Here is a 57671-nt window from a genome sequence, read left to right as displayed (position 1 = left end):
AAAGACATTCAAGACAACTCTTCGTCTAGCTATTTCGATGGTAAGAACTGGTATTTCCACTCGGACATCAGCCCAAAGATAAAGCAGTTTGCAGGCCCTATTTACATGGTTCTTCACATTGAGAATCAGCATTTCAGCAGTCAATACCGACAAGAAAAACAAGCGATTGTCGTTCAGATCATCACCTTGTCTTTCTTGATTTCGATGATCTCCGCTGGCTTTGTATTGTGGAACAGTAACCACAAGAAGAACAGTATCGATAGTCAACTGGCTAAAGCCGCGATGAATGGTATGTCTGCCTTAGTGATTACCGACAGAAACAACCGTATCATCAAGGTAAACCAAGAATTCACCCGTGTTAGTGGCTACGAGTTAGAAGACGTAAAAGGCCGCCAACCATCCATGTTTGCCTCTGGTCGCTACAACGAAGAGTTCTACATCAAGATGTGGAGCATAATCACTAAGACTGGGGTATGGGAAGGCGAAGTGGTCAATCGCCGTAAAGACGGATCTTTGATCACGGAAATATTGCGAATCCAAACCATTAAAGACTCGAAAGACGTGATTCAGTTTTATGTCGCTTCATTTGTGGATATCAGTAAACACAAAGAGCTAGAAAACAAACTGAGAAACCTGAGCGAAAAAGATGCCTTAGCTGGGTGTTGGAACCGCCGTAAGTTCGATCTTGAGCTGAGAGATGAGTGCTCTCGTGTGAATCGATACCCTACTCGCGAACACTCTTGCTTAGCGATCTTGGACATAGACTATTTCAAACGCATTAACGACAGATTTGGTCACGATTATGGTGATCGCGTCATTCAAACCGTTGCTGAGGTATTACAACGTGAGTGTCGAGAAACTGATTTTGTGGCTCGCATTGGTGGTGAAGAATTTGGCGTTATTCTGCCTCATACCACAACTGAAGAAGCTGAATATGTGCTTAACAGATTGAGAATCGCAGTCAATATTGAGCTCGACAACGTGGTGACGGTCAGTGGCGGAATCACCAACCTGACCAACGACCCTACTCTCAACTACAAGTGTGCGGATTTAGCACTCTATGAAGCCAAAGCCGCAGGTCGAAACAGTGTTTGCCTGTTCCTAGACAGCGAAATGAGCGAAATCGCCTAACAGAAAATCAGTATTGTTCCGCTAGGCTATCAGTTTGGCGGTTTAACAACCCAATCCTTTCAATCAGCTTGGTGCTGGATAGAACTCTAACTTTTTCCCTTCTACCACCAGAATACAATCCATGTTCGCAGCATGAGCAGCCTGCTTACCTAAGTTCGTATCTTCAAACACAACACACTGCTTTGGCTGTAATCCCATACCAAAACACGCATCTAAGAAGGTATCCGGATTTGGTTTGTGATTCTTCACATCTGTTGCTGTCACTAGGATATCCAGCTTGCTCAAAATATCTGTTTTGTCCAACAACTGTTCGGCACTTTTACGTTGACTGCCCGTTCCTACTGCAATCTTCTTGTTACCCAGATGCTCTAACAACAGAGAGTGAGTACAAGGGATAACGTCTCCTTTGTCTTCAATAGCCGCAAACGACGCCATTTTAAACGTAGAAACCGCTTGTGGGTCGAGCGATAAACCGTATTTGCTGTTCACCTCACCGGCTATCTTATAACTCGGCATGCCACCTAAACTATGTAGCCAAGACGCTTCAAAATGAAAACCAAACTCTTCAGCCGTTTGCTGCCACGCCTTTACATGTGCAGGCATTGTATCGATCAACGTACCGTCCATATCAAAGATTAATCCTTCATATGCCGTTAAATCTATTTTCATCACTACTACCACTCTTTAATAAAGTTACTGATACCATAACCAATATTCAGTATCATGGCGCCATATTACCGTTCAAAATGGATGTTTATGTTACAAATATCTAATTCTGTTTCGATTCAAGACTGGGAACTTCAGTTAACAGCGATCAGAGCACAAGGAGCCGGCGGTCAGAACGTCAATAAAGTATCGAGCGCGATACATTTACGTTTTGATATCAAGCACTCTACCCTACCTGACTTCTATAAAGAAAAGCTCCTCGCACACAAAGATAGCCGCATCACCAAAGACGGTGTGATTATCATTAAAGCGCAACAGTATAGAACTCAGGAACAAAACCGAGATGATGCTTTAGTGCGCTTGAAAGAATTGATCTTGGAAGCGACAAAGGTTCAAAAAGTAAGACGAGCAACTAAGCCGACGCGTGGCTCTCAGAAAAGACGTTTAGAAAGCAAAAAACAAAGAAGCACCACCAAACAGCTGCGTGGAAGAGTGAGCTGATGGCTTCATGCCCTCAGAGAACACATTACCCTAGAAGTATCTGTCAATTTGACTAACGAATCGATCTATTACGCTGTTTATTTGAAAGAAAGACTACTGCTTCTTTTTGACCGACAAAATCAGCTTGATCAACAACAGGCGCTCTTCGCTGGTCAGCAGACGACTGACCGCAGCTACATCTTCCGCTGTTACTTGTGATGCGCCAACAATATCAAGCACCACATCCAAATCCGTCACTTTTAAGGTTCTAGTGATTGAACGATACTGAGACATCTTGATGTCCGCCTCTCCGCGTTCAATCCTTTGATAGGTTTTTAAGCTCATTCCTGCACTCGAGGCTAACTTTTCTTGAGACAAGTTGGCTTGTTTCCTACGCTCAATCAGCGCCAATATTATGGGTTCTTGTGACATAAGCTCATCCTCAAAAGACAGTTATGTCCTAAATTCAGCAAGAAGCAGACCATATTGACTTGTGATGGTTTACATAAGCCATCAAAGGCATATTATTCGCTTGATAAAACCGTTACGTTTCATAAACCTTCACACTGATATCAGTTGTGAACGTACGGCTAGGTAACTTGAGTATTCAAGTGTTGGGAAATTAGAAAAATTGCAAATTGCGAATAAGAAAGACGTCATATTGGAAATTGCGAATCGTTATAAATTGGCATTTCCTTGCATTAAGCACGCATTAGAAACGGACAATGCCCGCTCCGAAATTATTGCAGTGCAGCATAGGCTACTCACTTACAAAGAAGTGCTGCTGCACGGAAGTATGTTGGAAGAGAAAGAATTGAAGCAGGCCTTTTCTGCTCTGAACCAAAATGAAAAAGGTGTCGCACAAGGCGGTATTCAAAGCATCAACGACGCAGTTAAAGAGATGGATGAGATTGTCGAAAGATACAGCAGAAAAGCGTCTACTGAATTCTGTGCCTAATCTATTAATATCAACGAGTAGCGCAACCTCTCGATGGCTTAAACAAACAGAACAAAACAAAAACGGCCAGTCATAGTTGAATGACTGGCCGTTTGTTTAACTAACATGAAGACATGGGTATCTAACGAGACATCGCTCTTCTAAGCCCACCGAGTAACATCAACGCGCCTAGCAAACCAAACGACACACTGCCTCCTGAGCCAGATGAGCTTCTACCAGCATAAGCAGTACGTTTCGCGTCTGTTGATACAAACTTAGCAGTTTCAGTACCAGCAATAACACTGTCGATCCAATCTTTGTAGTCGTAGATTTCTGTAAATACCGACGTTACTCTTGAGTTACCACCACACGTTTCAGGACCAAAACTGGTGATCCCTACTTGTCTGTAAATCGAACCATCCTTCCAGTAAACAGGACCGCCAGAGTCACCTTGACAAGTGCCACCATACAAGCCAGAAGTACCCACATCTCCAACGAAACAAATTTGATTCTCTGTTAACTCATCACCAGCAGCGAATACATCCTTACAAGTCGCATTGACAACATAATTGAGGTCGGCTTTTTGTAATAAAGTGGTTGCGTCAAAGCCAGTGCGCGTATCTCCGTGCCCCACGGCAACAAAGTCGTTTGCGACATTACGATACGTCTCATCAGAGGGGCGCTGCACAACATCGTTAATTGAATCGATGTTTAGTGCACTTTCAAGTTTTAGAATAGCAACATCATTACGCAATAGATCGCTCAGAGCATTTGAGTAATCACTACGATAATATACTTCAGCCACGCGTGCTTTCTGGACAATGTTGTTAGGAAATTGGGAAGTGTCTTCTAATTGAGGGACGACGACAGTAAACAACTGAGCATTCTCATCACCATAAATACAGTGTGCAGCCGTTAATATATGAGTTGGATCTAAAATTGTCGCACCACAATATGGCCCAGTTGAGTAGACACCATCATATTCAATTCTATCGATGAACAAGCTCGCCATTGAAGGGAATTCAGTTACCGAAGCACCGCTACCATTCACAATATAAGGTGTTACACCCACATCAGGAGTACTTTCGACCGTGTTTTCCGTTGCCATAACACTTGATGTGTAAATCAATGGCGCTAAAAGCCCTAAAACGGCTTTACGAACCGGACTCATTTTATGGTTTACGTTCATAGTTAACTCCTTGTAACCCCTACTACTTATTTACAAAAATGATGAATCGCCACCATAACACGTCACAACCGTGATTATAGTAAGTATTTGTAACGATATGGCGACATCTCTCATTTTATAAACGAATTTTAAGTAACCGTTGTTAGTGGGTAACGCTAAACCTTATACGCTCGCAAAAACATACGCTACCAAAAACAAAAAAGCCTACCGTTAGGCTTCCCAGTAAAGAGAAGCAAACAATAGGCTTTCATTTAACTTTGTGGTTTCTCTTAAAAGAGATTAGCCACGGTAGTAACGTTGAGGTACGAATGGCATTTTTTCTACTGTCATAGGTAGCTTCTTGCCACGAACTTCAGCGAATACTTCAGTGCCAATAACCGCTAGGTCAGTACGAACGTAAGCCATAGAAACAGGCTTGCCCGCGTTAGGACCCGCAGTACCACTTGTTACAACGCCAATTTTGTTGTCTTCAGCATCGAACAGAGCAGCGCCTTCACGTACTGGTGCTTTAGTCTGACCAACAAGACCAACACGCTTGCGTTGAACGTCTTTAGTCGCGATTTGCTCAAGGATGATATCAGCGCCAGGGAAACCGCCTGCACGTTCACCGTCAGTACGACGCACTTTTTGAATTCCCCATAGGAGGCTAGCTTCGACTGGTGTTGTTGTTGTATCTAGATCGTGACCGTACAGACATAGACCACACTCAAGACGAAGTGAGTCACGAGCACCCAGGCCAATCCACTCAACTTCAGCTTCTGAAATCAGCTTACGCGCTAGTGCTTCAGCGTGATCGTTCGGTACAGAGATCTCGTAGCCATCTTCACCCGTGTAGCCACTGCGGCTCACGATGCATTCAACGCCATCGATATCGACTTTTTGAACATCCATGAACAGCATATCTGCAACGCTTGGTTGGAAACGAGCAAGAACTTCAGACGCTTTAGGGCCTTGAAGTGCTAATAGAGCGCGGTCATCGATCACTTCCATCTCTACGTCAGCCGGTAGGTGCGCAGTAAGGTGGTCGATATCTTGTGTCTTACAAGCCGCGTTCACAACAACAAATAGGTGATCGCCTAGGTTCGCAACCATAAGGTCATCCATGATGCCGCCCTGCTCATTAGTAAAGAAAGCGTAACGCTGTTTACCAGAAGGAAGGTCGATAATATCCACAGGAACCAAAGATTCTAAGACAGCAGCTGCGTTTGCACCATGTAGACGAAGTTGCCCCATGTGAGAAACATCAAAAAGACCGGCAGCGTCACGAGTGTGTAAGTGCTCTTTCTTTACACCTAGTGGGTACTGAACTGGCATATCGTAGCCAGCGAAAGGAACCATTTTCGCACCCTCTTCAACGTGAAGTGCATGCAGTGGTGTTTTTAGTAGGTCTTGATTAGCGTGTTCTTGAGTCATTTTATTCTCCATGAAGCGTTGCAGGCTGTCCAAAATCGAGTCTGCCGCTTATATCTCTATTTAGAGTCGCCTCTAACGATACGGATTAACGTTAGAAACAGTAGATAGTAAAAAGTGATGTCTTTTATATAGGCTTATATTGTTAGCTTTATAAATCTGAATAGCTGTACAAATCCCATACAACTCACTTTCTAAGAATTCACTTCAGTAAACTTCAATCAACATGAGTAAACCGTGTTCACTATAATAAACAAGCCTGAGTGAGTTTTACACCCTTAACAAGATTAAAACAGCTCAAAATGTGACATTTAACAATTTAAAAACAATTTATAGATGCATACAAAAACGCGATATTGATGATTTTCACATCAATATCGCGTCTGTTGCCTAACGTTCGAAACAAAAGCAAACGTTTGCATTCACTATAAGAAATTCTAAGTTTGTTAACTTATTTTGCAGTCACCCACAAAATAAGTGCATCTTCTGTACTGGTAGAAATCAGCATGTGGCCCATATTAGCATCGTAATACATGCTATCGCCTTCGCTCATTGGCACAGGTTCGTAGAATTCTGAATAGAACATCACATCGCCAGAGATGATCATTAAGAACTCCTCACCGTCATGACGCACCCAATCATTATACTCTTCAAAAGTACGTGCTCTTACGCGGCTCTTAAACGGCATCATCTTCTTATTAGAAAGCTCAGTCGCAAGCAGCTCATGTTCATAAGTCGGTGTTGGGTGTGGTTTACCTTGGCCTGCCTTGGTTAAATCGCGACGTCCTGTTGCCACTTTTTTTCTCGGTGGCTCAAAGAGTTGAGGCATATCTATTTGCAAACCCATCGCTAATTTTTGCATAGCCTGAAAGGTTGGTGAGATCTGTTCATTCTCGATTTTGCTGAGCGTAGAACGCGCCAAGCCAGTTCTTTGGCTTGCTTCTTCTAGCGTGATCCCAAGCTTGCCGCGGATATCTTTAATGCGCTGGCCAAGCCTAAGTGGCTCTATATTCTGGTCTAACGTTTCTTTCGCCAACGTTAAAGATGGGTACTCATCATAAATGTCTTCTGACATAGGTCCCTCATTATTTTCTTACTTCCTGTCTATTCATTTCATTGTTGCATGAAGCGCTTTGTTGATTAAAGAGCACACAGAGAAATAAAGCGTGCTCCCCGTAGCAAAACAAGAAAAGTTGTTTCCTATTGGAAATTTTTGTTGAAAATTGATTTTATCGGAGCTATGTTATCGACTTGTTAGATGAAGAGATGCTACTTCAGCTTGCAGCAAATGATAGATTTAACATTTGTAAGAGCTGTTTTTTACCCGAACTTTTTGGGAAACAATTCGTGCTGCATTGACCCTACAACGATCGCTTAGACGCTGTAAGAGTATATTTATAACGCAATTCACGTTTATCTATACCTATATAGCGCAAACGATACCGATGCAGAAATCAACGTAAGACCTAATGGACTATAAAAACAATCACCATTAGCTTAATGAAAGGTCTCGACAATGAACGCTTACCAAAACCATAGCTTAGACAGTTTTTTCTCTACAAACCTATCTGCGACTGACGACGCAGTATTTGCTGGAATCCAAGCAGAGAACACTCGTCAAAACGAACAAATCGAACTTATTGCTTCTGAGAACATCGTTTCTAAAGCAGTAATGCAAGCTCAAGGCACTTGCCTTACCAACAAATACGCAGAAGGCTACCCAGGTCGTCGTTACTACGGTGGTTGTGAGCACGTAGATACAGTAGAAGCTATTGCGATTGAACGTGCTAAGCAGCTGTTCAAATGTGAATACGTAAACGTACAGCCTCACTCTGGCGCTCAAGCGAACGGCGCAGTTAAACTTGCCCTACTTCAACCTGGCGACACTATCCTAGGTATGTCTCTAGACGCTGGTGGTCACCTTACACACGGTGCGCGCCCTGCAATGTCTGGTAAGTGGTTCAACGCAGTTCAATATGGCGTAGACCGCGACACACTTGAAATCGATTACGAAGCGGTTCGCGCTTTAGCAATTGAAAGCCAACCTAAAATGATTATTGCTGGTGGTAGTGCTATCCCACGCGTTATTGATTTCGCTAAGTTCCGAGAAATCGCTGACGAAGTTGGCGCTATCCTAATGGTCGATATGGCACACATCGCGGGTCTTATCGCGACAGGTGCTCACCCTAGCCCACTACCACACGCACACGTTGTGACTACAACAACGCACAAAACACTTCGTGGCCCACGCGGCGGCATGATTCTGACTAACCACGAAGACATCAACAAAAAGATCAACTCTGCAGTGTTCCCTGGCCTTCAAGGTGGCCCATTAATGCACGTTATCGCGGCTAAAGCAGTGGCGTTTGGCGAGGCACTTGGCCCAGAATTTAATACTTATATTGATTCAGTGATCGACAACGCAAAAGTTCTTGCTGAAGTGTTGCAAACTCGCGGTTGTGACATTGTGACTGGCGGAACAGACACGCACCTAATGCTGGTTGACCTTCGTCCTAAGGGCTTGAAAGGTAACGTAACTGAAGAAGCATTAGAGCGTGCAGGGATCACATGTAACAAAAATGGCATACCATTCGACTCAGAGAAGCCTATGATTACCTCTGGCATTCGTTTAGGTACGCCAGCTGGAACCAGTCGTGGTTTTGGCACTGAAGAATTCAAACTTATCGGTGAATGGATCGGCGATGTTCTTGACGGCTTAGTTGAAAGCCCTGAAGGCAACGCTGAAGTTGAGCAACGTGTTCGCAAGCAAGTTAAAGAGCTTTGCAAACGCTTCCCTCTTTACCGTTAAACCGTTTTTAAGATTTAAATTAAAACCTCATAAATTTTTGGAGAATAAGCAATGGACAATACACTAAAGTTTGCAGACAGCCACGAGTGGGTAAAAGACAACGGTGACGGTACTGTAACTATCGGTATCTCTGAGCACGCTCAAGAGATGCTAGGTGACGTTGTGTTTGTTGACCTGCCTGACACTGACGACGAAATTGAAGCTGGCGAAAGCTTCTCTCTAGTTGAATCAGTGAAAGCTGCTTCTGATATCTACGCACCAATCTCTGGCGAAATCGTAGAAATCAACGAAGAATTAGAAGATAGCCCAGAGCTAATCAACGAAGAACCTTATGAAGGTGGTTGGATTGTTAAAGTGAAGATGTCTGATGCGTCTGAACTAAACAACCTTAAAGATGCGGAAGAATACCTAAGCTCTATCGAAGAAGACTAATAGGTAACCTCATTACGATAAAGCTGCTCTTTTGAGCAGCTTAATTTTAGGGGCTAGCTCACGGCTCCAGAGAGAAAGTAGAACATATCATGACTGAATTACTTCAAAGCCAATTACTGAAAGACTTGGGTACACAAAACGAGTTTGTTACTCGTCATAACGGCCCAAATAAAGCAGACCAGCAAAAAATGCTTGAAGCGATCAACGCGACTAGCCTAGACGCACTGATCGACGAAACGGTTCCTGCACAAATCCGTCTTGAAAAACCAATGACACTTGCTGCGCCACTGAGCGAAATGGACATGCTGACCTCTCTAAAAGAGATCGCTAACCTAAACCAAGTGAAACGTACTTTCATTGGCCAAGGCTACTACAACACATTCACTCCAAACGTTATTCTACGTAACGTTTTAGAGAACCCAGGCTGGTACACAGCTTACACACCATACCAACCAGAGATTTCTCAAGGTCGTCTTGAAGCTCTACTAAATTACCAACAAATGGTAATGGACCTTACAGGTATGGAAATCGCGAACGCGTCTCTTCTTGACGAAGCGACAGCGGCTGGCGAAGCAATGACACTGTGTAAGCGTGCTGGTAAAAGCAAGAGCAAAGTATTCTTCGTTGCTGACGATGTTCACCCTCAAACACTAGAAGTTGTTAAAACTCGTGCTGAGTACATCGGTTTTGAAGTAATGGTTGGCGCTCTTGAAACACTTCCAGAGCAAGACGTATTTGGTGCGTTAGTTCAATACCCTGGTACAACAGGCGAAGTTCGTGATCTAACAGACATCATTGCGAAAGCTCAAGCAAACAAGACTCTTGTAACGGTTGCAACTGACCTACTTGCTTCTGCTCTACTTAAGCCAGCTGGCGAAATGGGCGCAGACGTAGTAATCGGTTCAGCGCAACGTTTCGGCGTTCCTATGGGTTACGGCGGTCCACACGCTGCATTCATGGGTACTCGTGAAAAGCATAAGCGTACAATGCCAGGTCGTGTAATCGGTGTTTCTATCGATACTCACGGTAACCAAGCGCTACGTATGGCAATGCAAACTCGTGAGCAACACATCCGCCGCGAGAAAGCGACATCGAACATCTGTACAGCTCAAGCACTTCTAGCAAACATGGCGTCTTTCTACGCGGTTTACCACGGTGCAGAAGGCCTACGTACTATCGCTCGTCGTACACACCACATGACAGCTATCCTAGCGGCTGGCCTGACTAAAGCGGGTTACGAGCTAACAAACAACAGCTTCTTCGATACCATCACAATCAACTCTGAAGAGAAGACAGATGCACTGTACGCGAAAGCACAAGCAGCAGACATCAACTTGCGCCTTCTTAAAGGTAAGATCGGTATCAGCTTAGATGAAACAACCACAGTCGACGACGTGAATGCCCTATTCGCTATCTTCGACGTAAAAGAAGACGTTCAAGCGCTATCTTCTGACATTGCATCAAATGAGTTTGCGGCAATTCCAGAAAACTGTCGTCGTGAATCAGAGTTCCTAACTCACCCAGTGTTCAACACGCACCACAGCGAAACGCAAATGATGCGTTACCTAAAACAGCTTGAGAACAAAGACTTCTCACTAACGCACGGCATGATCCCACTGGGCAGCTGTACGATGAAGCTGAACGCTGCTGCTGAGATGATTCCAGTAACATGGCCTGAGTTTGGTTCAATTCACCCATTCGCACCTCTAGAGCAAGCGGCGGGTTACACAGCACTAGCAAAAGATCTTAAAGAGAAGCTATGTGAAATCACCGGTTACGAAGATTTCTCACTACAGCCTAACTCTGGTGCATCTGGCGAATATGCAGGTCTAATCGCAATTCAACGTTACCATGCAAGCCGCGGTGAAGCTCACCGTAACGTTTGTCTGATTCCAAGCTCTGCGCACGGTACTAACCCTGCTACAGCATCAATGGTTTCAATGAAGGTAGTGGTTGTTAAGTGTGATGAAGATGGCAACATCGACATGACAGACCTAGCAGCGAAAATCGAGAAGCACAAAGAAAACCTATCAAGCATCATGATCACTTACCCTTCTACGCACGGCGTATACGAAGAGCAAGTGAAAGAAGTGTGTGAACAAGTTCACGCAGCGGGTGGTCAGGTTTACCTAGACGGCGCGAACATGAACGCTCAAGTAGGTCTAACTTCACCTGGCTTCATCGGTTCAGACGTATCTCACTTGAACCTACACAAAACATTCTGTATTCCACACGGTGGTGGCGGTCCGGGTATGGGTCCTATCGGTGTTAAATCGCACCTAGCACCTTTCCTACCGGGTCACATCGAAAACGGTGTACAAGGTTCTGACTACGCAGTATCAGCAGCAGATCTAGGTAGTGCTTCAATTCTACCTATCTCTTGGGCTTACATCGCAATGATGGGCGAACCTGGCCTAACAGACGCAACGAAAGTAGCGATTCTGAACGCGAACTACGTGATGGAAAAACTACGTCCTCACTACCCTGTTCTTTACCGTGGCACTAACGGCCGCGTAGCGCACGAATGTATTATCGATATTCGTCCACTTAAAGAAGACACAGGCATCAGCGAAGAAGATATTGCTAAGCGTCTAATGGACTTCGGTTTCCACGCACCTACTATGTCTTTCCCAGTAGCTGGCACACTAATGGTAGAGCCAACTGAATCAGAAGATTTAGAAGAGCTAGACCGTTTCTGTGAAGCGATGATCGCAATCCGTCACGAAATGGCAGCAGTGAAAGCCGGTGAATGGCCACTAGACAACAACCCTCTAGTGAACGCACCGCACACTCAAGTTGACCTTTCAGGCGCAGAATGGGATCGCCCTTACTCTCGCGAACTGGCTTGCTTCCCATCGAAAGCAACGAAGAACTCGAAGTACTGGCCTACTGTTAACCGTGTAGACAACGTATACGGCGACCGTAACCTAATCTGTTCTTGCCCAAGCATCGATAACTACGAAGACTAATTCGTAGCGACGCTAAGCGATAAAACATAATAAAAGGCGAGCCAAGTGGTTCGCCTTTTTGTTTTCTGAAATTCAACGTCAACAAATGCATTGACCTTACCGTAAGGGAAAGGTTTAAGGTTGAACTGAACCAACACTGAATTAGGAATCAATTATGGGATGTTGTAACAAAGCCCCAAAAGGTGGAGCCCCTCTTGCCTTGCTTCTAAAAGTAACGCTTGTGATTGGGCTATTTGTGTTTCTATTGGCTCTGTGGCAGTAGAGTTTTTTAGTTTCAGACTAAGAGTAGATGTTGGCTCCGTAATAGTTTGTTATATCTCGACTCAAAGTGAATTTTTATATTCGGGCAGATTTTTAAGAACTTGGTAAGTATGATAATACTGAATTTGCATTCTATACTTACAAATAAGACTCTTTCTTAAAGTTTCTGCTCTTACGGGATAATCACTCGCTATAAATGCCACAACCTTTTGTTTTAATGACGGATAATTATTTATACTTTCAACAGCTTTTTCAATTTGTTTGAGCCCAACAGAGCCAGATTTAACCTGAACTAAACATCAGATTCAGCGACAACGTCAATTTTCATATGGTCAAGCTCTGAGTCGCCACGCTTGGCTCTGTACCCGAGAGATTCGAAGAACTCTACTGTAATATGCTCAGTCAATTTGCCTTGAATATTTCTATTTTTCCCTAAAGCAGATTTAACTAATTTAGAGATGTCTTCAAAATCTCGCTTTTTCACAGGTTCGTATGCACGATCCTCTTCTGTGATTGAATCAGAGTACATTCCTATTTCTTCACCCTGGTATACAGAAAAGATAAAGTCTTCACGGGGTAAAGGTTCAACCAACTCATCTTCTATTTGAGCGAAAATCTCTTGCTGTTCTTCGCCTGGAAACTCTTTCGACAATATCAACGTACCATACACGCAGTCGCTAAAGTGAAGGTCTAAATTGCCTATATTCCTCCCTTCTTGGAAAAGAACATAGCTTTCACTATTTGATGTCCTGACAGTTCTTGTAAATTTAATATTCATAATCTCATTTATTACGCTTAGGGGGCAATGTCAGCCGAGTAGCTCGATAACGCTATCACATAACTTATTGTATCATCGATGATAAAAACCAGAGAAGCTCAAATGAGGGTAGTTGGTTGGTCAACTCAGACGCTCGGTAGAACTTCTTTTTCCGCCTCTAGGGCTTTAATTTCAGACTTAATTTTCTTTGCTGATGAATGAGGTAAGTTTTGAAACAATACAATCAAAACACCACAGCCGAATACAGTAGCTAGTAAAACCATTTTAATAGTGGCCATAAAGGTCGGTGCTGAAGAGAGTATTAGCAAAATCAAACTTCCGACGGAGAGCAAGCCAAACACAAACGCAACAAACCTATTATAATAAAGGCTTACAATATCGAAGAGTCTAACTTCCCTAACAAACACTTCTCTATTAGCATCCAACTCAATATAAGAGATTGCTCTACGGATCGTTGTCCAACTTATCGACGCTGAGGTCGTCTCATGTAGTTTAATTAGTGAGTCTCGTAGCTCTTTTTCAGCATAGATTCCATTAGTGGACACCTTGAAATAGTACGTATCGCGTTGTTCTTTCGCTACTTTTAGCGTGTTTGGGGACGCCTTATCAGGCTCAGATATGTACTTTTCTAGTCTCAGTAATCGTTTATCTTCTTTGTACTCGAACAAGCTGTATAGGTGCGTTAGATCCCGATTAACTACAAACCACAATAGTAAAAATACCACAACCACTAGTCCTGATGGCGTTTGTAATATGTCCGTTATTGCCTTGATAAAATCTGGTATACTCTTTAGTACCTCAGTTGCGTGTGCTACGTCATTGTTAGTCGTTGACACCATCCCAATCTCCCCTTAAAACCTATTAGAAAGAGCAATTCCACATAGTCTATAGGTCACCAATTGTACTAGCCTTTGTCTTTCCATAACAATCACTTATACCGTAACCTTAGTGATAAGCGTAGCAAATACAGAAATTACCTAACCAATATAACGCCAAAAAAATCATAAACTTACGAGCGTTAAACCCGTGTTGTAACCATCAAAACCTGTGACTATCTCAGAACGAGTTGAACTCTATAAATCCAAAGCTTGACCCTATACGGTAAGGTGTTTATATTGTCGCCCGCCCAACGGGGCACATCCTAAAATGCACACCGGCCATCCTGCCATCACTGGTGCATTTCTATTGGTGTTTTGAACTTCCATGCTAACGAAACTTCGTCCTTTTACTCGTGAATCGGGTGCGCTTATGCATCTTTCGATTCCAATCATTTTGACTCAAATAGCTACCCAAGCGATGGGATTTGTCGATACGACAATGGCTGGCCAAGTAAGCCCTGCCGATCTCGCCGCTATTGCACTCGGCACTAGCCTCTGGATTCCGGTGTTGCTGTTGCTACGTGGAGTGATTATGGCGTTAACGCCTGTTGTCGCTTACCACCGCGGCGCTCGTGACTTTCAGAGCATCTCTGTTGAATTCTTCCAGATGGTTTGGTTGGCATTAATTGCTAGCGTACTGCTTATCGCTTACTTGGTGAGTGCGAAACCGATCTTAGAATGGATTGGGGTTGCCGCTGAGATCATTCCTATCGGCAGTGACTATGCGTTTGCCCTAGCCTTTGGTGTGCCGGGTATTGCCCTGTTCTACACGTTAAATGGTTTTTGTGAAGGTATGAACAACACCAAAGTACCGATGATCATTTCGGTAATTGGTTTGTTGATTAATATTCCCGTCAACTACGTGCTTATTTACGGTAAGTTTGGCTTCCCTGAAATGGGCGCTGTAGGTTGTGGTTGGGCGACAAGCTTGGTGTACTGGTTAATGTCGGGAATGTTGTATTCCTACATTAAAGGTCATCACCATTACAAGACCATCATCAACTTTTCAGATGCGAAGCCAAAAGCAAAAGAGATGCTTCACCTTCTAAGGTTAGGTTTACCTATCGGGATGAACATCGCGGTGTGTGGCAGTATCTTTGCGGTTATCGCATTGATGATCGGCCGTATTGGTGCCGAGAATGTGGCAGCGGCGCAAATCGCTCTCAATATATCGAGCCTAACTTATGTGATCCCGATGAGTATCTCGTTTGGCATTACGATTCGTGTTGGACACGCTTTGGGTGAAAAAGATGAACTTGGCGCGATTGAGCGCAGTAAAGTCGGTATTTTGGTGGCAGCATTAATCTCGTTGCTTTCGGTAGCGATGTTCCTACTGTTCCCTGAATTAATCATTAGGCTTTACACCACTGACCCAGTAATCAGTGCAACAGCGGCAGTGTTATTGACCTTTACCGCTATGTACCAATTCAGTGATGCTCTGCAAACCTCTGCAAATGGTGCTCTGCGTGGCTATAAAGATACCAAGATCCCGATGATCTTAGCTATCGCTTCATACTGGGGCTTAGCGTTACCACTGGGTATGGTGTTGGGCTTAACAGACCACATTGTTCCAGCAATGGGTGAAGAAGGCTTCTGGATTGGTATTCTTACGGGCTTAAGTATCTCTGCTACGCTGATGTTAATTCGCTTGCGATACGTGATTAAGAAGCGCGATTTACTGCCTTCAATTAACGCAGCAATTCGCTAATACTGCTCTAGTAAGCGAATACCGCACCTGAAAGTAAATACAAAAAAGCGCGTTACTGCCACAAGGCAATAACGCGCTTTTTCTATTTAAATTGAACTGTGTTTATCTGTTTATCGCCAAATATGAGCCAGCAGCAATCATTATTCCACCAGCACTTTGGTTTAACCTTTTATGTGCGCGTGGCGTTTTTAACAAACCTGCCATTCTGCCCGCGCCCACAGCGATAAGTATTAAGCCTGACATCAGAGCAACAGATGCTAAAGCAGAAACTAATACGATATCTTGTGAGCGCAGAACAGTCAGATCAATAAAAGTCGGCAAGAACGAAATATAAAACAGAATCACTTTAGGGTTCGATGCTGAAATCAAAAAGCCTTGCGCGAAACTCGCGAGTTCAGATTTCTGACTCTGTTTGGCCGCAAGTTCCGCAGAGCCTTGCACTTCAGGCAGGCTCTTAAACATCTTGTAGCCCAAGTAAATCAAATAAGCTGCACCAACATAGCGAATCACCTCAAACGCAATCGACCAATTCTCGGCAATCGTTGCTAGACCGAAACAGGCAAGCGCAAGGTAAATAAGATCACTGCATATCATACCTAACGAAAGCGTGACGCACTTTCGCCATCCTTGAACCATAGCACGAGCTAAAATGGCAAAGACGCCAGGCCCCGGAGTAATACCAAATACAAACATGGCAATAAAGAATGTAATCGCACTTTCTAATGACATTGGACTGTCCTTTTCTATAACCCAACATAATTGATCATGAACGTATCATGGAGCTTCGATTCTGGTAAAGAACGTTTTTTACTAAATACGATTTACACAACTCATGTATTGAACAAGTGTCGCACGTAATTTACCCACCAGACTTAATTAAACCTAAACCTAAGTACTTTTCGTTAGGGCATAAAAAAGGCGAACCTATTGGCTCGCCTTAATCATTTTGTTCGCCAGAATCGTTTAGTCGTTACGAATGGGTGATAACAACTCAGGGTTAACCACCAAATTTCTCACACCGTGGGCGTGATCTTCGTTAAAGTCATTGCCTTCACACCAGCTACCTACTGTCGCGATATTTACTTTCGCGACTTGTGGTCTAACGCTCCATGTTACTTGGAAAGGTGAACCTTGCTCATTATAACCAGGACCCGTTGTAGAGCCTGCGTATTGGATCGCTGAGCCCGTATCTTGTGGGATGTTTGGTGCTTGGTGTAAGCCGTTCACTTTTGAATGTTTAGCGAGCGCTTCAAAGTCGGGTGCTTTGTCGTCATTCACTAATACGTAAACTTGGGTTTCTACACGCAGTTGCGGGTTGGTAATCGCATCGTTAAAACAAGCACCCAGTGTTTCACCCGGTTCAACTTGCGCCGTTGAATAAACATAGTGAACTTCAATGGTGTCACCCGAATGCAAAGAACCATGCTCGCTCGGACAAACCTTGCCCTCAAATGGTTTCAGCTCAGCAGAACTCAGCTTGCCTGTGTATTTAAAGCCACTCTGGAATCCCTTACCATCACCGTTACCAGCGTATTGAGTAAACTCTCCACCTTTATGCTCAGCATTTTTATGGAAGTGAATATTACATAAGTTCATCGCTGTTGAATCAGGGGCATCCGAGAACAGCCTAGTATTTTTACCTTCTAATGAACCCAAATCTCGTGGAGCTTGCGGTCCAAAACCTTGTCCTTGGGTATTTTCAGAAAGCTTTGCTCTTTGTTCTGCGATAACACCATCTGATACAGACTCATGGTTCGCGTCTGATGCATTTGCATGAGCTGACAACATCACCAATGCGGCACTTAAAAACACACTCTTATTCTTCATTTTTCTTCCCTAGAATATTGATAACTAAACCTAAACCGACTTAACAGCAAACATCTTAATATGCTCATAAGTGAATATAAGGCTTGTCTTTGTAAGATTAGATTTCATTGCTTACTTTGGGATGAGTATTAGAACCCTTGATGCATATAACAAGTCAAACAGGGTAAATTCGGCGAGTCCCTTCCAGAACGAATAATTTCCTATTTACGTTAACCGTCGCCTGACTCAGAGCTCAGATAAGTGAGCACGATTCTTAGGAAGAACGGTGGCCAGATTTAGAAGATCAAAAAAGGCGAACCATCTGGCTCGCCTTCACGTTTCATTCTATCTATTAGGTTGTGGTTCTAAGTTAACGATTTAACCGTTACCGGTGGCAAATATCCCAAACGTCATGACGTTCAATGCATCTGTCACGCCCTCTAGTGATTTAATCACCGTCTTAGTCGGTTTATTATGACGAATAAAATAGCTTCCGATGCCTTTTTCACCGCCACTCTTAGCATCGCTTTCAGTTGTTTCTGTCGCTTCTATTTGAGAAGGCTCCACTGATTCTGGCTCTGCATTGGCGTGAGCTATCGTGTCTTTATTTGAATCAAGGTTAGTGAGTGGTTGATGATTAACGATTGAATCATGGGAAGAATCAACGCTGGTCTCAGCGTTTGTATCCTTTGAAGTCTCGAGATTACTCTCTCCCTCTATACTTTTCGACATAGCGTCTTCGTTGCTCAATGTCTCGTCGTCTAGCTGATGATTACTCGTTGAAGAACAGGCTGTTAAGAAGAACAGGCTAACGATGAATATGAGTAATTTTCTCATCATAATGATAAAGCACGAATTAATAAAACATTGTTTGATTGTATTTTATTTGGCTGACGACATCCAGTGATAAGCGGAGTAAACACGAACAGTCACGGTCTTGAAGAGTAAACAAAAGCGTACGGGTTTAGTGCTTAAGAATAATAATTCGAGAGCTCAATTAGGTTGCCCGCCGCTTATCATCTGAAAGGTGGTGTCAGTTAGGCTTGGGGATTCACACGCTATAAGCTTAATCTTTACTGGAACACAGTTCAGAGATTCGGTCACACATGGCTTGGTTGACTGCGAAGTGGGTGTTGAGGAATGCTAGTTGGGCAAGTGCCGATTCAGCGGTGCGCTCGTAGCCTTGGGTAAAGGTTGGTAGCAATTGGGCAAACTTAGGGAAGCGTGCTTCTAGCCTTCTATCCGACATAAATTCATCAACGAATTCAGGCTCAGACTGTTCAGTTTGATCCACAAGATCGATCAAACGATCGAGTGCGTAAGATTGAACGAACCGACTGCCCGACAGCTTTTCGCCTCGGTTATAACGAGACATACCCACATAAAGATTGGTTAGAGCCTCACCAATGATCCAATCTTGGGAATTAGTGTCTGTCTCCCCTTTTATTGGTGAAACACAACACTGTGTATCAAATTCATGTTGCTGCCAAACAATACGCCCTTCAGCAAACGGAATGTGCGCTAACTCGTGGGGTTCAAACACTGCAAACTCACAAAAGATTCCGTCAGCGTACAGAACTTTATAGCCATCGACGGTATTTCTCACTGCGTAGTCGATTGAGTGAATATCAGATAGCCAATGCAAACTGTCTAAGAAATACTGCTTGTGCCCTGTTTGCACTATTGCGAAAAAATCGACATCTGAATACTGATCAAGTCGTTCTGTTTCAATACCTACTGAGCCCAATCCCAGCAAAGCATGAGCCTTACCCGATGCTTCCAAAGACTCCCCAATCGCATCTAAACGCTGGAGTAATTTTTCTGGTGTGTTTATGTGTCTTATCTGTATCACTTTGTCCGTCTGCATTGCTCAATCCCTATCAAGTTGAATGCCACTCAACCTAACTGATAGTTAGAACATCTAAGAAGCTTAATTTATAAAATGTGTGTTTTGGATAACGATCTGTGCAAGTTATTGTTTGAATTAAGGTGGGATTTAGAGGTGAGAAAGAGTGTGTACAAGCTATAAACAACACTCTTCTATCATGACTTATCTTTTTAGCAGCTCATATTTGCAACAACGTTGACGCCATCCATGCTCACGAAGTTTGCTTTTCTTCCAAGCTCTCGCGTCTGCCGACATGTGAACAGAGACCGTAAAACCCAATTTTGCACTCATGATACCGATCGACATGCCTAGATTACCCGTTGAACCTACCGCAATGCTGTATTGTTGGAAGAAGTTACGAAACTCAGGTTCGAGCAGCTTGCTGTAGTCATCGCTCTCACACAGTAACCCCGCTTCAATCGCAAGCTTCTCGGCATGTGTTAGTACTTCATAAATACCACCACGCGCTTTGATTGAACCTGAAATCGGCAAATGGCTGTCTTTCTTCATCATCAAACGCCCTTTTATTGGCTGCTGATAATGTGCTCCCAATGCTGATTTCATAGATGGAATGTCAACAAGCTCAGACTCGATGATGCCATTGGTCGCTTGAGTTTCAGGAAACGCCTTGGCTAGATAAGGAGCAAACCTTTGCAGCCTCATGCTCGCATCGTGAATATCTTGTTCGCCTAAACCCACATAAAGCAAACCGCGCTCCAGAGTCGTCACATTTGGGTTAAACCAAACCACTTCTTCCAATGCAATCAATTGTTGAAGCAGTGGGAAGTCCGAGATGAGCTTGTCGATATTTAATACAGTCATGGGTGACTTTTCTGGCTAAGCGCGTACTGCGCAGGTTCAATCATTAGTAAACCTATTTAAACGGTATTTGTGTAATCATTCAATGATCTGTAGGCTAGCCTGTCTTCTCATAAGCAAACAGTAGAACAACCTATGAGCGCCTCTCTTCGTAATAGCATTTTCGTGATGTTAGGGATTCTATTCCTAGCACTTAACCTTCGTGGGCCTTTTACGAGCTTGGCTCCTGTGCTTTCTCAGGTTATGGAAGGCCTCAACCTTACGTCATCGGCTGCTGGCTTCTTAACAGCTTTGCCACTGTTAACTTTTGCCTTATTCTCACCATTAGTCACCAAGATATCCCAACGAATTGGTCTAGAGCCTAGCCTGTTATTAGGCTTAGTTCTGATCACTACGGGTATTACACTGCGCTCTGCTGGGTTAACCCCAACCTTGTATATCGGCACGGTGATGATCGGGCTTGGTATCGCGATTGGTAATGTGTTGTTGCCTGTAGTAGTGAAAGTTAGCTTCCCGACACGCATCGCTACTGTGACTTCTCTGTACATCTTTACGATGGGCATCGGGTCGACGTTAGGCTCAAGTTTGATGGTGCCGTTTTCAAATCTAACCTTATTTACGATCACGGGTTGGCAATTAGCGCTGTTAATGAACTTGGTATTTCCAATATTAGCTTTGATGATCTGGTTGCCTAAAATCAGAAAACGCTCATCTTCGGCCAGCAATAACAAGCAACAAGACAAACCTCTGCCGATGAAACAGATGATTAAAAGCGGCGTAGCGTGGCAAGTAACGTTAGCGCTTGGGCTTAACTCATTTACCTTCTACTCTTTGGCTGGCTGGTTGCCACAGATCTTGAACGATCTTGGCTACAGCGAAATCGATGCAGGCTACATTTATGGATTTTTGCAGTTTTCGACTATGGTTCCAGGGCTGCTGTTACTGCCATTCTTAGCCAAAAGTGACAATCAACAATGGCTCATCACTCTGTGTGCATCGAGTGTATTTGTTGGATTGATTGGTCTTCTGTATTTGCCTGAGTTTGCGATCTTTTGGGTGGGACTGTTTGGATTAGCCAACTGCTCGACATTTATTATCGCGCTCTCTTTTGTTGGCTTGCGTACATCGAATAGCAGCCAAGCCGCATCATTGTCGGGTATGGCTCAGGGAATCGGTTATGCGTTGGCAGCCACTGGTCCAACGCTGGTGGGTAAGCTTCATGCTCAGACAGATTCTTGGAGTGTGCCGATTCTGTTGATCGCATCTGTTGCCTTTGCGTGCACGATTTTCGCGGCATTGGCAGCACGAGATAAGAAAGTGAGCGTTTAGGCAAACAGAATGATTATGGTATCGCGACTTTATTTGCTCGCGACTCTATGGCTGACGACGGTTTTGATGTATTCACTTGGCGACAAACCAAATTTGCCTTTAAAGCGCTGACTAAAACGCCCTTCCGATTGGTAACCGCAAGACTGAGCCAACATCGCCACATTCTGCTGTCCGTTTTGCATCAGATAAAGCGCGTGACTCAAGCGAACTTCAGCCAGTACCTCTCGATATTGCATGCCTTCCAGTTTGAGCTTCCGAATCAATGTGGCTCGGCTCATCGCAAAACGCTCCGCCACCGACTCTAATGGATGTTTCTCATCTGGTGAATGTGAAAGGTAATGGCTGAGCTTTTGGCTAAACGAGACGTTGGCACTGACAAACAATAGATGCAACACCCCTTTTTCAGCTAATTGCTGGTACAAGCCCTGCAACCAAAACTGTTGAGTCTCTTTGCTCATGCTCTGTGTATCAAAAGAGAACAGAGCATTGAGTGAGTCTTGTAAGTTTCGATCCACTTTTACTGTAGGCAGTCCCAGATCATTCGACCGTTCCTCACTTAAATCAAGCATCGCCTGAGAAGGTTGGAATTGAAAGCTGAACACTCGCGACAAGAAGCGCCCTTTGTGGGGCATGTTCTCAAAACTTAGTGAAGCTGATGCCTCACAAAACAACAGCTCAGAATGTGAGAGCTCTGCCGCTGAATCTTTCCAAAACAGGCGCTTACTGCCTGTAATAATCTGAATGATACTAGGGGATAGAATCCTCACATTACGCAGTTTTTGTAACTGCTCTGCACGAAAGATCGTCACTTGATATTGATGATTCATCTCATCCCCTTGTTTACTTATTATGTACGTGTATAAGCTTTAACGTACATAAGCTATTAACGTGTATAAGTTGCGGTCAGTTTAGCTTTGTCTAAAGCCATGCTGTTCAACGTGAATCCAACCACAGCCGACGGCGTATTTTCGTCGAGGTTAAGTTTGTCCGTTGGTAATGCCCAAACCGTGAACTGGTAACGGTGCATACCATCTTTTTCTGGAGGACAAACGCCACCGTAGCCAACTGTACCGTAATCAATGCGACCTTCTTTGCCACCGACTTTAGAGATGTCGACACCGCGAGGTAGCTCGTTCACAGTTGCAGGGATATCAAACGCAACCCAATGCCAGAAGCCACTTTCAGTCGGTGCATCTGGATCATAAGCTGTGATAGCAAAGCTTTTGGTACCTGCTGGTGCATCTTTCCACATCAATTGTGGTGATTGATTATCGCCGTCACAACCCCAACTAGAGTATTCAAAAGTCTTTGCCATTGGGTGACCTTCTTGAATATCGTTGCTGGTTAATTCGAACGCATGAGCAGAGCCTGTAGCCAAAATACTGATTGCCAATACTGATTTGATGATGAGTTTCATGATGGTTCCTCTTATTAGGTATGAGCCCAGTATAGTCCCCTCATTTCGCCCAATAATGACAGTAAGTACACAATTATCTATTTTATTTCAAATAAATGATACTTACTGTATTTGTACTTTATTATTTAAAAGCATGACCCACTCGACAATTTGTTGTTAAAAGAACACTTGTTGACATTCAGGTTACAAATCGCGCCCAAAACTCTTTAGACTCGCCCCACGACTTTTAACGAGAATGATTGGATGCGCAGGTTTACATTAGCTCTTTGCTTGATCTTTTGGCTCCCAACCCTAGTCAATGCCCAAAGTTTGCAAGATAAGTGGCAAACTCTGTATCAACTGAGCTGGCAATCATCCCCACTCTTAGTATCTCAACAAGAGTTGGCTCAGTATCCGAAAGTTCTGCTCCATGAAAATAGCCGCTATCCTGATTTCAACCAATTCAGTTGGGACGACATCGCAGCGTTAGCGTCAATACAAGATCACTGCCAAGCGATTGAAAGCAGTAACCCTTCATTACATGAAGCCATCGAGTTCGAGCTCGCTCTGTGTCAGCAACAAACATTGGATTCGATTTGGTTTGCAGCACACTCCAAACGTCACCCTGCCGGTGGCAGCTTTGCTGGTCGTTATTTAGCCGCTTACCCAGATGTGACCGAGCAGATACGCCCATTTTTGAGTCTTACCAACCCTCAGCACCCTTTATATAACAAACTAGAAAGCCTAAGTGCACAAGGCAGAGAAGCACTGCTCAATGGATACCGCGCTTGGCAACAAGATGATGTGCTTTGGTTAAGTGGCGAACAAGGCTGGAAAGCTATTCCCTTAGATGTTTGGCAACCTATCGCAGAGCAACAAGAGGTATCTTTGGCAGGTGAAACCTGTACTTTTCGTTACAGTAACGTGTGCTTAAACGAGCCTAGCAATGACAATCTGATCATGAAAACGTTGATCTTTACATTGCTGCTAACGTTGCTTTCCGGGCTCGCTAGAGTCTTATACCTAAGAACAAAACAACGAAAAGAGAGGCAGTTCGTTTTACAGCTTCTTACTCATGAACTGCGCACGCCTATTACTAGCCTAGGCTTAACCGTCGAAATGTTTAGAAATCGCTACGATGACTTTTCTGATGATACTCAAAGTGCGGTTTGGCGTTTAATATCTGACTATCAAAGGCTTTCTCAGCTCACCGAAAACAGCAAAGTGTACCTAAGTTCGGATCAGTCAGAGCCTTTGTTGAAGCAAAACGCTTCATTAGAAGAGTGGCTCGATCATGTCTGTGAAAAGCACAATATTTCTTATCAATGTGAAGCGCGTGAAGTTGAACTGAACCTTCCCTATTACTGGCTAACCATCTGCTTGGATAATCTAATCAAGAATGCCAAACAACATGGTAAAGGTGAGGTTTTGGTAAAGGTCGAACTCGGTGACAAGCTGACGATTGAGGTACAAGACGAGGGGCACTTCCCTTCACCGATACAACGGCTCATGTCTGGTGTCACGCCAAGTGAAACGCACGAACTGGATAACATGGGCATTGGCCTGACTATTGTCGAGCACTTGATGAAGCAAGCGAATGGCCGTCTCATTATTCTTCGTAACCCAACCCGATGTATTTTGGAAATTGCTTATGAACACCCTACTGCTGATTGAAGACGACCAACTGCTTGGACAAGGCCTCGTCAGCATCTTTGAATCCAATGGTTACCAATGCCTTTGGGCGAAGGATTCAGAGAATGCCAGTAAGAAATGGTTTCGAGCCGATCTTGTGATACTGGATCGACAGCTTGAAGATGGGGACAGCTTGCAACACCTTCCAAACTGGTTGCTCCTCAAAGCGCTGCCTGTGATTGTGTTGACCGCTAAAGTAGAAGTTCAACAACGTGTTGAAGGTTTAATGGCGGGTGCCAAAGACTATGTGACTAAACCATTTTCGAACGACGAATTACTCGCTCGAGTCATTACCCAGCTACGTCCGTTAGGTGTGAGCCTCTTAACTTACGCAAATATCCAAATCAACTTGTCGGAACGGATCGCTTATCTGGATGAAAGCCCTGTAACACTAAAACCTAAAGAGTTTCAGCTATTGGTACTGTTTGTTCAGAACCAAAGTCGTGTGTTTCACCGAGATGAATTACTCAATAAGATTTGGGGATATCAGGCTTTTCCTAGTACCCGAACTATTGATAATCACATACTGCGCTTACGCCAGAAGCTGCCAACATTGAATATAGAAACACATCGTGGCGTTGATTACCGCTTGGCCGGGGAATCATAATGAAAGTTACTTCGTTAACCGCACTGATCTACACATTGCCGCTCGCAAGTCATGCGGCATGGTTTACCGACACGCCATTGCAGCACACCTATCAATCTCTACTTGATGACCAACCTCAAGTTGCGTGGCAAGAGCTGCAAATCGCACTCGATCACAAATCACTCGATAGTGAGCTTTGGCTGCCAGTCAAACAAGAGATCCTGAGCCAGACTCAATGTGGAACCTTACTCAAACAAAGTGCTGAGCCAAAACACCACATCCAAGTCAGCTTCATTCGACGCTATGGCCTGTCGTCGCACGGTTATCAAATCAAAGTCTCTGCCGAGCAACTCAGCAAAGGCTCAGAAACTCAAACTCTTTCTTTGGTATCGCCTAAAGGTAAAGTCCTTCTCGATGGACAACTCGCTTCCAATAATGAGTATCAAGAGATTGAAACCAATGAAATGTTCATCAAACCCGAATCTGGTGTTTATCAACTAAAGATAGGTTCAAATCACTACCCTATTATTGTCGCTTTAAATAACAGTAATCGATGGCTGACGCTCGAAAGTAAACTCAGCGAACCACATATCGTGCTCTCGCCTCCAAAGGTGATCGACAACTGCCCCGACGCTAACGTGAGTTGGCAATGGTTTGATGAAAACTACAACCTGCTGGGTTACAAAGTGCCAATCAAAACAGCGCAAGCACCCGTTCCCACAGAAAGTCCACTTGGAACCAAAGCCAAGCACTTGAGTGCTTCGGTTGAAATGTTTGAATACCAAGGCGCTATTGAAGTCCAATATGTGCAGCGCGTCGCCGTGCCTTTCTAATGGAAAACCACTAAAGCCAAACAGAAAATAGAGACATATAGGTGACAAAGCACTAGCGCTACTTAGGTGTAATAACCGTAGTTACCCTTTACGGAATCTAAATATGCTCAGCGTACGTCACCCACTCAATCTTTCTAATTTTGCCATTGTGGCTTTAACAACAGCTTGTCTGTTTTCATCCAACGCACAAGCGAGCCAAATAACGCTCACCAGTAACAACAATACCGTCGCTACCTCATCGAATACTTTAGAGGTCGATTGGAACGGCTTAAGCGTTAACAGTGCTGCTCTCACCGTTGATAGCCAACCACAGAAAGCGACCAATCTGGTCATTGGCTTTTCCGATAAAGCTGACTCAGCAAAAATCGCCACTTGGACCTTAGTACCCAGTGGAATAAACGTTAAGGCAGAGCTTAATCAAGACCAGCTCACTTTTCAGTTCAGCTTACCTTCAAATATACAGGTGAAACGAAACAAACCCATCGAATTGGCGTGGTTTGATCTTGCCGAACAACAAACTCAGACACTATTTCTTCCGTTTAGTGAAGGTATGCGCGTGCCTACTGACAACAAGCTTTGGGCAAGTTATCTCGTCGGTAACCATTCTGGAAGTAACACTACTCAAGACTTGAAGATGCCTTTTTGGACAGTACAGCACAACAATCATTTCATTAGCTATCAAATGGTTAATGCAACCAACAATCAACTGCTCTTTTCAGATGCATCCTCTAATGCTTCCTCAAATACAAAAACCAAAATTGATATGAAGGCAGCACACCAATTTACGATGCTCAATCAGTCACAACCTTTTCTTGTTCGTATCACCCTCGGAGACTCGTGGTTAGATGGTGCCAAACAATACCGAGATTGGCGCATCAATAATGACCAGTCTGAAACGCTTGTAGCAAAGCAAAAGCGCAATCCAGATGTGACTAAGTTGATCGGCGCGAGCCACGTTTACCTATTTGGCAAAGACCCATTAAGCATCCAAGATGTGAGTGACTGGTGGGGATTGAAAACATGGTATCTAGAGGGCTCTAAACTCAATGTTTCTGCGGAAGCGAAAAGAGAGCTATCGTCACTCTCCAAGGGGAAAGATTGGTTCAGTCAGTACCACAAACAACTATTGTTGGACTCTATTAGCCAGTCATTGCAGGTGTTATATCCTGTTGGTAATCCGACACTCGAAGACAACACGATTAAAGCGCAATATAAAGCAGCACAGGATAAGAAGAACTGGTTGCTAGAGCACGCTTCCCCTTACCTAAACTCGTCAGAGACTTGGGGACAAGCGCTGTCTTCAGACATGGTCGCTAATCTAAATAAGGCAGGCTTAAACAAACTGTGGCTTGGATTCGATAATTGGATGCCAGAATTCTATCAACCTAACGCTGTGGGCCTGGCAAAACAGTCCGGATATCTGGTCGGTACTTACGATTCCTACAACACCGCAATTCCTGCGAAGCTCAATGACAACTGGCTAACCGCTCAATTACCAGAGCCGATGCGTCAAAGTTGTGCGATTGAACTAGCGGATGGGAGTTTGAAAAAAGGATTTCGTGGAAACGGCTTTTACTTAAACCCGAACTGCCATTTAGAATACGTAAAACAGCGTGCTCAAGACATTATGAGATTCGGCAACTTCAACAGCTTGTTCTTAGATGTTGATGCAACCGCCATGGCACGTGAAGATTACCGCGTCTCTATAGACAGTAATGGCAATACAAACGACGAATCAGACATGCTTTCTGCGTTCAACAACCGAATGAAGTGGCTTAGCGAGCAACCTTCGTTAGTATTAGGCTCTGAAGACGGCAACAGCCTAACAACAAAAGGCATCGCGTTTGCACACGGCTTAGAAACGGTTGGTTTTGGATGGACAGACAAAGACATGAAAGAGAACCGCCAATCTCCCTATTACTTAGGTCGTTGGTACCCAGACCACAAGCCTGACTTCTTCTTTAAGCCGGCCGAGGTTAAAGAGCCCTACAAGTCGCTACTATTTTCGCCACAATATCGAATTCCACTTTACCAAGCCGTTTTCCATGATGAAGTAATCAATACGCACCATTGGCATTCAGACAGCCTTAAGTTCACTAATGTACAAGCAGAACGTGACTTAACCGCCATGCTGTACAACACACCACCGATGGTTCACTTGACCAGAGATGAAGCTTTATCAAGTTCAAGCCAGAGAATCAAAGCACTCAAACACTATCAAGATGGCTTTGAACCAATGCACGAACAGTTATGGGATAAACAGTTAGTCGATTCCAAATGGTTAGATAAGAGCGGCGATGTTCAACAAACTGAGTTCAGTGACGGGAGTAAGATCATTGCCAATTTTTCAGATCAAACCTTTCATCAGAGAGGCCTTAAAGTCTCGCCGAGCGCTATAAAAGCCGTATTGAGCAACGGACAAACGTTAGAGTGGAAATCAGAGCCTAACTAGTTTGAACGTGCCGTTTTTAAGCCTCACCTTATTCACTATTACGGGTTAGCAGGTAGTGTTGTTAACGAGCAAAAATCCACACCTTTGACACTCAGGTACCAATCCCAATCGACACCTAATTCTCTCTATTTTTGTACAAGAAAATTGGGTGCCGACCACAATTTCAAACACAGATGTTTTCACATAAATCTCAAAAGTGATATCAATGCTTATATTGAATGATAATAATACAAAAGAGATATTTTTGATGAAAAAGACCCTACTCACTTGCTGTGCCCTTCTTGCCTTTTCTTCTTCGGCAATCGCTAATGTTCAGTTTTCGAATCCAGAAGGAGCTTTAGGCGAACCTTCTAATTACTCTCAATACCAAAATGTTTTGTCAGTTTCTGAACTTCAAATTTCAGATCCAAACGGAAAGAAAGGCAACAAAGACTATTTTGCGCTCGATAATAACTACGACGGCATTGTGAACAACAACTTCTATGTCGACAAAGAAAGTGAAGCGCTAGTCTTTACCATGAAGAATGACCACCTGCGCAACGAGCTACGCGTTCAGGAAAACTTCCGCACAGACTTAACAAATGAAACATACACATTAAGTTCGGAGGTGGAGATCATAAAACCTGAAGAGTCGATGAAGAACTCAGACTCTAAGCAAGACGAGATTACATTCCTACAAGTACATAACAAAGGCTTAGATGATCTTGGTACTCACAATGTCCCTCACCCTTTGCTTCGTGTTGTATGGAAACGTGACAATAATGGTATTGAAGGGCATTTCTGGGCAATCATTAAAAACAACGCTGTAATTTGTAAAGGATCGTTCGGCAAGAAAAACCAAGACAAGGAAATGTGCAAATCAGACGTAGCATATTCTCAGTATGATTTAGGCAAAGCACCACAAGGCAAACCAACAGCATTTGATTTAATCGTGGGTGATAAGAAACTTATTGTTGACGTAAACGGTGAACGTAAAGTTGAGCAGGATATTGACTACTGGCGTCACCTATTAAGCTACTTCAAAGCTGGCGTATACAACCAATTTACGAATGGACAAAGTGAAGCTCACTTCTACAAGCTAGAGTACACAGAGAAAAAGAGCTAGTTCGATACTTAGCCTACAACTACATTAGCAATCAGAAAAAAACGAACTTGTTAACAAGTTCGTTTTTCTCTTTTCAATGTTATTGGTCATTGTCAATGAATTACAACTAATCAACAGTTAGGCAGCCGATTCCTTCTGTTGCTCCCAATACAATATGCCTTTATTTCGTTATTTGATTGGCTCTATTTTGAAAAGCAGTCAGTAGATAGTCGATAAAGACCTTCTTACGTTTCGGCATCAACTGCCTGTCTGCATACACTAGGCTTACTGAAACTTCCGGCATCTCATATTCAGGTAGCAAACGAATCAACTTGCCTGTCTTGAAGTGCTCACGACAAATGAATTCAGGAAGCACCGCCAAGCCGAGCCCATCTACACAAGCTGTTAGGCATGCCGTGATGGTATTCACCCGTAACTGACACGGCAGATCGATCAAAATCGACTCACCGCCTTCTAATTGTAAATGCCACTTGGGTAGACGCGCGGCCTTGTTCACCACCTCAATCATTCTGAATGGCGGTTCAAGATCATCGGGTGAAGAGACGTCATCGAACTGCTCTAAATACTCAGGGCTGGCTGCCAATACACGCTTTGATGTTGTGAGGTAGCGAGAAACCAAGCTCGAGTCCACTAGCTCACCAATTTGTGCGTAAAGATCGATCCCCTCCGCAATGATGTCGACTTCTCGATTCGACAGTTCTAAGTTCAAAGTCACGTTTGGGTGCTCTTTTAGGAAGCTGTGGATGTATTTAGCTAATACTTGATGCCCCAATTCGACAGGCAACACAACATTTAACTGCCCTCGGATCAAATCCTGATTGGCTGAAACCTCTAGCTCAGCTTGGTTCATGATCTCTTGCATCTGCATGCTCGACTGATAAAAGCGCTCACCCTCTGGCGTTAAGACTAAACTTCGTGTCGAACGAGTGATCAACCTCACACCTAGATGCTGTTCCAGCTCGTCTAGCTTTCGGCTGACGGTCGACTTGGTCATGTTCAATGCTTCAGCTGCGTGCGTGAAACTCCCACAATCAACAACTTGTGTAAAAACAGTCACAGCATTTAAGTCCATCGTACTTCTCCCAAAGCGCCATTAGTTAGATTTTTGCAACAGTGTTTCCCTTTTTTCCTATCTTATCAATCAATCGAATTCATTTACAATTCGTTACATCTAAATAAAAACAAAATGAGAAAGAAAAAATGACAGAGAACAACAACGCTTCGCAAACAGTAAGCACAAAAAAACGTAAAAAAGCTCCGCTTATTGCTACTGCGATCATGCTGTCATTGGGTTTAGCCGGTGCTGGATACTGGTACGGCTATGGCCAGTACTTTGAATCTACCGACAATGCCTACCTACAAGGCGACATCACGAATATTAGCCCTAAGGTCTCTGGCTATATTGTTAAGTCTTATGTGAGTGATAACCAATCGGTTAAAGAAGGTGATTTGCTGGTTCAAATCGATGACCGTGATTACCAGTCAGCACTCGCTCAAGCAAACGCCCATTTAAGCGTCGTGCAATCAGACGTCAAAAATCTAGTGGCACAACAAACGTTACAACGTAGCAAGATCAATCAAGCAGAAAGCCGCGTTGATTCTGCACAAGCTGAATACGAACGCGCGATTCAACAAGTGGTACGTTCTCGTAGCTTACTAAAGCGTAACTACGCGTCTCAAGATGAAGTCGATAGCATGGTTGCACAACAAAAAGTAACTCAGGCAGATTTAGAAGAAGCAAAAGCAAACCTCGTTGCAACCAATGACCAATTAACCGTTATCGCTAGTGAGATTGAGCAAGCAAATGCATCCGTGACCGAAGCTCAAGCCCAGAGAGATCAAGCACAGCTTAACCTTGATTACACCAAAATTTACGCGCCAGCAGATGGCGTGATTGGTAAACGCAGCGTACGTGAAGGCTTGCTGATTCAAGCAGGCGCACCACTGATGAGCTTGGTACCAAACAACCAAGTGTGGATTGAAGCCAACTTCAAAGAGACACAGCTAAGTGGTATTCACAAAGGTCAGACGGTTGAAGTAGAGCTGGATGCGTTCCCGGGGCAGCCTCTTGAAGGTGTGGTAGACAGTTTCTCCCCTGCGACTGGCGCTAAATTTGCGCTCCTACCACCAGAAAACGCGACCGGTAACTTCACTAAAATCGTTCAACGTGTACCGGTTAAAATTACTATTCCAGATCAGCAAGAGTTGAAAGGTCGACTGCTTCCTGGTTTGTCTGTGGTAGCGACCATCGATAAACGAGGCTAGACCATGAGTAACGCTGGTGTTGTCACCCAAACAAATGATGATGACGAGGTTTCGAGACGCCATTGGATCGCCCTATTTGGCGGCTTGATTGGCGCGTTTATGGCGATCTTGGATATTCAGATCACCAACTCGTCTCTCAAAGATATTCAAGGTGCGCTATCAGCCACCTTGGATGAAAGCTCGTGGATCTCTACGTCTTACCTAGTCGCAGAGATGATCGCTATCCCACTCAGTGGTTGGCTTTCTAAAGCGCTCGGTAAACGCCGTTATATCACGTGGACGACAGCCATTTTCACCATTTCATCTTTGTTGTGTTCGTTCTCTTGGAACATGACCTCGATGATCGTTTTCCGCGCGATGCAAGGCTTCAGTGGTGGTGCTCTAATCCCGCTTGCTTTCTCGCTGGTGATTCAGTTATTGCCGGTCAACAAGCGTGCTGTGGGTATGGCACTGTTTGGTGTAACCGCGACCTTTGCTCCATCGATTGGCCCTACCTTTGGTGGCTGGCTGACGGAGAACTTCTCGTGGCACTATATTTTCTACATCAATATTCCGCCAGCTTTGCTTGTGATCACCATGATCCGATATGGCTTGGACGATGAAAAGCTCGACCTTGGCACGCTGAAAAAAGCCGATTGGTTTGGTATCGCCACCATGGCATTAGGGCTAGGTTGTTTGGAAGTGGTGTTAGAAGAAGGTAACCGTGAAGAGTGGTTCAGTTCGAGCTTTATTATTGGCTTGAGTATCGTGTCGGCGGTGAGTTTGGTTTACTTCGTGATAAACGAACTCCAACACAAGAAGCCATTGGTTAACCTGCGGCTATTGCGGGATGGGCAATTTGCGATGTCTTGTATCGCCTATTTGATTCTAGGAATGGCATTGCTCGGCTCTATCTATGTTCTACCGATGTATCTCACTCAAATTCAGCAATATAACGCGATGGAAATTGGTGAAGTGCTAATGTGGATGGGTTTCCCACAGCTTCTGATATTCCCAATTGTGCCAAAGCTAACACAGATCATTAAGCCTAAGTACTTGGTTACCTTTGGCTTCGCGATGTTCGGTTTTAGTTGTTACGTAAATACACACATGACAATCGATTTTGGCGGGCAACAGCTGATTTTATCTATGGTTCTGCGTGCTATTGGTAGTCCGTTCATCATGGTTCCGCTGTCTTTGGTTGCCATGAAGAACATCAGCAAAATGGACACGCCAGACGCATCAACGTTAACCAACGTAATGCGGAACTTAGGGGGCGCTTTCAGCATCGCGATTATCGCTACGCTATTGGATAACAAAACCCGTGAGCACTTAGCACACATCAAGGAGTCGCTACCTTCAGTGAGTCAACTTGGTTGGCAGACGCTTCAGCAACAACAAGCGTTTTTCATTCAGTCAGGAAGTGATGCCGCAACTGCGATGCAACAAGCACAAGCAAGTTTGCTCGGCACAATGCAACGTGACGCAGCCATCATGGCTTACAACGATGTGTTCTTAATGATGACGGCGTTCTTGGCTCTAGCGGCAGTATTGATTCTAAACATGCGTGATTAACGCTAGAGTTTCGGTAAATAAAACTTCAAGCAAAGAACAACATTTCGAATAAAAACTCGAACAATAAAACAGAGAGGTGAGCTTATCGGCTTGCCTCTTTTTTATTTCTAAAACACGTATAACCCCACTAAAATCAGGTAAAAGTCACCTGCGTTTGAAGGCTTTCATAAATGTTATCTAATACTCTTTAATTACCAATAGTTTATTGAGTGTTTGTATGTGATATAGGCACCTTGACAATGTGCAACTTGACACCTAAATTAAAAAATAACATTTGGTATTAAGGAAAATGGATTTGACCTTACCAACAGACCTTCGAATTTTGATCGTCGACGACTCTAAAAGCGCAACAATACTTATTAAGCAGCAACTGGCTAGTTTGGGAGTTTCGCGCGACTGTATTTTTATTGCGACCGACTATCGAAAAGCCATTAAAGCGGTCGAGACACACTCTTTTCATGTACTCCTCATTGACTACCACTTAGAACAGTCTTTTACTGGCTTTGAGCTGTTGGGCATTCTGTATCGAAACCGCCTCATCGATCATACTGTGGCGACAATCTTGCTCTCTGGGGATATGCGTCAGGAAACAGTATTAACCGCCCTTTCAGGTGAAGCACACCACTTCGTTTCTAAACCGATTAATACTCAAACGTTGAGTAAAAAGATCCAAAGTGCCGTGTCCGTTTCAAAGAAACTCACCCAACTGAATGATTTGTATCCCATTGCCAGTCAAGAGAGATTAGCTCAAGCTTTGGCGATCTCCCCTAATGGTACTAGCGTTCAGTTCGAAGCGACATTGATTGAACATTTAATTGCAGGTAAGAAATGGCAGTTACTCTCTAGCGTCATTAACAACTCCAAAACCAACATGCACCCAACCAAATTGGTGGCTGAGGCGCTGATTCTCGACAGCTTAGGCAAGCCAAATTTAGCCATAGATAAGCTCCACAATTTTCTAATAGCACAGCCACTCTCATTGAGCGTGATTGACTGCTTAAGCTGTATCTATGAAAAACATAAAATGCTGCTGCCTGCTCTTAAATTAGCGATTCGTGCATTTGAGATGACTCCCAGCATCAGCCATCGTGCAATCAGGGCCATCGACTTAGCTGAGAACGCAGATAACACACATATGATCATAAAGTTAGGTGAGATGTATGCAACCCACATTTCAGCTGCTGACATTGATGTCATCCATTCCATTGGTGCGCACTTTAATTCCTTAAAAGCAACGTATCAGCGCGAGACGCAACTAAAGTACAAACGTATTTTGCTTGAGCACGCCAACCAATTCACCGAGTTGGTAAACCTGAAACTTCCGGTAAAACAACAGCAGCAAGTCTTGGCCAGCCTTGCCCTATTTCAGAGCAGCATATTGCTCATCGAAAATAGCCCTCAGATTGCCCACAAAAAAGTGATTAGAGCTTCGACACTGTTAGCGAACAATTTCCACAGCCAACCGACTTATTTGCTCACTCAGTTATTACCCATGCTCGCCCACTTTGGTGAGTACTCTCTTTATCATTTAACAGTGGAATGTCTCAAATCTCGTGGAGAAGCCATAAATCACCAACTTGAGTCCAAAAATGTCGACCCTTCAACGTGTATAAACATTGAAAATTTGGGTTCGATCCAAGAAATAAAGGACTACATTCACAGTTACCCATATTCAGTTGCCGCCAAACTTGACTATATATACGCCGTCAATAAAGCTCATATAGATGAGAAACTTAGCGACGACTATCTAGAAGAAATCTTACAGTTAGAACTTCCTCCAAAATGGAATCAATGGATTAGTGATTCATCAAGGTATGGTTTTTCCACTAAGCCGCCTAGCCCATTTTCAACATTCAGCCGACAGGAGTCCACATGCTAGACTTTGATGCTTTAAACGCCTATTTAGACAATGACAGAGACGTCATTTACGCCGTTTTGTCTACATATCAAGAAGACCATGGCAATTCGCTACAAGAGATCGAAGAGTTGGTTCAACAACAAGATTGGGGCAAGCTTCATTTTACCGTGCACACCTTAAAAGGCATTTTAGCCAGCTTTGGTGAAGAAACGGCCACAGTTGCATTGGAAAGAGTAGAACAAAACACACTCAATAAGCTTGCGCCGCAAGATGATGATCTTTCGGTTATCTACAGCGAAATGAAGATCATTAATCAGCAAATCGATGAGGTTCTTAGCACTTATTAGTCGATAGAATTAAAACGTGCATGGCGATACTTAACAGCCGACACAGCTAAAAGAGTTGAGGTGCTTGGAAACATTGAACCTCGACTCTTAACATTTTTCTCATCATTTCTCCTCTCAATTATAGTTCTAACCCACACCTATAAATTCACGTCATTTATCTAGATAAACCGATGTATAACACATGCTTTATAAACTATCCGTCTTAATGTTTTAAACGAAAAACCAACACACTTGATGAGATGCAAAATAGTTAAATATTTGTAGATCTTTTTGTGACATAAACATACGAAATTGCATTTTATTTATTGGTAAAGAAGAAATTGTTATCTACACTCTAATGAAACCAAGCGTTAATCACTTGGTGGCATAATAAAAAAACTAAAACGTTCAGTCGGCTAGATAAGGACAAGGAAATGAACAACGATAGTTTTGCTGCGTTTCAGGGGCTCACGGATGAAACACCCATTACCGAATCATTTTCTACCAGTGCAGACCCTTATGCTCATTATCTGAAAGATATTGTTGGCATTGATCTGCTGTCGCGTGAAGATGAGGTGTATTACGCAAAATTGAATCGCGCGGGTGATAAAAAAGCGCGTGATGTCATGATCGAATCAAACCTGCGCCTTGTTGTGAAAATCGCAAAGAGTTACCTAAAACGTAAAGGCAATAATTTCACCCTGCTCGACCTGATCGAGGAAGGCAACATTGGCTTGATTAAGGCCATCGACAAATACGATCCAGAACCAGGCTATCGTTTTTCAACCTATGCTGTTTGGTGGATCCGCGAAAACATTGAAGCCGCACTCATGAACACGGGTCGAACCGTTCGATTGCCAGCCCACGTGTGTAAAGAAATAAACAGCCTCGCCTCAAAAAAGCTCGATGCAAGCAAAAAAATGAGTAAAGAGGTTTCAATTTCTGAGCTATCAGACAGTTCAGGTGTAAAGGCCGAACGCGTCGATCAACTGGTGGCGTTAAGCGGGTTTATTGACGTGACGACAACGGTTGGAACTAGCCATGCGCCTATGGTGCTTGATCAATGCGAAAGTGAATATATCCCAGACCCTCAACAAGATTGTGAGGATCAATCCTTTACCCAAGCTCTAGAACAAATCATCTATACACTTCCTCCAAAATTACAAAAGGTGCTCATCCACCGTTTTGGTTTCTTTGATAACAAGGTGAAAACGCTGTCTGAGGTCGGACAAATGTTGGATGTGAATGTTTCTAATGAACGTGTTAGACAAATGCAGAAAGAAGCGGTCGAAAGAATTCAAAAACGACTCAAATTTGATGGTTGGGTGTAAGTCGTAACCCAGTTGAGAATTAGTTGAAAATAACGTTAAGCCAAAACAAAGACCTTTAGGGTGAGCCTCCAAGCTTGCCCTTTTTGTTTGCTGATTCGTTAGAAAAATAAAAAGATCGTAAGCACACGAACCCTAAGTCGCTAATCCCTAATGCCTAATGAAAAATGACAAATGCCACACCATTAACTTACCTTAAAGAAGTGACTCGCTCACTGCGCAAAATGAGATAATTGATATAAGTGGTTTCAAGACAATCTTGTTCCCACACTGATAAAATCCGTTTAGCCGCAAAATAATAATCTTTGTTTCTCAACAACATCCCAACGGTGCGGCTAAGCTTTTCAAATCGAACGTGATCGCTCGCAGAGATGTAGTCATCGTCACTTTCAATAATGGGCGCTAAACCATCAGCAAACCAATTATTCAATATTTCTCGCATCTCTAATTCAGACTCAGGCACATCCACACTCGACAACTCTCGATGTTGAGGCGGTGGCACTATGTACTTCGACGCTTGCGGTGAACTAACATAACGATACATGTCGTCCCTCCTGTCTAACGGACCCTTCTAATAATTAAGGACATATTTACCTGTTCTCAAGTTTATTTAGCGAAACAAAAAAATAAATAAAAAAAAGCCATGTATCAATAACTCTACATGGCTTTAATGAGGGCAACTTTACGCTGCCCTATCTACTTGTCGGTTTAGACTAAATGTCGGTTCAGACTAAAACCAAGCCCTCTCGATTAAATCGAGCTTTGGTCGAAGTCGTTGCCTTGATCGGTTCCAGTTTGAGAATCTGAATCAAAGCTTCCAGAGTCATCCGTGAAGTCAACACCTTGATCTTGACCACCTGAACTTGTCCAGTCGCTGCCTCCAGATTCCATACCCGCCATGTCTGGTTGCTGCTCTTGAGTAGAACCTTGCATGGTGTATTGATCATCGACCTCAACCTCAACAGAACCGCTAGCACCGTCTATTGAACTACCCAATTCGTCGTAACCTTGGAATTGGATCTCGCTAGTACCTTCATAACCTTCTGGAAGTTCAACGGATACAGGCTGCTCTAGGTTGCCACTGATTGTGAAGCTACCATCACCGTTATCCAGTGCGTTGTTCACAGTAGCGCCCTCAGGTAAGCCAGACATATCAGCGTAATCAACCGATTCGTTACCACTCACCTCATCTGGAATCGAGATAGAGATGGTATCGCCCGGTGCCGCGGTTACATCTGCTGTGCTGCCTTCAGCTTCAGCATCTTGAGCTTGGTCATCAGCTTGTTGAGCCACATCTACTTGTTGCTCTTCTGTTGCTTGAGCAGCTTGTACTTGTGGTTCATCACTTTGTACTGAATCATCTTCAACTTGGATGCTTAAGCTGTGACTTGATACTTCACCGCCGTCGTTAACTTCAACATTCATCGCTAAATTGCCATCGAAGTCTTCGTTCGGCCAGTAAGTCCACTCACCTTCACCAGATTGAGCAAAGAAGCCAGCATCGTTCGCGTCTGCAACATCAACAACCTGTGCAGAATCACTCACGCCCAACTCATCCACCAGCTGTGCATCCGTGATAGTTAGTGAACCATCATCAGCTAAGGTATAACCTTCGCTCGCCGCTGTTTCATCGCCACTTTGGATATCCACATTGAAGAAGCTTTCGATGCGATTTTCGCCATCGGTCGCGATAAACCCAACTTGAACATCGCCGGTGTAGTCTTCAGCAGGAGTGAATTGATAGTTACCTTGGTTATCGCTCTCAATTACGCCCTGACCTTCCATCAAGCTTACTGACTCAATGCTCAAGCTATCGCCTTCTGCATCGCTCAGATTCGCTAACATGTCTTCATCAGTGAACGACAAGGTTGCATCCGCTGCGATTTCCGTCGTTGTGATGCTGTTAACTTCTGGTGCTGCATTCTCTTGCGAGTCGCCTTCTTTCACGACCACGCCAGTTTGCTCATCATGAAGCACGCCATCTTTATCAACCACGTAAGCTATATCTGCTTCGCCAGTGAAGCCTGGTGCTGGTGTGAAGGTCCAAGTGCCATCGCCATTATCGACAATCTCACCTTGGCTGCGGTCGGCAAGATGAACCAGTTTCACTTCATCATCACTGTCAGCATCCACATTCTCAGCCAAACCGATTAGGTCGTCCGCCGTTAGGATGATGGAATCACCCGCTACGGTTTCGAAATCACCAGAATCGATGCCATCTTCAAACGCTTCCGGCTCATCTCCGTAATCAACCGTTGTTGCGCTAACCGTTACGAAGAACTCACCATGGAAGTCTTCAGGAGGCGTCATTTGAATGTTTGAGATATCCCAGTCGAACAGGTCGATGTATTGACCCGGCTCGGTGATCATCACGGTATTCACACCATCTGTTACCTCGAATCCAACAGGGAAACCTGTCATCACCAAGTTACTTAGTGTTTCTGAATCATCGACTAGGCCAACGTTCAGTCCCAAGTGACCCGTTTCATCTTCGCCGAAGACTAATGGACCGTCATGGTCAGTTGAAATAACCGCGCCATCTGCGACAGGACGTACGTACACAGGAACATCGAGAACCGTTTCGAACTCACCGTCACTCACGACAACTTGTAGGTCAGAAACACCCGCAAAGTCGCCTGTTGGTGTGAATGTCCAAGTACCATCACCGTTGTCTGTAACTTCTCCGCCATCTTCACCGTCTGCGGTGATAATGCGAGAAACAACAAGGTCTGCGGTATCAATGTCACCGAACAAGTTCATCAAGTCGCCAGCATCGAAGGTGAACGCGCCATCTTCGTTGGTGGTCATCATTGCGTTGCCGACGTTGAATGGTGCGTCGTTAACCGGAATGACATCCACATTCAGCGAGCCATCAACCACTTCTTCACCGTCAGTCGCTTGATAACCGAGTTCTACTAAGCCATTGAAGTCTTGAGTAGTCACTAAGTGATACATGCCGTCTGGTTGCTGAGTTAAGGTCGCGTTCGCTGGAGCTCGAACTGTGATGCTCTCAATGCTGATCTCGTCGCCATCAAGGTCTGTCACTTGACCCGCGATGTATGCAGGGTCAATCACCATGACCACATCTTCTTCGCCTTGCATCTCAATCATTGGTGCTTCAGGTGCATCATTCACTGGCGTGACATCGATGTTGCCGTCGACTGAAATTGTCTCTTGGCCATCGCTAACGTTAAACGTCATTGGCACATCGCCATTGAAGTTTTCGTTTGGTGTAAATGACCAAGTACCATCTTCGTTATCTAGCAACTCACCCAAGCTAGGGTCGATTTGTAGACCAGAAGCCGACAGCTCGTCTGCGGTGTTATCGATGTCGGTAGCTTGAGCTAACAACATGTCTTGTGTGATAAGAATGGTGCTGTCTTCGGCTGTGGTTAGTTTCACATCCTCAGATTCAGGTCCATCGTTCACAGCCAGAACTTCGATTCCAGCCGTTGTTGTTGCAGTTGCACCGTCATCATCGGTCACAACCACATCTAGGCTGATATCACCATTAAAGTTCTCGCTTGGCGTGAAGGTCACAGACCCATTATCGTTTTGAATCAAGGTGCCGTCAGAGCCTGAGTAAGTCACGCTTTCAAGCGACACTTCGCCATCAACGTCAGAGCTATTAGCAATTAACTGCTCAGGGCTGATTGTGATGGTGCCATCTTCGTTCATTTGGTAAGACGTAGAACCCGCTACTGGCGCATCGTTAACATCCGTTACCGTCACACCAATATTCGCATCGACTGTCTCAGTGCCATCAGTCACTGTGAAGCCAAGGTTTACATCGCCATTGAAGTTCTCGTTCGGAGCAAAGCTATAAGTGCCGTCACCGTTGTCAGTGAACACACCCTCTGCACCCGTGTAAGACACATCCGAGATAGACAAGTCATCGCCGTCAATGTCTGCAGCGCCTGCTAGTAGGTCTGCATCCGTGAAGATTAGCGTTCCATCTTCCTCAACGGTAAAGTTTTGGTCTTCTGCTGTTGGTAGGTCATTGACTGGGTTAACCGTTAGGTCGACGCCAGCTTGAACAGTTTCAAGGCCATCTGACACATCGAAGCTCAAATCAATGTCACCGTTGAAATCAGCATCCGGCATGATAGTAAATGAACCATCTTCGTTCGCTGTTACAGTCGCATTGTCACCTGCAGATAGGTTGCTTGCGGTCAGTGCATCACCATCAACATCGGATGCGTTAGCCAGCAACTGCTCTTGAGATAGCGTAATTGAACCATCTTCATCAACCGAGTAAGCCAGGTTTCCGGCCACTGGTGCGTCGTTAACTGCAATGACTTCAATACCAGCAGTAGTCTGAGCCGTTGCACCGTCGTCATCAATAACTGTCACATCAAGGTTGATGTCGCCGTTAAAGTTTTCGTTTGGTGCGAACGTTACCGAACCATCTTCATTTTGAACCAATATACCGTCTGCACCTGAGTAGCTCACGCTATCAAGCGACACTTCACCGTCCACATCGGAGCTGTTAGCAATCAACTGCTCAGGGCTCAATGTGATGGTGCCATCTTCGTTCATTTGGTAAGACGTTGCGCCTGCGACTGGTGCATCGTTAACGTCTGTTACCGTTACGTCGATATTTGCGTCAACCGTATCTGTACCATCAGATACTGAGAAGTCCAGACTTACGTCACCATTGAAGTTCTCGTTCGGTGCAAAGGTGTAAGTGCCATCGCCATTGTCAGTGAACACACCTTCTGCGCCAGTGTAAGACACATCAGCAACTGAAAGTTCGTCACCATCAATATCAGAGGCACCCGCTAGCAGTTGCTCGTCTGTAAAGGTAAGTGAACCATCTTCTTCAATGGTGTAAGCGACATCTTCTACAACCGCGATGTCATTCACTGGATTCACAGTAAGGTCGGCCGTTGCCACAACCGTTTCAGTACCATCAGAAAGGTCGAAGCTTAGGTCAATATCACCATTAAAGTCGGCATCCGGTGTAATAGTAAATGAACCATCATCGTTTGCCGTAACGGTAGCGCTATCACCCGCGGTTAGGTTGGCCGCGGTAAGATCATCGCCGTCCACATCCGATGCTTGAGCCAGCAGTTGCTCTTGGCTTAGCGTGATTGAACCATCTTCATCCACTGAGTAAGCCAAGTCACCTGACACTGGCGCGTCGTTAACCGCGATAACTTCAATACCCGCAGTGGTTTCAGCCGTTGCACCCTCTTCATCAGCAACGGTGACATCTAGGCTGACATTGCCGTTGAAGTTTTCATTTGGTGCGAAGCTGTAAGTACCATCACCATTGTCAGTAAATATACCGTCTGCGCCTGAGTAGGAAACGTCGCTAACGGATACATCACCTTCAATGTCTGAGCTGTTCGCAAGAAGCTGTGCTTCAGAGATGGTAATCACGTTATCTTCGTCAACGCTGTAGGTCGTTGAACCTGCAACCGGCAAGTCATTAACAGCAATGACGTCGATACCTGCGGTTGTTTCAGCGGTTGCGCCATCTTCATCCATAACAGATACATCAAGACTGATGTCACCGTTAAAGTTTTCGTTTGGAGCAAAGGTGTAAGTACCATCACCATTATCAGTGAATACACCATCAGTGCCGCTGTAGCTTACATCGCTGACAAACACTTCCCCTTCAACATCCGAGCTATTCGCTAGAAGTTGTGCATCGCTTAGGGTGATACTGCCGTCTTCTTCAACACTGTAAGTCGTAGAACCCGCTACCGGTACGTCGTTGATTGGAACCACTTGAACATCAATATTCGCCGATACAACATCTGTACCATCACTCACATCGTAAGTTAGGTCGACATTACCATTGAAGTTCTCGTTTGGAGCAAAGGTATAAGTACCGTCGCCGTTATCCGTGAACACACCGTCTGTACCTTCGTAGTTAACCGACTCGACAGAAAGGTCATCGCCATCAATATCCGTTGCACCAGCCAATAGCTGTTCATCGGTAAAGGTCAGCGAACCATCTTCATTAATGGTGTAGTCGTGGTCGTAAATTACAGAAAGGTCGTTAACTGCTGTTACGGTCACGTCTAGTTCCGCTGGAGTAACCCCACCGTTGCCATCGTCTACGTTGTAGCTAATCGAGAATTCACCATTGAAGTTCTCTTCCGGTGTAATGGTGTAAGTACCATCACCATTGTCAGTGATAAGAGCGTTCTCAATGGAAACATCTCCAACACTTGGTTCGTTACCACCCGTTTCACCAGAATCATCACCTTCCTCGCCGGTTAGCAATTCAGAGATATCAATGCCGTTTTCATTCGCGAGCGCTTCTTCTGCCGTTGGTAAATCAAACGCATTCTCGCTGCCTACATCTTGGCTTGGAACAATAACGCCGTTCACGATATCAAATACATGCCAGTGGTCACCCGATGGGCTTTCAGATAAATCAGGGCTAAAGGTTTCAACCAATGTATCGCCAACAAATACCTGAACCTGTACATCTTCAACACCATCTACATCCCAACTTCTGCTGGTGTAGTTGTGTACTGAATAGTGCATGTCAGCATCTTGATAATTTGGAATAGTGATGGTTTCAGGACCACCGCCATTCGTGTCATCTACATCTTGCTGAACGACATTACCTTCACCCAAATCATGGCTCATGTCGCGATAGTAAATATGGTCTAGCTCACTGCCATTCTCTGTATCGTAGAGCCATAGGTGGTTGTCCATATCACGTGGACTGTCACCCCATGTGACCACGATACGCATATCTGTTTCTTCAAGGACTTCAGATATTGCAGTCACGCCACCATTGGTATCTTCGCCTGCTGGAACTAGGAAGCTGCTAGTAATTGAGCCTTCTTGTTCAATCGTAACGGTACCTTGGTCAACAACTGGACCGCTCACAGAGTAGTTACCAGATTGATCGGTCACCGCTGTGTAAGAATGACCTGCGTTGTCGGTTAGCGTAACATCCGCACCTGCGATTGGATTGCCAGTTTCAGCATCCAACACTGTACCGGTTACGGTTGTTTCATCGCCCTGCTCTCCGATAGTTGCGGTCATGTCATCGTCTTCGATGTCAGTCGCGAATTGTAGGAGCTCTTCTTGAGTAATGGTGTATGAACCGTCTTCTTCAATGGTTATCGCCACATCAGCAGAAACAATTGGCGCGTCGTTAACTGGGTCAACGGTTAAGCCTAAGTTAGCGGCAATTGGTGTGTCGCCATCGCTGATGCTGTAGGCAACATCGATGTAGCCATTGAAGTTTTCGCTTGGAGTGATTGAGAACGTGCCATCGCCATTGTCGACAATCGTTGCATCGTCGCCCACTAAGGTTAAGTCGGAAGCGACAAGGTCATCGCCCTCAATATCAGCGGCATTCGCAAGTAACTGCTCCTGCGTGATAGTGATGACATTATCTTCATCAACGTTCGCATAAACATCAGATGTCGTTGGCAAGTCGTTGACTGGGTTTACCGTCAGATCGGCGTTCGCCACAATCGACTCGGTGCCGTCCGAAATATCAAAGCTTAGGTCGATATCGCCATTGAAGTTCGCATCTGGCGTTACCGTAAAGGTGCCATCGCCATTATCAACAACGGTTGCATTATCGCCTGCGCTTAAGTTGCTTGCGGTCAGATCATCGCCATCCACATCAGATGCTTGAGACAGCAACTGCTCTTGAGTCAGAGTAATCGAACCATCTTCATCAATGCTGTATGCCAAGTCACCCGATACTGGTGGATCATTAATTGGAAGAACATCAATACTTGCGCTGGTGGCTACTGTCGCACCGTCTTCATCTGTCACCACTACATCGAGGCTAACATCGCCATCGAAGTTTGCGTTCGGTGCAAAGCTGAATGTGCCGTTGCCGTTGTCAGTAAAGATACCGTCAGCGCCTGTGTAAGTAACACTATCAATCGCCACTTCACCTTCAATATCAGAAGAGTTCGCCAACAGTTGCTCTGCACTGATGGTGATAACTTCATCTTCGTTGACTGAGTAGCTGGTTGAGCCTGCGATTGGCGGATCGTTCACCTCAAGTACAGTGATTCCCGCTGTGGTCGCTTCTGTTGCCCCTTCTTCATCGGTAACAATAACCGCTAAGCTCACATCACCATTGAAGTTCTCGTTTGGCGAGAAAGTATAAGTGCCGTCACCGTTGTCTTCGAACACACCGTCACTGCCAGTGTAAGACACGCTATCAATCGCAACCTCACCTTCAATATCTGAAGAGTTGGCTAATAGTTGTTCGTTACTGACCGTGATTGAGTTGTCTTCATGTACGGTGTAAGACGTGCTGCCCGCCACTGGTGGATCGTTCTCAGGCGTCACGCTCACATCGATGTTCGCTTGAACCGTATCAGTGCCATCTAACACATCAAAGCTGAAGTTCACATCACCATTGAAGTTCTCGTTTGGCGCAAAGCTGTAGCTTCCGTCGCCATTATCAGTAAGAACGCCATCAGCACCCGTGTATGTCACACCTTCGACTGTTAGGTCATCACCTTCAACATCCGTTGCACCCGTTAACAGGTCAGCGTCAGAGAAGTTAAGAACCCCATCTTCACCAATAGTGAATGCTTGGTCTTGTGGCTCTGGCGCATCATTGACAGGTGTTACCGTCAAGTCTAGGCCAGCCGCGACCATGTCTTCCCCATCGGTTACATCGTAACTAAATTCGATATTACCGTTGAAGTTTTCACTCGGTGTAATGGTGAAGCTGCCATCGTCGTTCATTTGAACGGTCGCATTTTCATCATTGGTGGTTAGGTTGATTGCTGATAGGTCATCACCATCAATGTCGACAGCGTGCTCTAGCAACTGCTCTTGAGTTAGCGTGATGCTGTTATCTTCGGCTGTAACGGCACTAATATCACCGTCAACTTCTGGAGCATCGTTCGCAGGTGAGATGTGAATCGTCACGTCTTGCGTAGCTGTTGCGGTTGTACCGGTATCAACATCTGTTGATGTTGCATTCACAGTTAGAACCACATCACCATTGAAGTCACCTGAAGGGATAAACTCTAGCCCTTCTAGCTCGCCTGGTTGCAATGACCAAGTGCCATCACCGTTATCGGTACCTGCAGAAAGCGAGCTGCCTTCTGGCACGTCTTCAATCAAGATAGCAAGGTTTTCTGAGCCATCGGTATCTGTTAGAGCTGCATCAATATCAAGTGGTACAGGTGTGTCTTCAGTACCAATGATTTGGTAATCCGCGTCAGACACTGTGATTTCGATGTTGTCGATACCAAACGCCTCGTCATCGACGCTTTGATTCAGGGTTGAACCGAAGCCAAGTTCAAGTTGGCCGTCTTCTACTGGTACCGTTAGGTTGATTTGATGTGCTTGGTCATTCCAACCACTGAAGCCCTCACCTTGCGATACGCCGTGAACCACTTCGCCGACTTCATTTCCTTCTGAATCGTAAAGCGTTGTTGTGCCATCTTGAGTACGGAACGCAGAATTATCTAATGTCGTTAGCTCTTCGCCGCCGACAAAGATTTGGAACGACTCACCATCCCAAGAATCAATTTCGTAGAAGTTGAACGAGATATTAACTTCGCTCACATCACTTGGAATGTCGTAAGTTTTGCTGACGGCTTCATCACCGCCCGTTCCACCAATACGACCTAGCATGTCACCCGACTCGAAGCCTTGAGAGCTTTCTGTGCCTGTATTCCAACCGTTTGAGCCAGACTCGAAGTTGTCTGAAGCAATCACTAGGTCAGAAGCAATCGACAGCTCTGGCATATCAACCACAGATTGAACATCAATCGTCGCTTCTGCTGGTACTGTCGCGGTACCGTCATTCACGTCGAACGTCACATTCACATTGCCGTCGAAGTTTTCATTCGGTGCGAATGTGTAAGTGCCGTCGCCGTTATCAACCAAAGTACCGCTATCTGAAGCCACATTTTCAACCGATAGGTTATCACCATCAATGTCGCCCGCATTTTGCAGCAGTTGTTCTTCTGTGAAGGTAAAGCTGGTGTCTTCTTGAGTCACAAATTGTGGCTCACCGACTGTTGGCAGGTCATTAACTGGGTTAACCGTTAGGTCAGCCGTTGCTTGAAGCGTCGCATCGCCATCGGTAATGTCGAAGTTCAAATCAATGTCGCCATTGAAGTTAGCATCTGGCGTGATAGTGAAACTACCATCATCGTTTGCTGTAACTGTCGCATCACCACCAACTGTTAGGTTAGCCGCTGTTAAGTCATCGCCATCAACATCACTCGCTTGAGCAAGTAATTGCTCTTGGCTCAAGGTAATTGAGCCATCTTCGTCCACGCTGTACGCCAAGTCGCCCGATACCGGAGCATCGTTAACAGGCAGAACATCAATGCTTGCGTTGGTCGCTACGGTTGCGCCTTCTTCATCAGTAACGACAACATCAAGGCTTACGTCGCCATCGAAGTTAGCGTTAGGTGCGAAGCTGAATGTTCCGTCACCATTGTCGGTAAAGATACCGTCTGAACCTGTGTAGTTAACGCTATCAATCGCCACTTCACCTTCGATATCAGAAGCGTTTGCCAACAGTTGCTCTGAACTGATGGTGATAACTTCGTCCTCGTTGACTGAGTAGCTGGTTGAGCCTGCGATTGGTGGATCGTTCACCTCAAGTACAGTAATACCCGCGGTGGTCGCTTCAGTTACGCCCTCTTCATCAGTTACGACAACATCAAGGCTAACTTCGCCGTTGAAGTTTTCGTTTGGTGAGAAGGTGTAAGTACCGTCACCGTTGTCTTCAAAGACACCGTCAGCGCCAGTGTAAGTCACGCTATCGACTGCCACATCACCTTCAATGTCAGAAGAGTTAGCAAGTAACTGTTCGTCACTGATGGTAATTGAGTTGTCTTCATGAACGGTGTAAGACGTGCTACCCGCGATTGGTGGATCGTTCTCTGGTGTCACGCTGACATCAATGTTGGCTTGAACTGTATCCGTGCCATCTGACACATCAAAACTGAAGTTCACATCACCATTGAAGTTCTCGTTTGGCGCAAAGCTGTAGCTTCCATCGCCATTATCAGTAAGAACACCATCCGCACCTGTGTAAGTAACGCCTTCAACCGACAGGTCATCCCCATCAATGTCAGTCGCACCTGTCAGCAAGTCTTCATCAGTGAAGTTCAAGATGCCGTCTTCGCCGATGCTGAACGTTTGATCTTGTGGTTGTGGAAGGTCATTGACTGGGTTAACGGTTAGGTCAGCCGTCGCAACCAGCGTATCTGTACCATCGCTAATGTCGAACGTTAGGTCAATGTCACCATTGAAGTTCGCATCTGGCGTAACGGTAAAGCTGCCGTCATCGTTAGCAACAACCGTCGCGTCTCCATCAACAATCAAGTTAGAAGCAGTAAGGTCGTCGCCATCTACATCACTCGCTTGCGAAAGAAGTTGCTCTTGGCTCAAGGTAATCGAACCGTCTTCCTCAACACTGTATGCAAGGTCGCCTGATACTGGTACGTCGTTGATTGGTAATACATCAACCGTAATAAACGTATCAACTTGAGCGCCGTCTTCATCTTGAATGGTCACATCCAACTGCACTTGGCCGTTGAAGTTTTCATTCGGAGCGAAGCTACATGTACCGTCACCATTGATAGAGAAGATACCGTCTGGACCGTCGTAGTTGATCTCAACAAGCTCAACATCACCTTCAATATCAGAAGCGTTCAACAGAACTTGAGACTCATTGAAAGTCAGTACTGAATCTTCATCGATGGTGTATGACGTTGGGCCAGCAACTGGCGGATCGTTCACCTCAAGGACTGTAATACCCGCCGTTGTTGCTTCAGTCGCGCCATCTTCATCCGTCACGACAACATCTAGGCTAACTTCGCCATTGAAGTTCTCGTTTGGAGAGAAGGTATATGTGCCGTCACCGTTGATTTCCAGAACACCGTCGCTACCACTGTAAGTCACGTTATCAATTGCGACTTCGCCTTCGATATCCGAAGAGTTCGCTAGCAATTGTTCGTTACTGATCGTAATAGAGTTGTCTTCATGAACCGTGTAAGACGTGCTACCCGCAACCGGAGGATCATTCTCTGGCGTCACGCTCACATCAATGTTAGCGGTTACCGTATCGGTTCCATCTGATACATTGAACGAGAAGTTCACATCGCCATTGAAGTTTTCATTCGGCGCGAAACTGTAGGTGCCATCGCCATTATCGGTTAGGACACCATCTGCGCCAGTGTAAGTTACACCTTCAACACTTAGGTCGTCCCCTTCAATGTCCGTTGCACCTGTTAATAGGTCTTGGTCATTGAACGTTAACACGCCATCTTCGCCGACTGTGAATGCGTGGTCTTGTGCTTCTGGACCGTCATTTACTGGTGAAACTGTTAACTCAAGGTTGGTAGAGACAACATCATCACCATCAGACACATCAAACGTAAAGCTCACATCGCCATTGAAATCAGCATCTGGCGTTAATGTGTACGTACCATCACCGTTATCGGTAATCGTAACGCTCTCATCATCGGTTGCTAAATTCAGAGCCGTCAACTGATCGCCATCTAAATCACGCGCATTAGCCAATAAGTCTTCTTGCGTAATGATGATTGAACCATCTTCTTCAACCGTTGCAGAAACCGGAAGTGCTTCAGGTGCGTGCTCAATGTGCGCGCCTGTCGCGTTAATGTAGATGGTTTGAGATACCGTTTCAGAATCATCATTCGATAACTCTGTCGCAGTTGCGGTTACATGAACTTCAAGCTGCTCATTGAAGTCTTCTGGTAACTGGATTTGTAACGCATTTTCGATAGCCGTTGTTGGTAAGTTCACCGTACCATCAGGGCCAACCGTTACTTCACCGCTGTAGATTTGGCTGTTCACTTCACCGACATCGATTGTGAAGTTGAAGTCAGAATAGTCAGCATCTCCGCCGCCATACAAATCTTCAAATCCGTAAACCAGCTCGCCGTCTTCATTAACCGTAGTACGAGTATGTTCGATACCATCTTGGTTTAGCTGAGAGCTTGAACCACCATGGAAGATCGCGTCACCATTCTGGCCTTGAATCACTGTCTCGGTTCCATCAGCAGCCACAAAGACAAGTTGAGGATCAACCGTATCCATGTTCGCAGGCGAACCATCCTCAGCACGGAACTCGTACTGACCGTCTTGCATCGCATCAAAGTCGTTGTGCTGATGTCCGTTTGGAATTAAGAACAGGTTAAAGCTCTCACCTTCCTCGACTTGGAAGCTGAATTGATCTTGCCCTGGAACAAGGTCGCCGCCACCACCAACTTGTGATGCGTTTTCGTAAACAACTTCAACACCTGTGATGTTGCCGTCTTCGTCTACTTTGTAGTAACCCGCAGCGTTTTGGTAGCCAGCCGTCTCACCTTCAAACGTTACTGTGATTTCAGTGTCGTTGTAACTGGTGATACCGTTCTCTTGGTCATTCAGAACGCCTTCGTTATCGTATTGAATAACCGAACCTTCTGGCACACCATCTACTGTAACAGTGAGTGTTTCAGACAAGTCTTGGTCGACAAGTGCCGCAGCAATGTTCAGTTCAACAATACCGCCTGGCTCAACCAAAATCGCCTGGTCGTCGACGTTAACACCATCACCATCCGTGATAACTAAGTCAGGCGCATCAGCAACTGCTTCAATGTGAACATTAATGTCTTGTTCAACTTCATCCGTACCGTCTGTCACAGTAAAGCTGAACTGCAGATCACCACTGAAGTGCTCTTCAGGAACGAAGCTGAACGTGCCATCGCCGTTGTCGGTTACTGTGCCTTCATCACCAGAGTAATTGATGCTGGTAACGCTTAGGTCGTCGCCATCAATATCAATTGCAGCACTCAATAGATCTTCTTGAGTGAACAGGATGCTGCCATCCTCTTCGATGTGGTACATTCCTGGAGCAACAATTGGAATGTCATTCACCGGATTAACGGTCAATGTCATATCATTAGACGTGCTCAGCTCACCGTCGCTCACCTCATAAGTGAATGCAATATCGCCATTGAAGTTCTCTGAAGGTGTCACTGTGTACGTGCCATCACCATTGTCTACAATGCTGGCATTTGGATCGTTAGTTTCAAGCGCGCTTGCAAACAACTCATCGCCATCTTGGTCGCTCGCGTTCTCCAACAACATTTCTTGTGTAACGAGGATTGAACCATCTTCGTCGACATCTGCCACCATTGGCGTCGCTTCTGGCGCATCGTTGACGAACTCAACTTTTAGGTCGATGTTTGCGGCAACCACATCAGTGCCATCGCTCACATCAAACGCTAAGTCAACGTTACCGAAGAAGCCCTGCTCTGGTGTTAATGTGTATGTTCCATCGCCATTGTCTGTGACTTCTACCGTGTCGCTTGCACTCGTCACATTCACAACTGACAGTTCGTCGCCTTCAATGTCTGTCGCTTGTGCTAATAGTTCAGCTTCGGTAATGGTAATCGCTTGACCGTCTTCCGTAGTGAAAGACATGTCAGGCACGTCTGGAGCATCGTTGATAGGGTTTACGGTTAGGTTGAGGTCAGCCGCAACAGTTTCGATCGCGTCAGTGACATCATAAGTAAACTCAATCTCACCAAAGAAATCTGCACTTGGTGTAATAGTGAAGCTACCGTCTGGGTTTTCTACAACAACCGCATTTGGATCGTTGGTCGCTAAGTTAACGGCTTCAAGGTTGTCGCCATCGACATCCGTCGCATTCGCTAACAGATCCTCTTGAGTGATAGTGATTGAACCATCTTCATCAACAGCGGCTTCAATTGGACCACCAACCTCTGGGCCTTCATTGACAATTTCAACGTCAACTCTTGCTGTACTTGGTGCGCTTGCTTGGCCATCACTGATATCGAAAGTCAGATTCACTTCACCGTAGAAGTCTTCTGCAGGTTCGAAGGTAAAGGTATTATCACCGTTATCCGTTAACGTACCTTGCGTTTGGTCTGCAAGTAATAGGTTTTCGACATGAAGAATGTCGCCATCAACATCGGTAGCACCAGACAATAGGTCTTTCGCTTCGATGATCATGGAGCCGTTTTCAAGCATTTGGGTGTGCAATGGTTCACCCGGAACCGGCACATCATTGACTGGTACGACCGTTAGGTCTAGATGCGTTGCAACTTCATCAGTTCCATCAAACACCTTGTAGTCGATGTCGATTTCACCATTGAAGTTTTCATTCGGCATGAAGGTAAACGTACCATCGCCGTTATCAACTAGCTCACCGTTATCACCACCGTAAGTGATGTCAGAAATAGACAGCGTATCGCCTTCCACATCTGTGGTGTTCGCTAGCAAGTCATCTGCACTGAACGTGATACCTTCATCTTCATCTGTCGATAGAACAATCGGGCCAGAAACGATTGGCGCATCATTTACTGATTCGAAATTGATATTGATGATATTGCTGTCTGTCAGCTCACCATCGGTAACTTGGTAACCAAGTTCGATTTCACCATGGAAGTTTTCATCCGGTGTTACCGTCCAAGTGCCATCACCATTATCGGTGAGTGTTGCATGCTCTGAGTTTTCACCCACTAGCTCTAGATTTTCAATATCAAGGTCGTCGCCATCAATATCAGATGCTTGCGCCAGTAGTTGCTCTTCGGTAATCACAACCGAAGCAAACTGGGCAGAACCATCGGTATCGACAGTAATATTCGGAAGATCAGCCGTTAACTCGATTTCGTTGTCACCCGCATGGATATTCAACTCAACCGTTTCAGTAATCTCTGAACCATCTACACCAATCGATGTAAACACCGCTTCATCATGACAAGTTTGTGACACTGTCATGTTTTGAACGACGTAAGTACCATTACCTTGCACGGTACCAAGCTCAAAGTAGGACACTGGTTGATCAACCGTTAGCGTGTAATCTGTCTCGAAAGTACCACGGTCTTCTTTGTGGTAAGTCATCGAGTCAATTAGGTCGCCATCCTCATTGAACGCTTTGATTTCTACTTCTGTAAAGTGACGAGACTCTTCCATGAACCAGCCACCCAAACCATCTAGGTGGAAACTGATTTCATTGATGTCTTGACCTTCAACTGAAACCGTCAGTTTCTCATCACCACTTAAGCCTTGGCGGTCAGTATCACCGATACCATGACCAATGTGGGTGTTGCCATTCCAGGTACCAAGAGGGTCATCGTTACTTTGAACAGTTACCGTTAAGTCACCATCTGAGAACTCACGCGTATAAGGGTCAACTTCTGTACCCCAATCATCCACACTCGCGTTATCGTCAAACGTACCGATTTGTGTGGTGTGTGTACCTTCAGCAAGAGCATCTTCACTTGGAACAAAGCGCACTTCGGTATCTGCAGGAACTTCTTGTCCTACTTCCAGTACCACCCATTCGTCATTCACATTTGCTTCAATGATGCCGTTTTCTGGCGCTTGGTCTAAACGTAGTGCTGGTTCTTCACGAAGTGTCACACCAACTGTTTGGTCTTCTTGCGCTTGGATGAAGATTTCATCACCCGCTTCTGGCGCATCGTTGACAGGGTTAGCCGTCAAGTCGAGTGTCGTCAGAACTTCATTCTCACCATCACTGATGCTGTATGTGAAGTCCAACTCGCCATTGAAGTTTTCTGTGTGCGTAATAGTGAATGAACCATCGTCATTAGTAACAATTGTCGCATCTGGATCGTTGGTTTGTAGGTTAGATGCCGTTAACTCATCACCTTCAACATCGGTCGCATTAGCGAGTAACTGCTCTTGAGTAATGGTGATTGAATTATCTTCATCGACTTCAGCCTGAATGCCCGAAGTTTCAGGTCCGTCATTCACAGCGATAACATCGATGCCAGCGGTTGTGGTTGCGGTTGCACCGTCTTCGTCAACGACAACAACGTCTAGTGAAATATCACCATCGAAGTTTTCATTTGGCGTAAAGGTGTAAGTACCATTGCCATTATCAACAAAAGAGCCGTCATCACCGGAGTACGATACTCCAGACAGTGAAACATCACCTTCTACATCGGAAGAGTTTGCCAATAATTGCTCATCACTGATCGTGATTTGGCCATCTTCTTGAACTGTGTACGATGTTGAGCCCGCTACTGGTGGGTCATTCTCAGGCGTTACGCTGACATCAATAACAGCTGATGTTGAATCAGTACCGTCAGAGACATCGAATGAGAATTGAACATCACCATTGAAGTTCTCGTTTGGAGCAAAGCTATATGTGCCGTCGCCATTATCGCTAAGAACACCATCTGCACCAGTGTAGAGCACGTTTTCAATCGACAGCTCGTCACCATCAACATCCGACGCGCCTACAAGCAGGTCAGCATCGGTGAAGAGTAACGTACCGTCTTCTTCAATCGTGAACTGTTGATCTTGCGCTTGTGGCAAGTCATTAACCGGATTCACGGTAATGTCTAGGCCAACTTGAACTGAACCACCATCGTTATCGATGATATCGAAGTTCAGATCTAGGTCACCGTTGTAATCTGCGTTCGGTGTGATGGTGTAGCTGCCATCATCATTGTGTTGGATGGTCGCATTTTCATCAGTAGATAGATTGATAGCTTCTAAGTTATCGCTATCGATATCACCTGCTCTTGCTAGCAATTGCTCTTGGCTTAGCGTGATGGAGCTATCTTCATTGATGGTGTAAGCCAAATCGCCCGATACTGGCGCATCATTGATTGGCAATACATCAACGTTAATGTGTGTTTCAACCGTTGCGCCATCTTCATCTTGAATGGTCACACCCAGTTGAACCTGACCATTGAAGTTTTCGTTGGGTGCAAAGCTGCATGTACCATCACCATTTACAGTGAAGATACCGTCAGAGCCATCGTAGTTAATGCCAACAAGTTCTACATCGCCTTCGATATCCGAAGCATTCACAAGAATCTGAGATTCACTGAACGTCAGAACCGAATCTTCGTCAATGGTGTATGACGTTGGACCCGCAACTGGTGGATCGTTCACTTCAAGAACGGTAATACCTGCTGTGGTTTCATCAATTGCACCTTCTTCATCTGCAACAATCACATCAAGGCTGATATCACCGCTGAAGTTTTCATTAGGAAGGAAGGTATAGCTGCCATCGCCGTTATCTTGGAACACACCATCAGTGCCACTGTAAGTCACAGTATCAACCGACACCGCACCTTCAATATCCGAAGAGTTAGCTAGCAACTGTTCATCAGAAATTGTGATGGCATTGTCTTCATTGACCATGTATGAGGTTGAACCCGCAACTGGCGGATCGTTCTCAGGAGTCACACTCACATCAATGTTAGCGCTAACGGTTTCTGTGCCATCAGACACATCGAAACTGAAGTTCACATCGCCATTGAAGTTTTCATTTGGCGCAAAGGTATAAGTACCATCACCGTGGTCGGTCAGTACGCCATCACCACCTGTATAGCTAATACCTTCAACGGTTAAGTCGTCGCCATCAATATCGGTGGCACCGGTAAGTAAGTCGGAGTCTGTAAATTGAAGCGTACCGTCTTCTGCGATACTGAATTGTTGGTCTTGAGGAACCGGCAAGTCATTAACTGGGTTAACAGTAAGATCGGCGGTTGCTTGAACCGTGTCAGTACCGTCAGTGATGTTGAATTGAATATCAATGTCACCGTTGAAGTTTTCATCTGGCGTAATCGTGAAACTGCCGTCATCGTTAGCTACAACCGTCGCATCACCACCAACTGTTAAGTCACTTGCGGTTAGATCTTCGCCTTCTACATCGGACGCTTGAGACAACAGCTGATCTTGGCTCAGTGTGATTGAACCATCTTCGTTAACGTTGTAAGCCAAATCACCAGACACTGGCGCATCATTGATTGGTAATACGTCAACATTGATGACGGTTTCCACTTCTGCACCAACTTCATCACGAATGGTAACATCAAGCTGAACTTGGCCATTAAAGTTCTCATTTGGAGCGAAGCTGCAAGTACCGTCACCATTTACTGAGAAGATACCCTCAGGGCCATCGTAGCTAATACCAACAAGATCAACATCCCCTTCTACATCTGAGGCGTTAAGCAACACTTGAGACTCACTGAAGGTAAGTACTGAGTCTTCATCAATGGTGTAAGACGTAGGGCCAGCAACCGGCGGATCGTTCACTTCAAGAACATTGATGCCCGCGGTCGTTGAGTCGGTCGCACCATCTTCATCAGCAACAACCACATCCAGTGCAATTTCACCGCTGAAGTTCTCATTTGGCGAGAAGGTGTAAGTGCCGTTACCATTGATTTCGAGGACACCGTCGCTACCAGAGTAAGTCACGCTGTCTATCGATACATCACCTTCAATATCTGAAGATGTTGCCAATAGTTGTGCATCAGAAATGGTAATCGAATTATCTTCATTCACCGTGTAGGACGTTGAGCCCGCAACAGGCGGATCGTTCTCAGGAGTCACGCTAACATCAATGTTTGCAGACACGGTATCGGTACCGTCTGACACATCGAAGCTAAAGCTCACATCACCATTGAAGTTTTCGTTTGGAGCAAAGCTATATGATCCCTCACCCAAGTCAGTCAGTACGCCATCAGTGCCTTCATAAGTGATGCCCTCAACCGTCAGGTTATCACCTTCAACGTCTGTCGCGCCTGTAAGCAGATCCGCGTCTGTGAACTGTAAAGTACCGTCTTCTGCAATACTGAACTGTTGGTCTTGAGGGACTGGTAAATCATTTACAGGATTAACTGTAAGGTCAGCCGAAGCTTGAACCGTATTGGTGCCATCAGAGATATCGAAGCTGATATCGATGTCACCATTGAAGTTCTCATCTGGCGTGATGGTGAAGCTGCCGTCATCATTAGCTACAACCGTCGCATCTCCACCAACCGTTAGGCCGCTAGCAGTAAGGTCATCGCCCTCTACGTCAGATGCTTGTGATAGCAATTGCTCTTGGCTTAAACGGATAGAACCGTCTTCATCGATTGAGTACGCTAGGTCACCCGATACAGGCGCATCATCAACGGCAGTTACGCTTACGTCGATGTTGGCAGAGACCGTATCGGTGCCGTCTGATACATCAAAACCGAAGTTTACGTCGCCATTGAAGTTCTCGTTTGGCGCAAAGGTGTAAGTACCATTACCGTTTTCAGTAAGAATACCGTCGCCACCATCGTAGGTCACACCTTCAACTGTAAGGTTGTCACCTTCGATGTCTGTAGCACCTGTTAACAGGTCTGCATCGGTGAAGATGAGCGTGCCATCTTCTTCAACGCTGAACTGTTGATCTTGAGGTACTGGCAGGTCATTAACTGGGTTAACGGTTAGGTCAGCTGATGCTTGAACGGTATTGGTACCATCTGAGATATCGAAGCTGATATCAATGTCGCCATTGAAGTTCTCATCTGGCGTGATGGTGAAACTGCCATCATCGTTAGCTACAACCGTCGCATCACCACCAACCGTTAGGCCGCTAGCAGTAAGGTCATCGCCTTCAACATCAGATGCTTGTGATAACAGTTGCTCTTGGCTTAGACGGATAGAACCATCTTCATCGATTGAGTACGCTAAATCGCCTGACACAGGTGCATCATCAACGGCAGTTACACTCACATCGATGTTTGCAGATACCGTATCGGTACCGTCAGATACATCAAAACCGAAGTTTACGTCACCATTGAAGTTCTCGTTTGGCGCAAAGGTGTAAGTACCATTACCGTTATCAGTAAGGATACCGTCACCGCCATCGTAGGTCACACCTTCAACCGTTAGGTTGTCGCCTTCAATGTCCGTTGCGCCTGTTAACAGGTCTGCATCAGTGAAGATGAGTGTGCCGTCTTCTTCAACGCTGAACTGTTGATCTTGAGGGACTGGCAGGTCGTTAACTGGGTTAACCGTTAGGTCAGCTGATGCTT

General features: G+C 45.0%; 34 protein-coding genes and 1 pseudogene (1 of these 35 running past the window's edge). 18 read left to right on the top strand and 17 right to left on the bottom strand.

What is annotated here, in order from left to right:
- Positions 1–1131, top strand: the 3' portion of a protein-coding gene (locus AB4623_RS02880) for a GGDEF domain-containing protein (RefSeq protein ID WP_102331910.1). It extends 774 nt beyond the left edge of the window; the window shows 1131 of its 1905 coding nt (coding positions 775–1905); its start codon lies beyond the left edge, outside the window; it ends in the stop codon at positions 1129–1131.
- 63 nt (positions 1132–1194) lie between these two features.
- On the opposite strand, the gene AB4623_RS02875 is transcribed toward AB4623_RS02880, so the two are convergent.
- On the bottom strand, positions 1195–1800 hold the full coding sequence (locus AB4623_RS02875) for a beta-phosphoglucomutase family hydrolase (protein WP_102331909.1): 606 nt from the start codon (positions 1798–1800) through the stop codon (positions 1195–1197).
- 87 nt (positions 1801–1887) lie between these two features.
- Here AB4623_RS02875 and arfB point away from each other — a divergent pair, with 87 nt between their 5' ends.
- Positions 1888–2298, top strand: coding sequence for an alternative ribosome rescue aminoacyl-tRNA hydrolase ArfB (gene arfB / locus AB4623_RS02870; protein ID WP_017059842.1), 411 nt, complete (start codon positions 1888–1890; stop codon positions 2296–2298).
- 93 nt (positions 2299–2391) lie between these two features.
- Here the strand turns inward: arfB and AB4623_RS02865 are convergent, their stop codons facing one another.
- Entirely contained in the window at positions 2392–2709 is a 318-nt protein-coding gene (locus AB4623_RS02865) for a helix-turn-helix transcriptional regulator (protein ID WP_017059843.1), read from the bottom strand.
- A 199-nt stretch (positions 2710–2908) separates the two neighbouring features.
- Here AB4623_RS02865 and AB4623_RS02860 point away from each other — a divergent pair, with 199 nt between their 5' ends.
- Positions 2909–3235: a hypothetical protein gene (locus AB4623_RS02860; protein ID WP_372145725.1), complete on the top strand. Its 327-nt coding sequence runs from the start codon at positions 2909–2911 to the stop codon at positions 3233–3235.
- Between the two features lie 121 nt (positions 3236–3356).
- Here the strand turns inward: AB4623_RS02860 and AB4623_RS02855 are convergent, their stop codons facing one another.
- The 3 genes from AB4623_RS02855 to AB4623_RS02845 form a co-directional block, all read right to left on the bottom strand.
- A complete protein-coding gene (locus AB4623_RS02855; protein WP_372145723.1) occupies positions 3357–4403 on the bottom strand; it encodes a trypsin-like serine protease in 1047 nt (348 codons plus the stop codon).
- 279 nt (positions 4404–4682) lie between these two features.
- Positions 4683–5816, bottom strand: coding sequence for a glycine cleavage system aminomethyltransferase GcvT (gene gcvT, locus AB4623_RS02850; protein ID WP_372145721.1), 1134 nt, complete (start codon positions 5814–5816; stop codon positions 4683–4685).
- A gap of 448 nt (positions 5817–6264) precedes the next feature.
- Positions 6265–6888 (bottom strand): helix-turn-helix domain-containing protein, encoded by a 624-nt coding sequence (locus AB4623_RS02845; protein WP_017064652.1) that lies wholly within the window; start codon positions 6886–6888, stop codon positions 6265–6267.
- A gap of 441 nt (positions 6889–7329) precedes the next feature.
- Here AB4623_RS02845 and AB4623_RS02840 point away from each other — a divergent pair, with 441 nt between their 5' ends.
- From AB4623_RS02840 to gcvP, 3 genes are all read left to right on the top strand, one after another.
- The gene (locus tag AB4623_RS02840) at positions 7330–8622 is read left to right on the top strand and encodes a serine hydroxymethyltransferase (RefSeq protein ID WP_017064653.1); all 1293 of its coding nucleotides are present in this window, start codon (positions 7330–7332) and stop codon (positions 8620–8622) included.
- Positions 8623–8673: 51 nt separating this feature from the next.
- The gene (gene gcvH / locus AB4623_RS02835) at positions 8674–9054 is read left to right on the top strand and encodes a glycine cleavage system protein GcvH (RefSeq protein WP_017064654.1); all 381 of its coding nucleotides are present in this window, start codon (positions 8674–8676) and stop codon (positions 9052–9054) included.
- An 89-nt stretch (positions 9055–9143) separates the two neighbouring features.
- A complete protein-coding gene (gene gcvP / locus AB4623_RS02830) occupies positions 9144–12023 on the top strand; it encodes an aminomethyl-transferring glycine dehydrogenase (RefSeq protein WP_372145719.1) in 2880 nt (959 codons plus the stop codon).
- A gap of 553 nt (positions 12024–12576) precedes the next feature.
- Here the strand turns inward: gcvP and AB4623_RS02825 are convergent.
- Positions 12577–13062: a hypothetical protein gene (locus AB4623_RS02825; protein ID WP_372145717.1), complete on the bottom strand. Its 486-nt coding sequence runs from the start codon at positions 13060–13062 to the stop codon at positions 12577–12579.
- Positions 13063–13187: 125 nt separating this feature from the next.
- On the bottom strand, positions 13188–13901 hold the full coding sequence (locus tag AB4623_RS02820; RefSeq protein WP_372145715.1) for a hypothetical protein: 714 nt from the start codon (positions 13899–13901) through the stop codon (positions 13188–13190).
- A 364-nt stretch (positions 13902–14265) separates the two neighbouring features.
- Here AB4623_RS02820 and AB4623_RS02815 point away from each other — a divergent pair, with 364 nt between their 5' ends.
- Positions 14266–15648, top strand: a complete 1383-nt coding sequence (locus AB4623_RS02815) for an MATE family efflux transporter (RefSeq protein WP_017064659.1) — start codon at positions 14266–14268, stop codon at positions 15646–15648.
- A 102-nt stretch (positions 15649–15750) separates the two neighbouring features.
- Here the strand turns inward: AB4623_RS02815 and AB4623_RS02810 are convergent, their stop codons facing one another.
- From AB4623_RS02810 to AB4623_RS02790, 5 genes and pseudogenes are all read right to left on the bottom strand, one after another.
- Positions 15751–16377, bottom strand: coding sequence for a LysE family translocator (locus AB4623_RS02810; protein WP_017064660.1), 627 nt, complete (start codon positions 16375–16377; stop codon positions 15751–15753).
- Between the two features lie 234 nt (positions 16378–16611).
- The gene (locus AB4623_RS02805; RefSeq protein ID WP_017072180.1) at positions 16612–17475 is read right to left on the bottom strand and encodes a delta-class carbonic anhydrase; all 864 of its coding nucleotides are present in this window, start codon (positions 17473–17475) and stop codon (positions 16612–16614) included.
- Positions 17476–17832: 357 nt separating this feature from the next.
- Positions 17833–18294: a lipoprotein gene (locus tag AB4623_RS02800; RefSeq protein ID WP_102331902.1), complete on the bottom strand. Its 462-nt coding sequence runs from the start codon at positions 18292–18294 to the stop codon at positions 17833–17835.
- 226 nt (positions 18295–18520) lie between these two features.
- Positions 18521–19321, bottom strand: a complete 801-nt coding sequence (locus tag AB4623_RS02795) for a hypothetical protein (RefSeq protein WP_372107119.1) — start codon at positions 19319–19321, stop codon at positions 18521–18523.
- Positions 19322–19546: 225 nt separating this feature from the next.
- A pseudogene (locus AB4623_RS02790) lies at positions 19547–20164 on the bottom strand (D-serine ammonia-lyase); the annotation flags it as partial.
- 132 nt (positions 20165–20296) lie between these two features.
- On the opposite strand from AB4623_RS02790, the gene AB4623_RS02785 reads away from it, so the two are divergent.
- Positions 20297–21490: a CynX/NimT family MFS transporter gene (locus AB4623_RS02785; RefSeq protein WP_102320431.1), complete on the top strand. Its 1194-nt coding sequence runs from the start codon at positions 20297–20299 to the stop codon at positions 21488–21490.
- A gap of 29 nt (positions 21491–21519) precedes the next feature.
- Here the strand turns inward: AB4623_RS02785 and AB4623_RS02780 are convergent, their stop codons facing one another.
- Positions 21520–22317 (bottom strand): helix-turn-helix transcriptional regulator, encoded by a 798-nt coding sequence (locus AB4623_RS02780; RefSeq protein WP_372135544.1) that lies wholly within the window; start codon positions 22315–22317, stop codon positions 21520–21522.
- A gap of 56 nt (positions 22318–22373) precedes the next feature.
- A complete protein-coding gene (locus AB4623_RS02775) occupies positions 22374–22907 on the bottom strand; it encodes a YbhB/YbcL family Raf kinase inhibitor-like protein (protein WP_017060498.1) in 534 nt (177 codons plus the stop codon).
- Positions 22908–23150: 243 nt separating this feature from the next.
- On the opposite strand from AB4623_RS02775, the gene AB4623_RS02770 reads away from it, so the two are divergent.
- The 5 genes from AB4623_RS02770 to AB4623_RS02750 all read left to right on the top strand — a co-directional run bounded on the left by AB4623_RS02770 (position 23151) and on the right by AB4623_RS02750 (position 29554).
- The gene (locus AB4623_RS02770; protein WP_372107115.1) at positions 23151–24560 is read left to right on the top strand and encodes a DUF3404 domain-containing protein; all 1410 of its coding nucleotides are present in this window, start codon (positions 23151–23153) and stop codon (positions 24558–24560) included.
- Positions 24538–25185, top strand: coding sequence for a response regulator transcription factor (locus AB4623_RS02765; RefSeq protein WP_136973490.1), 648 nt, complete (start codon positions 24538–24540; stop codon positions 25183–25185). Before AB4623_RS02770 ends, AB4623_RS02765 begins: the two co-directional genes overlap by 23 nt.
- Complete coding sequence (locus tag AB4623_RS02760; RefSeq protein ID WP_017060501.1) at positions 25185–25997, top strand: DUF2861 family protein; 813 nt, start codon at positions 25185–25187, stop codon at positions 25995–25997. Before AB4623_RS02765 ends, AB4623_RS02760 begins: the two co-directional genes overlap by 1 nt.
- A gap of 103 nt (positions 25998–26100) precedes the next feature.
- Positions 26101–28449, top strand: coding sequence for a glycoside hydrolase (locus AB4623_RS02755; protein WP_372145712.1), 2349 nt, complete (start codon positions 26101–26103; stop codon positions 28447–28449).
- A gap of 247 nt (positions 28450–28696) precedes the next feature.
- Positions 28697–29554 (top strand): polysaccharide lyase family 7 protein, encoded by an 858-nt coding sequence (locus AB4623_RS02750; RefSeq protein ID WP_017060503.1) that lies wholly within the window; start codon positions 28697–28699, stop codon positions 29552–29554.
- Positions 29555–29714: 160 nt separating this feature from the next.
- On the opposite strand, the gene AB4623_RS02745 is transcribed toward AB4623_RS02750, so the two are convergent.
- Entirely contained in the window at positions 29715–30626 is a 912-nt protein-coding gene (locus tag AB4623_RS02745) for a LysR family transcriptional regulator (RefSeq protein ID WP_017060504.1), read from the bottom strand.
- Positions 30627–30754: 128 nt separating this feature from the next.
- Here AB4623_RS02745 and AB4623_RS02740 point away from each other — a divergent pair, with 128 nt between their 5' ends.
- From AB4623_RS02740 to AB4623_RS02720, 5 genes are all read left to right on the top strand, one after another.
- Positions 30755–31819 carry an HlyD family secretion protein gene (locus AB4623_RS02740; protein ID WP_017072190.1) on the top strand — a complete coding sequence of 355 codons (1065 nt, stop codon included), beginning with the start codon at positions 30755–30757 and terminating at the stop codon, positions 31817–31819.
- 3 nt (positions 31820–31822) lie between these two features.
- A complete protein-coding gene (locus tag AB4623_RS02735) occupies positions 31823–33373 on the top strand; it encodes a DHA2 family efflux MFS transporter permease subunit (RefSeq protein WP_017060506.1) in 1551 nt (516 codons plus the stop codon).
- Positions 33374–33662: 289 nt separating this feature from the next.
- Entirely contained in the window at positions 33663–35252 is a 1590-nt protein-coding gene (locus AB4623_RS02730) for a response regulator (protein WP_372145710.1), read from the top strand.
- On the top strand, positions 35246–35578 hold the full coding sequence (locus AB4623_RS02725; RefSeq protein ID WP_017060508.1) for an Hpt domain-containing protein: 333 nt from the start codon (positions 35246–35248) through the stop codon (positions 35576–35578). The genes AB4623_RS02730 and AB4623_RS02725 overlap by 7 nt, the downstream gene beginning before the upstream one ends.
- A 413-nt stretch (positions 35579–35991) precedes the next feature.
- Entirely contained in the window at positions 35992–36888 is an 897-nt protein-coding gene (locus tag AB4623_RS02720) for an RNA polymerase sigma factor RpoD/SigA (RefSeq protein ID WP_017060509.1), read from the top strand.
- Between the two features lie 187 nt (positions 36889–37075).
- Here AB4623_RS02720 and AB4623_RS02715 read toward each other — a convergent pair whose 3' ends face one another.
- Entirely contained in the window at positions 37076–37429 is a 354-nt protein-coding gene (locus AB4623_RS02715; RefSeq protein WP_017060510.1) for a hypothetical protein, read from the bottom strand.
- A gap of 206 nt (positions 37430–37635) precedes the next feature.
- The coding region (locus AB4623_RS02710; protein WP_408063733.1) for a tandem-95 repeat protein at positions 37636–57671 on the bottom strand (20036 nt) is incomplete at its 5' end.

Origin of the sequence: Vibrio sp. 10N.222.52.C12, assembly GCF_041474215.1 — a bacterium.
Lineage (GTDB): Bacteria > Pseudomonadota > Gammaproteobacteria > Enterobacterales > Vibrionaceae > Vibrio > Vibrio crassostreae_C.
This window is presented reverse-complemented; position numbering and strand designations above follow the sequence as displayed.

Bases quoted from the DNA above. Each gene is read 5' to 3' on its own strand.
- AB4623_RS02875 (WP_102331909.1), bottom strand. From the start codon at position 1,800: ATGAAAATAGATTTAACGGCATATGAAGGATTAATCTTTGATATGGAC.
- arfB (WP_017059842.1), top strand. From the start codon at position 1,888: ATGTTACAAATATCTAATTCTGTTTCGATTCAAGACTGGGAACTTCAG.
- AB4623_RS02865 (WP_017059843.1), bottom strand. From the start codon at position 2,709: ATGTCACAAGAACCCATAATATTGGCGCTGATTGAGCGTAGGAAACAA.
- AB4623_RS02855 (WP_372145723.1), bottom strand. From the start codon at position 4,403: ATGAACGTAAACCATAAAATGAGTCCGGTTCGTAAAGCCGTTTTAGGG.
- gcvT (WP_372145721.1), bottom strand. From the start codon at position 5,816: ATGACTCAAGAACACGCTAATCAAGACCTACTAAAAACACCACTGCAT.
- AB4623_RS02845 (WP_017064652.1), bottom strand. From the start codon at position 6,888: ATGTCAGAAGACATTTATGATGAGTACCCATCTTTAACGTTGGCGAAA.
- AB4623_RS02840 (WP_017064653.1), top strand. From the start codon at position 7,330: ATGAACGCTTACCAAAACCATAGCTTAGACAGTTTTTTCTCTACAAAC.
- gcvH (WP_017064654.1), top strand. From the start codon at position 8,674: ATGGACAATACACTAAAGTTTGCAGACAGCCACGAGTGGGTAAAAGAC.
- gcvP (WP_372145719.1), top strand. From the start codon at position 9,144: ATGACTGAATTACTTCAAAGCCAATTACTGAAAGACTTGGGTACACAA.
- AB4623_RS02825 (WP_372145717.1), bottom strand. From the start codon at position 13,062: ATGAATATTAAATTTACAAGAACTGTCAGGACATCAAATAGTGAAAGC.
- AB4623_RS02820 (WP_372145715.1), bottom strand. From the start codon at position 13,901: ATGGTGTCAACGACTAACAATGACGTAGCACACGCAACTGAGGTACTA.
- AB4623_RS02815 (WP_017064659.1), top strand. From the start codon at position 14,266: ATGCTAACGAAACTTCGTCCTTTTACTCGTGAATCGGGTGCGCTTATG.
- AB4623_RS02810 (WP_017064660.1), bottom strand. From the start codon at position 16,377: ATGTCATTAGAAAGTGCGATTACATTCTTTATTGCCATGTTTGTATTT.
- AB4623_RS02805 (WP_017072180.1), bottom strand. From the start codon at position 17,475: ATGAAGAATAAGAGTGTGTTTTTAAGTGCCGCATTGGTGATGTTGTCA.
- AB4623_RS02800 (WP_102331902.1), bottom strand. From the start codon at position 18,294: ATGATGAGAAAATTACTCATATTCATCGTTAGCCTGTTCTTCTTAACA.
- AB4623_RS02795 (WP_372107119.1), bottom strand. From the start codon at position 19,321: ATGCAGACGGACAAAGTGATACAGATAAGACACATAAACACACCAGAA.
- AB4623_RS02785 (WP_102320431.1), top strand. From the start codon at position 20,297: ATGAGCGCCTCTCTTCGTAATAGCATTTTCGTGATGTTAGGGATTCTA.
- AB4623_RS02780 (WP_372135544.1), bottom strand. From the start codon at position 22,317: ATGAATCATCAATATCAAGTGACGATCTTTCGTGCAGAGCAGTTACAA.
- AB4623_RS02775 (WP_017060498.1), bottom strand. From the start codon at position 22,907: ATGAAACTCATCATCAAATCAGTATTGGCAATCAGTATTTTGGCTACA.
- AB4623_RS02770 (WP_372107115.1), top strand. From the start codon at position 23,151: ATGCGCAGGTTTACATTAGCTCTTTGCTTGATCTTTTGGCTCCCAACC.
- AB4623_RS02765 (WP_136973490.1), top strand. From the start codon at position 24,538: ATGAACACCCTACTGCTGATTGAAGACGACCAACTGCTTGGACAAGGC.
- AB4623_RS02760 (WP_017060501.1), top strand. From the start codon at position 25,185: ATGAAAGTTACTTCGTTAACCGCACTGATCTACACATTGCCGCTCGCA.
- AB4623_RS02755 (WP_372145712.1), top strand. From the start codon at position 26,101: ATGCTCAGCGTACGTCACCCACTCAATCTTTCTAATTTTGCCATTGTG.
- AB4623_RS02750 (WP_017060503.1), top strand. From the start codon at position 28,697: ATGAAAAAGACCCTACTCACTTGCTGTGCCCTTCTTGCCTTTTCTTCT.
- AB4623_RS02745 (WP_017060504.1), bottom strand. From the start codon at position 30,626: ATGGACTTAAATGCTGTGACTGTTTTTACACAAGTTGTTGATTGTGGG.
- AB4623_RS02740 (WP_017072190.1), top strand. From the start codon at position 30,755: ATGACAGAGAACAACAACGCTTCGCAAACAGTAAGCACAAAAAAACGT.
- AB4623_RS02735 (WP_017060506.1), top strand. From the start codon at position 31,823: ATGAGTAACGCTGGTGTTGTCACCCAAACAAATGATGATGACGAGGTT.
- AB4623_RS02730 (WP_372145710.1), top strand. From the start codon at position 33,663: ATGGATTTGACCTTACCAACAGACCTTCGAATTTTGATCGTCGACGAC.
- AB4623_RS02725 (WP_017060508.1), top strand. From the start codon at position 35,246: ATGCTAGACTTTGATGCTTTAAACGCCTATTTAGACAATGACAGAGAC.
- AB4623_RS02720 (WP_017060509.1), top strand. From the start codon at position 35,992: ATGAACAACGATAGTTTTGCTGCGTTTCAGGGGCTCACGGATGAAACA.
- AB4623_RS02715 (WP_017060510.1), bottom strand. From the start codon at position 37,429: ATGTATCGTTATGTTAGTTCACCGCAAGCGTCGAAGTACATAGTGCCA.